General features: G+C 75.0%; 54 protein-coding genes (1 of these 54 running past the window's edge). 23 read left to right on the top strand and 31 right to left on the bottom strand.

Going from position 1 to position 55,592, the window contains the following annotated elements; translation table 11 throughout:
- Positions 1-14 precede the first annotated feature (14 nt).
- Together ACI790_RS00535 and ACI790_RS00530 are read right to left on the bottom strand one after the other, a co-directional pair.
- Complete coding sequence (locus ACI790_RS00535; RefSeq protein WP_456567821.1) at positions 15-1,259, bottom strand: acetyl-CoA C-acetyltransferase; 1,245 nt, start codon at positions 1,257-1,259, stop codon at positions 15-17.
- Positions 1,260-1,355: 96 nt separating this feature from the next.
- Positions 1,356-1,754, bottom strand: a complete 399-nt coding sequence (locus ACI790_RS00530) for an STAS domain-containing protein (RefSeq protein WP_456567820.1) — start codon at positions 1,752-1,754, stop codon at positions 1,356-1,358.
- Between the two features lie 242 nt (positions 1,755-1,996).
- Between ACI790_RS00530 and ACI790_RS00525 the strand changes: the two genes are divergently transcribed.
- The gene (locus ACI790_RS00525; RefSeq protein WP_456567819.1) at positions 1,997-2,341 is read left to right on the top strand and encodes a hypothetical protein; all 345 of its coding nucleotides are present in this window, start codon (positions 1,997-1,999) and stop codon (positions 2,339-2,341) included.
- 250 nt (positions 2,342-2,591) lie between these two features.
- Positions 2,592-2,795, top strand: coding sequence for a hypothetical protein (locus ACI790_RS00520; RefSeq protein WP_456567818.1), 204 nt, complete (start codon positions 2,592-2,594; stop codon positions 2,793-2,795).
- An 11-nt stretch (positions 2,796-2,806) separates the two neighbouring features.
- Here the strand turns inward: ACI790_RS00520 and ACI790_RS00515 are convergent, their stop codons facing one another.
- Positions 2,807-5,791 (bottom strand): sacsin N-terminal ATP-binding-like domain-containing protein, encoded by a 2,985-nt coding sequence (locus tag ACI790_RS00515; protein ID WP_456567817.1) that lies wholly within the window; start codon positions 5,789-5,791, stop codon positions 2,807-2,809.
- A 47-nt stretch (positions 5,792-5,838) separates the two neighbouring features.
- Between ACI790_RS00515 and ACI790_RS00510 the strand changes: the two genes are divergently transcribed.
- The 3 genes from ACI790_RS00510 to ACI790_RS00500 are packed head-to-tail and all read left to right on the top strand — an operon-like array spanning position 5,839 to position 9,605.
- Positions 5,839-6,369 (top strand): ATP-binding protein, encoded by a 531-nt coding sequence (locus tag ACI790_RS00510; protein WP_456567816.1) that lies wholly within the window; start codon positions 5,839-5,841, stop codon positions 6,367-6,369.
- Positions 6,370-6,426: 57 nt separating this feature from the next.
- Positions 6,427-7,974, top strand: coding sequence for an aldehyde dehydrogenase family protein (locus ACI790_RS00505; protein WP_456567815.1), 1,548 nt, complete (start codon positions 6,427-6,429; stop codon positions 7,972-7,974).
- Positions 7,971-9,605 (top strand): GMC family oxidoreductase, encoded by a 1,635-nt coding sequence (locus ACI790_RS00500; protein WP_456567814.1) that lies wholly within the window; start codon positions 7,971-7,973, stop codon positions 9,603-9,605. Before ACI790_RS00505 ends, ACI790_RS00500 begins: the two co-directional genes overlap by 4 nt.
- An 87-nt stretch (positions 9,606-9,692) precedes the next feature.
- Here the strand turns inward: ACI790_RS00500 and ACI790_RS00495 are convergent, their stop codons facing one another.
- Both ACI790_RS00495 and ACI790_RS00490 read right to left on the bottom strand, forming a co-directional pair.
- Entirely contained in the window at positions 9,693-10,217 is a 525-nt protein-coding gene (locus tag ACI790_RS00495; protein WP_456567813.1) for a DUF4265 domain-containing protein, read from the bottom strand.
- Between the two features lie 46 nt (positions 10,218-10,263).
- Complete coding sequence (locus tag ACI790_RS00490; protein ID WP_456567812.1) at positions 10,264-11,595, bottom strand: MFS transporter; 1,332 nt, start codon at positions 11,593-11,595, stop codon at positions 10,264-10,266.
- 348 nt (positions 11,596-11,943) lie between these two features.
- On the opposite strand from ACI790_RS00490, the gene ACI790_RS00485 reads away from it, so the two are divergent.
- The gene (locus ACI790_RS00485) at positions 11,944-13,542 is read left to right on the top strand and encodes a DEAD/DEAH box helicase (protein ID WP_456567811.1); all 1,599 of its coding nucleotides are present in this window, start codon (positions 11,944-11,946) and stop codon (positions 13,540-13,542) included.
- Positions 13,543-13,642: 100 nt separating this feature from the next.
- Here ACI790_RS00485 and ACI790_RS00480 read toward each other — a convergent pair whose 3' ends face one another.
- From ACI790_RS00480 to ACI790_RS00455, 6 genes are all read right to left on the bottom strand, one after another.
- Positions 13,643-14,650, bottom strand: coding sequence for a sugar phosphate isomerase/epimerase family protein (locus ACI790_RS00480; protein ID WP_456567810.1), 1,008 nt, complete (start codon positions 14,648-14,650; stop codon positions 13,643-13,645).
- Positions 14,651-14,675: 25 nt separating this feature from the next.
- Positions 14,676-15,845 (bottom strand): Gfo/Idh/MocA family protein, encoded by a 1,170-nt coding sequence (locus ACI790_RS00475; protein ID WP_456567809.1) that lies wholly within the window; start codon positions 15,843-15,845, stop codon positions 14,676-14,678.
- Positions 15,846-15,912: 67 nt separating this feature from the next.
- Positions 15,913-16,938: a substrate-binding domain-containing protein gene (locus ACI790_RS00470; RefSeq protein WP_456567808.1), complete on the bottom strand. Its 1,026-nt coding sequence runs from the start codon at positions 16,936-16,938 to the stop codon at positions 15,913-15,915.
- A gap of 106 nt (positions 16,939-17,044) precedes the next feature.
- Complete coding sequence (locus tag ACI790_RS00465; RefSeq protein ID WP_456567807.1) at positions 17,045-18,241, bottom strand: ABC transporter permease; 1,197 nt, start codon at positions 18,239-18,241, stop codon at positions 17,045-17,047.
- Positions 18,238-19,842, bottom strand: coding sequence for a sugar ABC transporter ATP-binding protein (locus tag ACI790_RS00460; protein ID WP_456567806.1), 1,605 nt, complete (start codon positions 19,840-19,842; stop codon positions 18,238-18,240). Before ACI790_RS00460 ends, ACI790_RS00465 begins: the two co-directional genes overlap by 4 nt.
- 136 nt (positions 19,843-19,978) lie before the next feature.
- Positions 19,979-21,142: an ROK family protein gene (locus tag ACI790_RS00455; RefSeq protein ID WP_456567805.1), complete on the bottom strand. Its 1,164-nt coding sequence runs from the start codon at positions 21,140-21,142 to the stop codon at positions 19,979-19,981.
- A gap of 153 nt (positions 21,143-21,295) precedes the next feature.
- Here ACI790_RS00455 and ACI790_RS00450 point away from each other — a divergent pair, with 153 nt between their 5' ends.
- Entirely contained in the window at positions 21,296-21,799 is a 504-nt protein-coding gene (locus tag ACI790_RS00450; protein ID WP_456567804.1) for a hypothetical protein, read from the top strand.
- Here ACI790_RS00450 and ACI790_RS00445 read toward each other — a convergent pair.
- Positions 21,789-22,337: a helix-turn-helix domain-containing protein gene (locus ACI790_RS00445; RefSeq protein ID WP_456567803.1), complete on the bottom strand. Its 549-nt coding sequence runs from the start codon at positions 22,335-22,337 to the stop codon at positions 21,789-21,791. The genes ACI790_RS00450 and ACI790_RS00445 overlap by 11 nt on opposite strands.
- A gap of 54 nt (positions 22,338-22,391) precedes the next feature.
- Between ACI790_RS00445 and ACI790_RS00440 the strand changes: the two genes are divergently transcribed.
- The 4 genes from ACI790_RS00440 to ACI790_RS00425 all read left to right on the top strand — a co-directional run bounded on the left by ACI790_RS00440 (position 22,392) and on the right by ACI790_RS00425 (position 24,687).
- On the top strand, positions 22,392-22,739 hold the full coding sequence (locus tag ACI790_RS00440) for a hypothetical protein (protein ID WP_456567802.1): 348 nt from the start codon (positions 22,392-22,394) through the stop codon (positions 22,737-22,739).
- Between the two features lie 2 nt (positions 22,740-22,741).
- Complete coding sequence (locus ACI790_RS00435) at positions 22,742-23,695, top strand: alpha/beta hydrolase family protein (protein ID WP_456567801.1); 954 nt, start codon at positions 22,742-22,744, stop codon at positions 23,693-23,695.
- 84 nt (positions 23,696-23,779) lie between these two features.
- The gene (locus ACI790_RS00430) at positions 23,780-24,274 is read left to right on the top strand and encodes a cupredoxin domain-containing protein (protein WP_456567800.1); all 495 of its coding nucleotides are present in this window, start codon (positions 23,780-23,782) and stop codon (positions 24,272-24,274) included.
- Complete coding sequence (locus tag ACI790_RS00425) at positions 24,274-24,687, top strand: hypothetical protein (RefSeq protein ID WP_456567799.1); 414 nt, start codon at positions 24,274-24,276, stop codon at positions 24,685-24,687. The genes ACI790_RS00430 and ACI790_RS00425 overlap by 1 nt, the downstream gene beginning before the upstream one ends.
- Before the next feature lie 48 nt (positions 24,688-24,735).
- Here ACI790_RS00425 and xylA read toward each other — a convergent pair whose 3' ends face one another.
- Positions 24,736-25,899, bottom strand: coding sequence for a xylose isomerase (xylA, locus tag ACI790_RS00420; RefSeq protein ID WP_456567798.1), 1,164 nt, complete (start codon positions 25,897-25,899; stop codon positions 24,736-24,738).
- A 129-nt stretch (positions 25,900-26,028) separates the two neighbouring features.
- A complete protein-coding gene (locus ACI790_RS00415) occupies positions 26,029-27,312 on the bottom strand; it encodes an ROK family transcriptional regulator (RefSeq protein WP_456567797.1) in 1,284 nt (427 codons plus the stop codon).
- A 241-nt stretch (positions 27,313-27,553) separates the two neighbouring features.
- Between ACI790_RS00415 and ACI790_RS00410 the strand changes: the two genes are divergently transcribed.
- Positions 27,554-28,972 (top strand): xylulokinase, encoded by a 1,419-nt coding sequence (locus tag ACI790_RS00410; protein WP_456567796.1) that lies wholly within the window; start codon positions 27,554-27,556, stop codon positions 28,970-28,972.
- 16 nt (positions 28,973-28,988) lie between these two features.
- Here ACI790_RS00410 and ACI790_RS00405 read toward each other — a convergent pair whose 3' ends face one another.
- The gene (locus ACI790_RS00405) at positions 28,989-29,606 is read right to left on the bottom strand and encodes an alpha/beta fold hydrolase (protein ID WP_456567795.1); all 618 of its coding nucleotides are present in this window, start codon (positions 29,604-29,606) and stop codon (positions 28,989-28,991) included.
- A 153-nt stretch (positions 29,607-29,759) separates the two neighbouring features.
- Between ACI790_RS00405 and ACI790_RS00400 the strand changes: the two genes are divergently transcribed.
- A complete protein-coding gene (locus ACI790_RS00400) occupies positions 29,760-31,187 on the top strand; it encodes an NAD(P)/FAD-dependent oxidoreductase (RefSeq protein WP_456567794.1) in 1,428 nt (475 codons plus the stop codon).
- A 74-nt stretch (positions 31,188-31,261) separates the two neighbouring features.
- Entirely contained in the window at positions 31,262-32,584 is a 1,323-nt protein-coding gene (locus ACI790_RS00395; protein ID WP_456567793.1) for a DUF2254 domain-containing protein, read from the top strand.
- Positions 32,585-32,593: 9 nt separating this feature from the next.
- Here the strand turns inward: ACI790_RS00395 and ACI790_RS00390 are convergent, their stop codons facing one another.
- From ACI790_RS00390 to ACI790_RS00380, 3 genes are read right to left on the bottom strand one after another with little or no spacing between them, the layout of a single operon-like run.
- The gene (locus ACI790_RS00390) at positions 32,594-33,280 is read right to left on the bottom strand and encodes an alpha/beta hydrolase (RefSeq protein ID WP_456567792.1); all 687 of its coding nucleotides are present in this window, start codon (positions 33,278-33,280) and stop codon (positions 32,594-32,596) included.
- Positions 33,277-34,572, bottom strand: coding sequence for an erythromycin esterase family protein (locus tag ACI790_RS00385; RefSeq protein WP_456567791.1), 1,296 nt, complete (start codon positions 34,570-34,572; stop codon positions 33,277-33,279). The genes ACI790_RS00390 and ACI790_RS00385 overlap by 4 nt, the downstream gene beginning before the upstream one ends.
- Complete coding sequence (locus ACI790_RS00380) at positions 34,565-35,692, bottom strand: carboxylate-amine ligase (RefSeq protein ID WP_456567790.1); 1,128 nt, start codon at positions 35,690-35,692, stop codon at positions 34,565-34,567. The genes ACI790_RS00385 and ACI790_RS00380 overlap by 8 nt, the downstream gene beginning before the upstream one ends.
- Before the next feature lie 230 nt (positions 35,693-35,922).
- Here ACI790_RS00380 and ACI790_RS00375 point away from each other — a divergent pair, with 230 nt between their 5' ends.
- A complete protein-coding gene (locus ACI790_RS00375) occupies positions 35,923-36,852 on the top strand; it encodes a diguanylate cyclase domain-containing protein (protein ID WP_456567789.1) in 930 nt (309 codons plus the stop codon).
- A gap of 19 nt (positions 36,853-36,871) precedes the next feature.
- On the opposite strand, the gene ACI790_RS00370 is transcribed toward ACI790_RS00375, so the two are convergent.
- Positions 36,872-37,678: an SDR family oxidoreductase gene (locus ACI790_RS00370; RefSeq protein ID WP_456567788.1), complete on the bottom strand. Its 807-nt coding sequence runs from the start codon at positions 37,676-37,678 to the stop codon at positions 36,872-36,874.
- A gap of 74 nt (positions 37,679-37,752) precedes the next feature.
- Here ACI790_RS00370 and ACI790_RS00365 point away from each other — a divergent pair, with 74 nt between their 5' ends.
- Both ACI790_RS00365 and ACI790_RS00360 read left to right on the top strand, forming a co-directional pair.
- Entirely contained in the window at positions 37,753-38,385 is a 633-nt protein-coding gene (locus ACI790_RS00365) for a CAP domain-containing protein (RefSeq protein WP_456567787.1), read from the top strand.
- Entirely contained in the window at positions 38,378-39,382 is a 1,005-nt protein-coding gene (locus ACI790_RS00360; protein WP_456567786.1) for a YihY/virulence factor BrkB family protein, read from the top strand. The genes ACI790_RS00365 and ACI790_RS00360 overlap by 8 nt, the downstream gene beginning before the upstream one ends.
- On the opposite strand, the gene ACI790_RS00355 is transcribed toward ACI790_RS00360, so the two are convergent.
- A complete protein-coding gene (locus ACI790_RS00355) occupies positions 39,267-40,271 on the bottom strand; it encodes a helix-turn-helix transcriptional regulator (RefSeq protein ID WP_456567785.1) in 1,005 nt (334 codons plus the stop codon). The two genes, ACI790_RS00360 and ACI790_RS00355, sit on opposite strands and share 116 nt — an antisense overlap.
- Before the next feature lie 92 nt (positions 40,272-40,363).
- Between ACI790_RS00355 and ACI790_RS00350 the strand changes: the two genes are divergently transcribed.
- The gene (locus tag ACI790_RS00350) at positions 40,364-40,897 is read left to right on the top strand and encodes a DinB family protein (protein WP_456567784.1); all 534 of its coding nucleotides are present in this window, start codon (positions 40,364-40,366) and stop codon (positions 40,895-40,897) included.
- 95 nt (positions 40,898-40,992) lie between these two features.
- On the opposite strand, the gene ACI790_RS00345 is transcribed toward ACI790_RS00350, so the two are convergent.
- The 6 genes from ACI790_RS00345 to ACI790_RS00320 form a co-directional block, all read right to left on the bottom strand.
- A complete protein-coding gene (locus ACI790_RS00345; RefSeq protein ID WP_456567783.1) occupies positions 40,993-41,922 on the bottom strand; it encodes an ABC transporter permease in 930 nt (309 codons plus the stop codon).
- Positions 41,919-43,004 carry an ABC transporter permease gene (locus ACI790_RS00340; RefSeq protein WP_456567782.1) on the bottom strand — a complete coding sequence of 362 codons (1,086 nt, stop codon included), beginning with the start codon at positions 43,002-43,004 and terminating at the stop codon, positions 41,919-41,921. Before ACI790_RS00340 ends, ACI790_RS00345 begins: the two co-directional genes overlap by 4 nt.
- A complete protein-coding gene (locus ACI790_RS00335; protein ID WP_456567781.1) occupies positions 43,001-44,545 on the bottom strand; it encodes an ABC transporter ATP-binding protein in 1,545 nt (514 codons plus the stop codon). Before ACI790_RS00335 ends, ACI790_RS00340 begins: the two co-directional genes overlap by 4 nt.
- A gap of 86 nt (positions 44,546-44,631) precedes the next feature.
- Entirely contained in the window at positions 44,632-45,654 is a 1,023-nt protein-coding gene (locus ACI790_RS00330) for a BMP family ABC transporter substrate-binding protein (protein WP_456567780.1), read from the bottom strand.
- 281 nt (positions 45,655-45,935) lie between these two features.
- A complete protein-coding gene (locus ACI790_RS00325) occupies positions 45,936-46,889 on the bottom strand; it encodes a hypothetical protein (protein WP_456567779.1) in 954 nt (317 codons plus the stop codon).
- 86 nt (positions 46,890-46,975) lie between these two features.
- Positions 46,976-47,443 (bottom strand): ArsI/CadI family heavy metal resistance metalloenzyme, encoded by a 468-nt coding sequence (locus ACI790_RS00320; protein ID WP_456567778.1) that lies wholly within the window; start codon positions 47,441-47,443, stop codon positions 46,976-46,978.
- A gap of 127 nt (positions 47,444-47,570) precedes the next feature.
- On the opposite strand from ACI790_RS00320, the gene ACI790_RS00315 reads away from it, so the two are divergent.
- From ACI790_RS00315 to ACI790_RS00305, 3 genes are read left to right on the top strand one after another with little or no spacing between them, the layout of a single operon-like run.
- Positions 47,571-47,909 (top strand): metalloregulator ArsR/SmtB family transcription factor, encoded by a 339-nt coding sequence (locus tag ACI790_RS00315; RefSeq protein WP_456567777.1) that lies wholly within the window; start codon positions 47,571-47,573, stop codon positions 47,907-47,909.
- Positions 47,906-49,030 (top strand): ACR3 family arsenite efflux transporter, encoded by a 1,125-nt coding sequence (gene arsB / locus ACI790_RS00310; RefSeq protein WP_456567776.1) that lies wholly within the window; start codon positions 47,906-47,908, stop codon positions 49,028-49,030. Before ACI790_RS00315 ends, arsB begins: the two co-directional genes overlap by 4 nt.
- Positions 49,027-49,434 (top strand): arsenate reductase ArsC, encoded by a 408-nt coding sequence (locus tag ACI790_RS00305; RefSeq protein ID WP_456567775.1) that lies wholly within the window; start codon positions 49,027-49,029, stop codon positions 49,432-49,434. The genes arsB and ACI790_RS00305 overlap by 4 nt, the downstream gene beginning before the upstream one ends.
- On the opposite strand, the gene ACI790_RS00300 is transcribed toward ACI790_RS00305, so the two are convergent.
- From ACI790_RS00300 to mgrA, 4 genes are all read right to left on the bottom strand, one after another.
- The gene (locus ACI790_RS00300) at positions 49,418-49,969 is read right to left on the bottom strand and encodes a DUF4334 domain-containing protein (RefSeq protein ID WP_456567774.1); all 552 of its coding nucleotides are present in this window, start codon (positions 49,967-49,969) and stop codon (positions 49,418-49,420) included. The two genes, ACI790_RS00305 and ACI790_RS00300, sit on opposite strands and share 17 nt — an antisense overlap.
- A complete protein-coding gene (locus ACI790_RS00295) occupies positions 49,966-50,178 on the bottom strand; it encodes a DUF4177 domain-containing protein (RefSeq protein WP_269194468.1) in 213 nt (70 codons plus the stop codon). The genes ACI790_RS00300 and ACI790_RS00295 overlap by 4 nt, the downstream gene beginning before the upstream one ends.
- Positions 50,179-50,257: 79 nt before the next feature.
- Positions 50,258-52,315 carry a glycosyltransferase gene (locus tag ACI790_RS00290; protein WP_456567773.1) on the bottom strand — a complete coding sequence of 686 codons (2,058 nt, stop codon included), beginning with the start codon at positions 52,313-52,315 and terminating at the stop codon, positions 50,258-50,260.
- Positions 52,316-52,431: 116 nt separating this feature from the next.
- Positions 52,432-53,466, bottom strand: a complete 1,035-nt coding sequence (mgrA, locus tag ACI790_RS00285) for an L-glyceraldehyde 3-phosphate reductase (protein ID WP_456567772.1) — start codon at positions 53,464-53,466, stop codon at positions 52,432-52,434.
- A gap of 129 nt (positions 53,467-53,595) precedes the next feature.
- Here mgrA and ACI790_RS00280 point away from each other — a divergent pair, with 129 nt between their 5' ends.
- The gene (locus ACI790_RS00280) at positions 53,596-53,754 is read left to right on the top strand and encodes a hypothetical protein (RefSeq protein ID WP_456567771.1); all 159 of its coding nucleotides are present in this window, start codon (positions 53,596-53,598) and stop codon (positions 53,752-53,754) included.
- 20 nt (positions 53,755-53,774) lie between these two features.
- Here the strand turns inward: ACI790_RS00280 and ACI790_RS00275 are convergent, their stop codons facing one another.
- Complete coding sequence (locus ACI790_RS00275) at positions 53,775-53,948, bottom strand: hypothetical protein (RefSeq protein WP_456567770.1); 174 nt, start codon at positions 53,946-53,948, stop codon at positions 53,775-53,777.
- A 231-nt stretch (positions 53,949-54,179) separates the two neighbouring features.
- On the opposite strand from ACI790_RS00275, the gene ACI790_RS00270 reads away from it, so the two are divergent.
- Positions 54,180-55,592: the 5' portion of a serine hydrolase domain-containing protein gene (locus ACI790_RS00270; protein ID WP_456567769.1), read on the top strand. The gene runs 18 nt beyond the window's last position; only the first 1,413 of its 1,431 coding nucleotides appear in the window; the start codon lies at positions 54,180-54,182; the stop codon falls past the right edge of the window.

Genomic DNA, 55,592 nt, shown 5'->3' with positions numbered 1-55,592 from the left:
GGACGGAGTCTGGCTCAGACCCGCTCGAACAGCGCGGCGAGGCCCTGGCCGCCGCCGATGCACATCGTCTCCAGCCCGTAGCGGGCACCGCGGCGGTCCATCTCGCGCAGCAGCGTGGCGAGGATGCGGCCCCCGGTCGCGCCGACGGGGTGCCCCAGCGAGATGCCGGAGCCGTTGACGTTGGTGCGCTCCCAGTCGGAGTCGGTGAAGCCCCACTCCTTGCCGACCGCGAGCACCTGGCTGGCGAAGGCCTCGTTCAGCTCGATCAGGTCGACGTCGGCGAGCTTGACGTCGGCCAGGGCCAGCGCCTTCGCCGTCGCGGGAACCGGGCCGATGCCCATGGTCTTCGGCGGCACCCCGCCCACGCCGAAGGAGACCAGGCGGGCCAGCGGGCGCAGGCCCAGCTCGGCGGCCTTCTCCGGGTGGGTGACGATCGCGACGGCGGCGCCGTCGTTCTGACCGGAGGCGTTGCCGGCGGTGACCGTGGCGTCGGGGTCGCTCTTGCCGAGGATCGGGCGCAGCTTGGCGAGGGTCTCGACGTTCGAGTCCGGGCGGATGTGCTCGTCGCGGTCGACGACCGTCTCGCCCTTCCGGTGCTTCACGGTCACCGGGACGATCTCGTCGGCGAACCGGCCCTCGGCGGTGGCGGCGGCGGCGCGCTGGTGGCTGCGGACGGCGTACTCGTCCTGCTCCTGCCGGTCGATCCCGTAGTCCCGCCGGACGTTCTCCGCCGTCTCCAGCATCCCGCCGGGCACCGGGTGGTTCTGGCCGCCGGCGGTGACCCGGCCGCGGGCCAGCCCGTCCTCCAGCAGCACGCCCGGCCCGGGCTTGACGCCCCAGCGCATGGCGGTCGAGTAGAAGGGCGCGTTGCTCATGGACTCCGCGCCACCGGCCAGCACGACCTCGGAGGCGCCGGACTGCACCTGCATCGCCGCGTAGACGACCGCCTGCAGGCCCGAGCCGCAGCGCCGGTCGATCTGGAGACCGGAGGCGGTCACCGGCAGGCCGGCGTCGAGGGCGGCGACCCGGCCGAGGGCCGGGGCGTCCATGGTCGGGTAGCAGTGCCCGAGCAGCACGTCGTCCACCGACTCCGGCGGCAGGCCGGTGCGCTCGAGCAGCGCCCGGATGACCGTGGCCGCGAGCTCCTGGACGGGGACGTCGCGCAGCGAGCCCCCGAATCCGCCGACCGGCGTCCGCAGGGGCTCGCAGATGACCGCATCCCGCACGTGGTCCTCCTCGTTGGTCCGCTCCAGGCGCACGGCTGGAGCCGGGCGCAGTGTCCCCGAGTCTGCCCGGCCGACGCGCGTCGCGCGCCCCGGGATCGCCCGCGCCCGGTCACCCGGACGCGGAACGGCTCAGGAGGCGGCTGCGTCGACCCGTTCGCCGCCGAGCAGGGCCCAGAGACCGGTGATCTGCAACGGCCGGATCACCGCGCGGGTGGCGGCGAGCACCCGGACCCGTCCGCCGGTGGCCCGTGCCCGCCGGTGCGCGGCCGCGAGGACGCACAGCCCGGCGGAGTCGAGGAAGGTGACCGCGCTCAGGTCGATGACGACCTCCCGCGGCGCGGCGTCGAGCAGCCGGTCCAGGACGGCGCGGACCTGCGGCGCCGAGGTGCAGTCGATCTCCCCGGCGGCGGTCAGCCGCGGGACGGCGGCGGAACCGGACACCTCGACGGTCACCAGCGCGGACGTGAGGGCGTCCAGGCCGGCGGTGGCGGACGGGGTGAGCGGACGGTCGAGCGAGGAAGCGGTCACGGGTTGCCTCTCGGGGCGGATACCGGACCAGTGAGCCTGTGCACGCGAACGTCACGACGACCAGCACTGGCACTGCACGGCTGTGGGTTGAACCGCTGCCCCGACCGTAGGGAGCCGCGGCCTCCTGCGCAAGGCCCTGCGGAGGGCGGCCGTCCGCGGCGCGACCGGCGGGCGGGCGCCCGGCACCGGACCCTGTCGAGCCTCCCGGCGTCGGGCGCTCCGCTCCGGCGGATACTGGCCCCGTGACCGAGCCCCGCCCGTCGTCCCGACGCCCGTCCCCGCTGCTGCTGGTCACCGTCGTCGTGGGCGTCGCCGTCGCGGTCGGGGCGTTCGCGCTGCTCGACCCGATCCTCGCCGCGGCCGTCGCGATCATGGCGATCACGGCCGTGGGCGTGGTCGCCGCGGCGAGCAACTGGGAGGCGCACGCGACGTACGAGGAGCGGGAGCTCGCCCGCGCCCGGCGCCGCAGGGAGAAGTGGGAGCGCAACGCCGGCGCCCGCGCCCGCGACCGCGCCCGCTGGGAGGCCCACCAGGCCCGCCAGGCACGCAAGGCCGGCGCTCCGGGCACCGACGCCGCCGGGCGCTGACCCCCCGGCGACAGCTCTCCCCCGGTGACCCGTCGCCCCCGGTAATCCGTTCGACGCCGCGTCCCGGGCTCCCTACGTGACCGGCATGCGCAGCTGACCGCGGCCGAGCTCCCCTGGCGAGCCCCGCTCCTCCCGAGCCGACCTGCCGCGGTGCGGCGCCTGCCGCCGCCCGCCGTCCGCGCCCGTCCCGGGCGCCGCTCCCCTCCCGTCCGGCCGGGCCCCGTGCTGCCCGCGCACCCGCCGGACACCCGTGCCCACCTCCGCAGGAGGCACCCGTGCCAATGCCCCCGACCGCCCGCCCGGCGACCTGACCGGCCCGCAGTGGAGCTCGCTGTTCCGCTGCTGGACCTCGACGGCGTCGGTGCCGCACCGCCGGGCCGGCGCCGGCTCCGGCGGCCGGCCCTCGCCGCACGGCCACGCGCCCGCGGCCCTGGCCGCGCCGCGCTGGCACTGACCGCCCGCGCGTCAGTTCCCGACCGCGTCCTCGGCCGCCAGGTCGACGGCGCGGTCGGGGCACGCGAACGCCTCGGCCAGCGCCTGCCGCAGCGACCAGGCGCCCGCCCGCCAGGCCAGCGCACGACCCAGGGCGCCCGGGGTCCCGTCGACGTGGTCGGCGTCGGCGTCCGGCCACCACGCGACCGGCCGCCCGGCCACGGTCAGCGGCTCGTGCACGGCCACCTCCCCCGCCAGACCGTCCCGGCCGAGCCGGGCGGCGACGAGCGCGGCGCCGGGCAGCTCCGCCCAGGGCAGCCGGCGCACCGGCTCGCTGGTGACCTCGGCCCGCACCAGCTCGCCGGCCAGCGGGAGGTCCAGCAGGTCGGCGACCGGCCCCGGCGCGCCGCCGGCCGGCACCACCGGCAGGTCCAGCAGCGGGAGCAGGTACGGCGCGTCGAGCACCACCGCCCGCTCCACCACCCGTCCCGGCGCGATGCGGACCCGCGCCGGCGGCTCGACGTCCAGCCCGTCCAGCGCGACGGCCAGCCGCGCGTAGACGGTGCCGAGCACCCCGGCCCGCACCGACCGCGCCGGATCCCCGAGCCGGTCGAGCAGGTCCAGTGCGGCATCCGGATCGGCGAGGACGTCGTCCACCGTCGCCGGCGGGCGCAGCAGCCCCAGCAGCGGCTCGCCGAGCGGGGCGGGGTCGTAGAGCCCGGTCAGCTCCGCGCTGCCCGGGTGCGCCAGCCGCCCGGGGCGACGGCCGGCCAGCACCGGGTGGGTCAGCAGCCACCACCGCAGGTAACCCGGCGCCGGCACCCCGCCGACGACGACGTCGGCCCACGCCTCGGCCGGCGCGGCGGCCAGCAACCGGAGCGCCCCCGCCCAGTCGGCCACCAGCTCCAGGTCCCGCACCGCGACCAGCGCCGGCCAGACCGGCGGCGGGCCCGGCGGCAGCCGGTTCAGGACGGCGTCGGCCCACTCGCCGGCGCCGTCGACGTCGAGGTCGTCGGGGTCCTCGGCGCGGACCAGCGCGAAGCCGTCCAGCACGCCGACGGCGCGCAGCGCCTCGGTGTCGGCGCCGGCGGCGAACCCCGGGTCGAGGACGCCCAGCGCCCCCTCCTCGAGGACGGCGGCCAGCGGGGACCCCGGCAGCACCAGCTCCCCCGCCGGCGCGAACCCGCCGTCGGCGTCGGGCAGGGCGAGCTCGGCCAGCCACGGCAGCTCCCGGGCCGCGCCGGGCGCGGCGGCGGCGAGCGCCAGCACCGCGTCGGCCAGCTCCTCCGGCTCGGGGTCGAGGGTGTTCCGGTCCTCGGCGGCGTCCAGCGAGCCCTCCACCGCGGCCCGCACCGCCGGATCGCCGAGCACCGCCTCCGCGGTCGCCGGGCGGGCGCCGAGCCGCTCCAGCAGCCGCCGCGCCGCACCGGGCTGCACCACCGCGGGATCGGCCAGCCGCAGCGCCAGGGCGCCCAGCCGCCGGACCGGGAGGCCGGGGTCGGGCAGCAGCACCCCGGCGGGCCCGTGCGCGGTGCGCCCGTCGGCCAGTGGCACCGGCAGCGCGGCGAGCGCCTCGCGGTCGGCGTCGGCGAACGCGGCGTAGAGCGCTGCCCACCAGCCCGGCGGGCGGGCGAGCCCGCGCACCGCCTCCACCACCTCGGCCACCCCGGCCCGGCCGGCCCCGAGCGCGGCGAGCGCCGGCCGGCCGTCGCGCCGCGACCAGCCGGCCGGCAGCAGCCCGGGCAGCGCTCCGGTGAGCGCCGCCACCCGGGTCTCGTCGGCGTCGTCGAGGACCACCGCCCGCGCCGGGACCTGGCGCGCCGCCGGCTCCCCGGCGACCGGCAGCCAGGCCGTCTCGCGGAGCCGGGCGAGCACCGCCGTCGCCAGCGCGGCGTCCAGCTCGGCGCCGGCCAGCCCGACCCGCGGCACGAGGGCGAGCAGCGCGGGATCGGCCGGCAGCCGCCCGACGAGGTCGGCCAGGGTGTCCGCGGCGGCCGCGACCAGCAGGTCGGTGACCGGGCCGGGGAGCACGTGCCGCCGGTCGGGGCCGAGCGGGAACGGGGCGATCAGCCGCAGCGGCAGCCCGAGCGGCTCGTCGCTGGGCGTCGGGGCGTGCACCACCTGGCGACCGGTCAGCGGCACCGGTCGGCCGTCGTCGTCGACCGGCACCGCCCAGGTCACCTCCCACGCCCGGCGGTCGCGCTCCTCGACGGGACGGCCGGCCAGGAGGCGCTCCGGCAGCTCCCCCGACCGCTGCGCCACCGCCCAGCAGGTGACGGCGCCGTCCTCGCTCAGCCGCACCTCCGGTGGCGCCCCGCTGCGCGCCAGCTCCCTGCGAGCCCCGTCGACGACGACCTCCACCGCCGCCAGCCCGGGGAGGGCGAGCAGCAGCTCGGCGGGGAGCTCCCGCAGCGCCGCGGCGACCGCGTTCCGCCCCCCGGGGCGCAGCGGCAGCACCACCTCGGTGTCAAACCCCTCGGGCGGCTCGCCGGCGGCCGGCCAGGGCAGCCGCAGCACCGGGACGGCGCCGTTCCGGCGGGCCAGCTCACCGGCGAGCGCGTCCCGTGACGCCACCTCCGCGCGGGTGCCCGCGGCGCTGAACCGCACGCCGCCGGTCCGGGACACCACCACCGGCTCCTCGCTCACCGCCAGCACGGCCGCGAACCCGACCCCGAAGCGGCCGACCGTCCCCGACTCGTCCCGCTTCGCCGAGGCCCGCAGCGTCGCCAGGCCCAGCACCCCGGCGGCGTCCAGGGGCGCACCGGTGTTGGCCGCGCGCAGCGTGCCGGCGGCCAGCTCCAGCCGCAGCCGGCCCGGACGGCCCGCCCGCGCGGCCGCATCGGCGGCGTTCTGCGCCAGCTCCACGAGCACCCGGTCGCGGTAGCCGCCGGAGACCAGGTCCTCCTCGGCGTTGGCGTCCTCCCGGAAGCGCGCCGGGGACGCCGTCCACGCGTCGAGCACCCGGCGGCGGAGCCCGGCCGTGCCGAAGGGGTCGCCTCCGGCGGTGCGATCGGCCATGCGCCGGACCCTAGGGCCCCGCCTCCGGGGCCGGGCAGCCCTTCCGGGTGAGGCGAGGGTTCGAGCCGTCGGAGAACGGGCACGGTGCCGCCCAGGGACGAACCGGCGAGCAGAGCCGGCGGAGAGAGGCGGTCGTGGTGGCGCTCTGGCAGTCCGCGCGACCGCCGTCCGCCTTCGCCGAGATCTGGTGCCAGCAGCTGACCTCCCTCGGTGAGCTGGCCGCGCTCCGTGCCCGGCTGCGCGCCTCCATGACCGGCTGCGCCACCGTGGTGAACCCCGAGCGGGACCACTGGTCCGAGCGGCTGGTGCTGATCGCCGACGAGCTGACCTCCAACGCGCTCCGGCACGGCGGCACCCCGGTCGCGGCGATCCTCGGCCGCGCCGACGACGAGTGGCTGATCGCCGTCCGGGACGCGAAGCCCGACGTCCCGCCCACGCCCGCGAAGGGCCGCGACCCCGGCCTCGGCGGCTTCGGCCTCTACCTCGTCGCCGACCTGTCGGTGGCGCACGGCTGGTTCGCCGACCGCGGGCGGAAGACGGCCTGGGCCGTCGTCGACGGCCGGTCCGGCACGGCCTGAACCCGTCCGGGCGACCCCCGCCCCGATGTCTGTGACCCGCGGGTAACGTGCGCTCCCATGTCGCTCGCCGAGCAGTTGGACACGGTCACCGACGCCGACGCCGCCGCCGGCACGGTCGACCGGCACGCCACCACCGAGACCTTCGAGTCGACGGCGCCGGCCACCGGCGCGGTCGTCGGGGTCTTCCCCGTGCACGACGCGACCGCCGTGGGCGAGACCGTCGCGCGGGCCCGCACCGCCGCCGCGCAGTGGGCCGCGCTGGGCTTCGACGGCCGCAAGCAGCGGCTGTCGGCGTACCGCGGCTACCTGGCCCGGCGCATGCACGAGCTGGCCGACCTGGTGCACCGGGAGAACGGCAAGCCGCACGCCGACGCCATCCTCGAGATCACCCTCGCCGTCGACCACCTCGCCTGGGCCGCCGGGCACGCCCGGAAGACCCTCGGCTCCCGCCGGGTCGCCTCCGGCATGCTCGCCGCCAACCACGCCGCCTACCTGGAATACCAGCCCCTCGGCGTCGTCGGGGTCATCGGCCCGTGGAACTACCCGGTGTTCACGCCGATGGGCTCGATCGCCTACGCGCTCGCCGCCGGCAACGCCGTCGTCTTCAAGCCCTCCGAGCACACCCCGGCCGTGGGTGCCTGGCTGGCCGCGGCCTGGCGGGCCGCCGTCCCCGACGCCGCCGACGCCTTCCAGGTCGTCACCGGCTACGGCGCCACCGGCGCCGCGCTGTGCCGGGTGCCGGTCGACAAGCTCGCCTTCACCGGCTCGGCCGCGACCGGCAAGAAGGTCATGGCCGCCTGCGCCGAGACGCTCACCCCGGTGCTCATGGAGCTGGGCGGCAAGGACGCGATGATCGTCGACGACGACGCCGACGTGGCAGCCGCCGCCGACGCCGCCGTCTGGGGCGCGATGAGCAACGGCGGCCAGACCTGCATCGGGATCGAGCGGGTGTACGCCACCTCGGCGGTCTACGACCGGTTCGTCGCCGAGGTCACCGCGCAGGTGCGGACGCTGCGCCCCGGCTCGGACGACGAGGCCACGTACGGCCCGATGACCATGCCGTCGCAGATCGACGTGGTCCGCCGGCACGTCGCCGACGCCACCGCCGCGGGCGCCCGCGTGGTCACCGGCGAGGCCGCGCCGGGCGGGGGCTACGTCGCCCCGACCGTGCTGCTCGACGTCCCCGAGACGTCGGCCGCGGTGCGCGAGGAGACCTTCGGGCCGACGCTCACCATCACCCGGGTCCGCGACGCCGAGGAGGCGCTCGAGCGGGCCAACGCGACCAGCTACGGGCTGGCCGGCGCGGTCTTCTCGAGGTCGAGGGGCAAGGCCATGGACCTCGCGCGCCGGATGCGCAGCGGCATGACCTCGGTGAACTCCGTGCTCACCTTCGCCTCGGTGCCCGCGCTGCCCTTCGGCGGGGTCGGCGACTCCGGCTTCGGCCGCATCCACGGCGAGGACGGGCTCAAGGAGTTCACCCGCGCCAAGGCGATCACCCGGCAGCGGGTGCCGCTGCCGGTGAACCTGATGAGCTTCGGCCGGCCGGAGAAGGCCGCCGACGCGCTGGCCCGGGTCATGGGCATGGTCCACGGACGGCACAGGTGAGCGGGCACACGGGCGTGGACGGGCTGCGGGACGAGTACGACGTCGTCGTCGTGGGGGCCGGCTCGGCCGGCTGCGCGCTGGCCGGCCGGCTGAGCGAGGACCCGTCGCTGCGGGTGCTGCTGCTGGAGGCCGGCGGGTCGGACAAGCTCCTCGAGGTGCAGGTGCCGGCCGGCCTCTACAAGGTCTGGCGCACCCGCCGCGACTGGAACTACCGCACCGAGGAGCAGCCCGGCCTCGGCGGCCGGCAGCTGTTCTGGCCGCGCGGCAAGCTGCTCGGCGGCTCGTCGTCGATCAACGCGATGATCTACATCCGCGGTGCCCGCGCCGACTACGACGAGTGGGCCGCGCTGACCGGCGATCCGTCCTGGTCCTACGACCAGGTCCTCCCGCTGTTCAAGCGGATGGAGGACAACGCCCGCGGCGCCGACGAGTGGCACGGCGTGGGCGGCCCGCTGCGGGTCGAGGACCTCCGGTCGCCGCACGAGTGGACGAAGGCCGTCGTCGAGTCGGCGGTGGCCACCGGCCACCCGCGCAACGACGACTTCAACGGCGCCGCCCAGGAGGGCGTCGGCCAGTACCAGGTGACCCAGAAGCGCGGCCGCCGCTGGTCCTCGGCCGACGCCTACCTGCACCCGGCGGCGAGCCGGCCGAACCTGACCGTCCGCACCGGCGCGCTGACCACGCGCGTGCTGGTCGAGGGCGGCCGGGCCACCGGTGTGGAGTTCCGCTGCGCCGGGAGGCTGCACACCGTCCGGGCCACCCGCGAGGTGGTGCTCTCCGGCGGCGCGGTGAACACCCCGCAGCTGCTCATGCTCTCGGGCATCGGCCCGGCCGACCACCTGCGCGAGGTCGGCGTCGACGTCGTCTCCGACCTCCCGGGCGTCGGCGGCGGCCTGCAGGACCACCCGCTGGTGCCGGTCGTCTGGCACGTGCGGTCGGGGAAGTCGCTGACCCACGGGGACTCGCCGGCGGGCTACGCGCGCTGGTTCGGCGCCCGCCGCGGCCCGCTCACCTCCAACCTCGCCGAGGCGGGGCTGTTCACCCGCTCGTCGCCGGAGCTGGCCGAGCCCGACCTGCAGATGCACTTCCTGCCGGTCAAGTTCTGGAAGCAGGCCGAGGTCGACCCCGACGTCGACGCCTTCACCGCCGCGGTGGTGCTGGTGGACGTGCACTCCCGGGGCTCGGTGCGGCTCCGGTCGGCGGACCCGGCGTGGGCACCGGCGATCGACGCCGGCTACCTCACCGACGACCGCGACCTCGAGGCGCTCGTCACCGGCGTGGAGCAGGCGCGGGAGATCACCGGCGCCGCTCCCCTGGCGGACGTGCTCGCCGAGGAGTGGTCACCGGGCGGCACGGTGCACGGCCGGGAGGCGCTGCGCCGGTCGGTGCGGGAGACCCTCGAGTCGCTGTACCACCCGGTGTCCTCCTGCCGGATGGGCACCGACGACCAGGCGGTCGTCGATCCGCAGCTGCGGGTGCACGGCATCGCGGGGCTGCGGGTGGTCGACGCCTCGGTCATGCCGACGCTGGTGCGGGGCAACACCAACGCGCCGACGATCATGATCGCCGAGCGCGCGGCCGACCTGATCCTCGACCGCACGCCCGCCGCCCAGCTCACCGCCGCCGGCTGAGCCGCCGCCTCCGCTCTGGGGGTGCTCCTCCCGCTCTCCGGGTCCTGCCGGACTCCCCGAGCACGAGGAACACCCCCAGAGGGGTGGTCAGCCGGTGCTCCGGCCGACCTCGTAGAGCAACCGTCCGGCGCGCTCCTGCTCGTCCAGGTGGTCGGCGACGGCGCGGGCGACGTCGGGCTCGGCCGAGACCGCCACCAGCCGCGGCGAGTAGACGTCGAACCAGCAGCCGAAGCGCGCCAGCTCGTCCTGCAGCTCGGACGCCCGCTCGTCGCGCTCCAGGTCGGGCCAGTCGGGGAACCACACCCGGTAGGTGTGCCGGCCGGCGTCCCGCACCGGGCGCACCGCGACCAGCGGCCCCTCGGCGGAGGGCACCACCTCGACCTCGTCGCCGAGGTTCAGGTCGTAGGCGAACACCGGCACGGCGGCGACGACGGCCCGGCCCTCGCCGGACGGGTGCGCGCGCAGGCCCTCCCAGGCCGGCTCGCCGTCCCCCGCGGGGTAGACGGCCACCCACACCGTCTGCGGCGCGGTCGCGGCCTCCGGGTGGACCTCGACGGCGCCGTCCCGCCGGCGCTCGACCCGGCCGGGGTGCTCGAGGTAGCTGGTCGTCACCGCCCCAGCCTAGGGACGCCGGCGTCAGTGTCGGCCGTGGGCGGGGTCAGCCGTGGGCGGCGTCGGCCGCCGCCTCCTCCGGAGCGGAGGGCCGGGCGGTGCCGGGGCGCGGTCCGGTGTTCCGGCGGATCGAGATCGACGCGGCGGCGGCGAACATGCACAGCCCGCCGGCGAGGAACCAGGCCAGGTCGTAGGAGCCGGTGACGTCGCGGATCACGCCGCCGCCGAACGCAGCCGCAGCCGAGCCCAGCTGGTGGGAGGCGAAGATCCAGCCGAACACGACCGGGGCGCGGGCACCGAAGTGCTCCCGGCACAGCGCCAGCGTGGGGGGCACGGTGGCCACCCAGTCCAGGCCGTAGAACACGATGAACGCGATCATGCTGGCCTGCAGGTCGGCGCTGAACAGCGTCGGCAGCGCGAACAGCGACAGCCCGCGCAGCCCGTAGTAGGCCAGCAGCAGGACCCGCGGGTCGACCCGGTCGGTCAGCCAGCCGGAGAAGATCGTGCCGGCGATGTCGAAGAGCCCGACGACGGCCAGCAGCCCCGCCGCCGTGGTCACCGGCATGCCGTGGTCGTGGGCCGCCGGGATGAAGTGCGGCTGCACCAGCCCGTTGGTCGACATGCCGCAGATGAAGAAGCCCAGCGCCAGCAGCCAGAACGGCCGGCTGCGCGCCGCCTCCGCCAGGCCCCGCATCGCGACGCGGGCGGCGCCGGCGCGCACCGGCTCCGGGTCGTCGGCCGCCGTCCCGCCGTAGGGGGTGACGCCGACGTCGCGGGGCCGGTCGCGGAGCAGCCAGGCCACCAGCGGGAGGACGGCGAGCGCAGCCGCCGTCGTGCCCAGGGAGGCCGCCCGCCAGCCCCAGCCGGCGTCGATCCAGGCCACCAGCGGCAGGAAGACCAGCTGACCCGCCGCCCCGCCGGCGGTCAGGACGCCGGACACCAGCCCGCGCCGGGCCACGAACCACCGGCCCGTCACGGTGGCGACCAGCGACAGCGCCATCGAGCCGCTGCCCAGCCCGACGAGGACCCCCCACAGCAGGACGAGCTGCCAGCTGGTCGTCATGAACACGGTCAGGCCGCTGCCGAGCGCGACCACCAGCAGCGCGCCCATCACGACGCGGCGGATGCCGAACCGCTCCATGAGCGCCGCCGCGAACGGAGCCGTGAGCCCGTACAGCGCCATGTTGACGGCGACCGCGGCCGAGATGGTCGACACCGACCAGCCGAACTCCGACCGCAGCGGGTCGATCAGCACGCCGGGCACGGCGCGGAAGGCGGCCGCGCCGACGAGGGCCAGGAAGGTCACCGCCGCGACCCACCAGGCCGGGTGGATCCGGTGCGACGCGGCGGTGCGGGTGGGCGGGTCGAGCACGGTCACCGGGGCAGCATGACCCACGGCCCGGCCCCGCTCCCAGCCGCCGGACCGCCGGCCTCGGCAACGATCCCGCCGTTCCACGGCACGGGCGGGGTCTCACCCGATGTGACCTGACACTCCCTCCCGGTGGGACCACACGGCGGCCGGGTCTGGTTGAGTGGGGTGTACCGGCGCCGCCCTCGCTCATCCGGAGCGGCAGGAATCGACGTCGGGCTGAGGCTGCGCCACCTTGGTGCGCCCGGCTGACCGACGTCTCGCCGACGATGCGAGCCCGCCCTGCCGCCGTGCAGGTGCGCCGGCGCTCGCTCGACTGCGGTGGTCGCGCAGCCACTCGAGCGTCGAAGGACTCCATTGACCTCCACCCAGAACACCTCCTCCCCCTCCGACGGCGGCACGCGTCGCCGTCGTGGCGGACGCGGCCGCGGCACCCGCCCGGCCGGCGAGCAGCAGAACCAGCAGAGCCAGCAGCAGGCCCCGGCCACCGTGGCCGCGGCGCCCGTCGTCCCGGTCGGCGCCGACGCCACCGTGCTGCCGACCGACACCACGTTCGCCGCCCTCGGCGTTCCCGCCCCGCTCGTCGAGGTGCTGACCGCCAGCGGCATCACCTCCCCGTTCCCGATCCAGGTCGCCACGCTGCCGGACAGCCTCGGCGGCCAGGACGTGCTGGGCCGCGGCCGCACCGGCTCCGGCAAGACCCTGGCCTTCTCCCTCCCGCTGGTCGCCCGGCTGGCCGCCTCCACCAGCAAGCGGCAGCCCAAGCGGCCCCGCTCGCTGATCCTGGTCCCGACCCGCGAGCTGGCCAACCAGGTCGCCGCCGTCGTCGACCCGATGGCCCGCGCCCTGGGCATGAAGACGACGACGATCTTCGGCGGCGTCGGCCAGAACCCGCAGGTCCAGGCGCTGGCCGGTGGCCTCGACGTCGTCATCGCCTGCCCCGGCCGGCTCGAGGACCTGATCCAGCAGGGCCACTGCGACCTCGGCGCCATCGAGGTCACCATCCTCGACGAGGCCGACCACATGGCCGACCTGGGCTTCCTGCCCGGCGTCAAGCGGATCATGGACCGCACCCCGAAGGTCGGCCAGCGGATGCTCTTCTCCGCCACGCTGGACAACGGCGTCGACGTGCTGGTCAAGCGCTACCTGACCAACCCGACCACCCACTCGGTCGACCCCGCGGTGGCGCCGGTCAGCACCATGACCCACCACGTCTTCCGCGTGGACGCCGCGGACAAGGCCAAGGTCGTCCAGGAGCTGGCCTCGGGTCTGGGCCGCAGCGTGCTCTTCACCCGGACCAAGCACCAGGCCAAGAAGCTGGCCAAGCAGCTCACCGCGGCCGGCGTGCCGGCCGTGGACCTGCACGGCAACCTGAGCCAGAACGCCCGCGAGCGCAACCTCGAGGCCTTCAGCAGCGGTGCGTCCCGGGTCCTCTGCGCCACCGACATCGCCGCCCGCGGCATCCACGTCGACGACGTGGCGATCGTCGTGCACGTCGACCCGCCGACCGAGCACAAGGCCTACCTGCACCGCTCGGGCCGCACCGCCCGCGCCGGTGCCGAGGGCGCCGTCGTCACCATCGCCACGCCCGATCAGGCCGGCGAGGTCCGCACCCTGGCGCGGCAGGCCGGGATCACCCCCGAGGTGTCGGCCATCAAGCCCGGCGCCCGGGAGATCACCGCGCTGACCGGCCCGGCCGCTCCCTACGTGGAGCCGGCGCCGGTGGTGGAGCCCCAGCAGCAGGGCGGCGGCGGTCGCCGGCGCAGCGGCGGCTCCGGCCGCGACTCCTCCGGCGGTGCGGCGTCCTCGGGCGGCCGCAGCGGCTCCGGCCGCGGCGGCGCCTCGGGCTCCGGTCGCGCGAGCGGCCCGGCCCGCACCCGCGCCGAGCTCGCGGCGCGGGCCGGCTCGTCGTCGGCCGCCTCGTTCAGCAGCCGCTCCCGCCGCGGCAGCCGCTGACCTCTCCTCCCTCGCCGTCGAGCGTCCTCCCCCACCGTCCACGGTGCGGGAGGACGCTCGACGATCAGGTCACCTGATCCCGGCGCGGCAGGCGGGTGGGTCAGTTGCCGCTGGAGAAGGCGGCGTCGAAGGCCGCGGACGGCGGGTCGAAGGCCAGCCGGCGGACGAACTCCAGCGCCTCGGGCGCACCCACCAGCCGGTCCATCCCGGCGTCCTCCCACTCCACCGAGATCGGCCCGGCGTAGCCGATGGTGTTGAGCATCCGGAAGCACGCCTCCCACGGGACGTCGCCGTGCCCGGTGGAGACGAAGTCCCACCCGCGCCGCGGGTCGGCCCAGGGCAGGTGCGAGCCCATCCGGCCGTTGCGCCCGTTGCCGACCTGCTTCTTCGCGTCCTTGCAGTCGACGTGGTAGATCCGGTCCTTGAAGTCCCAGAGGAACCCCACCGGGTCGAGGTCCTGCCAGACGAAGTGCGACGGGTCCCAGTTGAGCCCGAACGCCTCCCGGTGCCCGATCGCCTCCAGGGTGCGCACCGTCGTCCAGTAGTCGTAGGCGATCTCCGACGGGTGCACCTCGTGCGCGAACCGCACGCCGACCTCGTCGAAGACGTCGAGGATCGGGTTCCAGCGGTCGGCGAAGTCGCGGTAGCCGTCCTCGATCATCGACTCGGGGACCGGCGGGAACATCGCCACGGTCTTCCAGATCTTGCTTCCGGTGAACCCGACGACGACGTCGACGCCGAGCTTCGCGGCCGCCCGGGCGGTCAGCTTCATCTCCTCCGCGGCCCGCTGCCGGACGCCCTCGGGGTCGCCGTCGCCCCACACGCGGGGGTGCACCATGCCACGGTGCCGCTCGTCGATCGGGTCGTCGCAGACGGCCTGGCCGTTGAGGTGGTTGGAGATCGCGAAGACCTTCAGGCCGTGCTTCTCCAGCAGGGCGAGCCGGTCGGCGACGTAGGAGTCGTCGTTCGCGGCGCGCTCGACGTCGAGGTGGTCGCCCCAGCAGGCGATCTCCAGGCCGTCGTAGCCCCATCCGGAGGCCAGCCGGCACATCTCCTCGAAGGGCAGGTCGGCCCACTGGCCGGTGAAGAGGGTGACGGGACGGGGCATCAGGCGGCTCCTCGCAGATAGGCGGTCATGAGGCGATCTCGGTCCAGGTGGAGCGGTCGGCAGCACTGCGCTCGACGGCGTCGAGCACCCGCTGGACCTGCAGGCCGTCGGCGAACGACGGCGCCGGGTCCTCGCCCGCCCCGATCGCGGTGATGAGGTCGACGACCTGGTGGGTGAAGCCGTGCTCGTAGCCGAGGCCGTGCCCGGCCGGCCACCAGGCACCGACGTAGGGGTGCTCCGGCTCGGTGACGATGATCCGGCGGAAGCCGGCGGTCTCGGCGGGCTCGCTGCCGTCGAAGAACTGCAGGACGTTCATGTCCTCGAAGTCGAAGGCCAGGCTGCCGGCCGAGCCGTTGATCTCGATCCGGATGCCGTTCTTGCGGCCCAGGGCGAACCGGGTCGCCTCGAAGACGCCGAGCGCTCCACCGCTGAACCGCCCGAGGAAGACCGCGGCGTCGTCGACGGTCACCTGGCCCGTCTCGGAGCCGCCGACCCCGCCCAGCTTCCCGGTCTCGGTCGGCAGGGGCCGCTCCGTCACGAAGGTCTCCAGCGTCGCGCTCACGCCGGTGAGCACCTGCCCGGTGATGTGCTGGGTCAGGTCGACGACGTGCGCCCCGATGTCGCCGAGCGCACCCGAGCCGGCCTTGTCCTTCTCCAGCCGCCACGACATGGGCGCGGCCGGGTCGGCGATCCAGTCCTGCAGGTACTGCGCGCGGACGTGCCGGATCTGCCCGAGCCGGCCGTCGGCGACGAGCTTCCGGGCCAGGCCGATCGCGGGCACCCGCCGGTAGGTGAAGCCGACCATCGACCGCACGCCGCGGGCGGCGGCCTTGGCGGCGGCCTCCGCCATCGCCTCGGCCTCCGCGACGGTGTTGGCCAGCGGCTTCTCGCACAGGACGTGCTTGCCGGCCTCGAGGGCGGCGATCGCGATCTCGGCGTGCGTGTCGCCGGGCGTGCAGACGTCGACGAGGTCGACGTCGTCCCGCTCGATCAGCCGCCGCCAGTCGGTCTCGGTGGCCGACCAGCCCAGCTTGCCGGCGGCCTCCGCGACCTTGGCGGCGTCCCGGCCGGCGAGCACGGTCAGCTCCGGCCGCAGCGGGAGGTCGAAGAAGTGGGGGGCGGTGCGCCACGCGTGCGAGTGCGCGGCACCCATGAACGCGTAGCCGACGAGGCCGACGCCGAGGGTGGGGGTCATGTGCTTCTCCCAGCGGGGGTGGGGCAGCAGGGGAACGCGCGCGCTCCCCTGCCGCCCCGTCGACGGATCAGGACTCGAAGGCGCGGTCGATGTAGTCCTCGACGTTCTCGGCCGTGACGACCGGGGCGTTGAGCACGATCTCCCGCGGCACCTCCGGCGAGATCAGGTCGGACATCGACTTGCCCTGCGCGATCAGCCGGGCCAGGCGGATGCCGTCGGCGGCCTGGGTGTGCGGGTAGATGACGGTCGCCTGCAGCACGGAGTCACCGGACTGGATCTCCCGCATGGCGTTCGCCGAGCCCGCGCCCCCGACCATGACGAACTCGTCGCGGCCGGCGTTCTCGATCGCGGCCAGGACACCGACGCCCTGGTCGTCGTCGTGGTTCCACAGGGCGTCGAGCTGGGGTGCGGCCTGCAGCAGGTTGGCCGCGGCCTCCTCGCCGCCCTCGACGGTGAAGTCCGCCGCGACCCGGTTGTCGACGTCGAGGCCGCAGTCGGCCAGCGCGTCGGCGAAGCCCTGGCTGCGCTCCTGGGTGAGCGGCAGCGAGTCGATGCCGGCGATCTCGGCGACGACGGCGTCGGGGTTGTCGCCCACCTGCTCGCAGATGTAGGTGCCGGCGGAGACGCCCATGCCGTAGTTGTCGCCCAGCACGGTGGCGCGGGCCGCGAACGGGCTGTTGAACTCTCGGTCGACGTTGATGACCGGGATGCCGGCCTCCATCGCCTGGAGCGCCACCGGCGTCATCGCGGCGCCGTCGAAGGGCAGCAGCACGATCGCGTCGACACCCTCGTTGATGAAGGTCTCCACCTGGCTGATCTGGGTGCTGACGTCGTTGGTGCCCTCGGCGATGATCAGGTCGATGTCCTCGTACTCGCCGGCCGCGTCCTGCGCCGCCTCGGAGATGCCGGCCATCCAGCCGTGGTCGGCGGCCGGGGCCGAGAAGCCGATCCGGACGGTCTCGCCGGTCTCGTCGTTGGAGCTGGCCGCGTTGGCGCCGGCGCCGCCGCCGCCCGAGCCCGAGCTCTCCGGCTCGTTGCTGGTGCAGCCGGCGACGAGCACGCCGGCGCCGGCCAGGGCGACCGCGGTGGACATCAGGCGACGGTAGGGGCGCTGCCTCGCTGCAGACATGTATCTCTCCTCGGTGTGCCTACTCCGGCGGGTCGCCGGCAGGTGCTGGTGGGTGGGACGGGTGGGCTGGTCAGGGGGTGGGGCCGGCGCCGGGCCGGTCTCCGCCGGGGGCGCCGGACACGCTCGAGCCGCCGGACACCGCGCCGGCCGGGGTGCCCCCGGCGACCGGGCCGCCGGACGACGACTCGCCGCCGGCCGACCTGCGGAACAACCGGCCGAACCCGCCCCCGCCTCCCTCGGCCAGCCGCATCTGCAGCAGGACGGCGACCACGATGATCACGCCGCGCGCGACCGCCTGGACCGAGCTGGACAGGTTGTTGAGCGTGAAGATGTTGCCGAGCGTGACGAAGATCAGCACGCCCAGGACGGTGCCGACGATCGTGCCGCGCCCACCGGTGAGCAGGGTGCCTCCGATCACGACGGCGGCGATCACCTCGAGTTCCAGCAGCGTGCCGTGGGTCGAGCTGCCGGTCGTCGTCCGCGCCATGAGCATCACCGCGGCGATGCCGCAGGTGATGCCGGAGAGCACGTAGAGCTTGAGGGTGTGCCACTGCACGCGGATGCCGGCCAGCCGGGCGGCCTCGGCGTTGCCGCCGACGGCGAAGGTGTGCCGGCCGAACGTCGTGCGGTTGAGCAGGATCCAGCCGCCGATCGACACCAGCGCCCAGATGATCACCAGCATCGGGACGCCCAGGACGTCGCCGCCGAAGAAGTCGAGGAAGCCGTCGTTCTGCACGATCTGGGTCCGGCGGTTGGCGATGATCTCGGCCAATCCCCGCGCCGCGGCGAGCATGGCCAGGGTGGCGATGAAGGCCACCAGCCGGCCGTACGCGATGACGACGCCGTTGACCAGGCCCGCTCCCGCACCCACCGCGATCGCCGTGAACACCATGACGATCCAGTGGAAGTCCCCGGCCATCTGCTGGGTGGCCAGCGTGGTCGCCCACACCGACGACAGGGCGACCAGCGCACCGACCGACAGGTCGATGCCGCCGCCGATGATCACGAAGGTCATGCCGATGCTGACCACGCCGACGACCGCGGCCAGCCGGAGGATGGTCAGGACGTTGTCGATGTCCACGAACCGTTCCGGCGCGGTGACCGCACCGACGACGCAGAGCAGGGCCAGGGCCACGACGAGGCCGACCAGGGGCCCCGCTGACCCGGCCATGAAGCCGGAGCGCTTCCCGTCGGCGCTCTCGGGCGCGCGGTCCTTCGCCGGCGCGGGTGCGCCCGCTCCCCCGGTCGTCGCGGTGCTGCCGGTCATGCCACGTCCCCTTCGTGCGGCTGTGCGGTGGCGTGCTGCCGGTCGCCGCGCGGGCGCGGGCCGGCCGTTCCCTCCATGACGAGGTCGAGCACGGCGTGCTCGTCGAGCGCGTCGGCCGGCTGCTCGGCGACGACCGATCCGTCGGAGATCACCAGCACCCGGTCGGCGAGGCCGAGGACCTCCGGGATCTCGCTGGAGACGACGACGACGGCGACCCCGCGGTCGGCCAGTTCGCGGATCAGCGCGTAGATCTCCGAGCGCGCCCCGACGTCCACACCGCGGGTCGGCTCGTCGAGGAGCAGGACCCGGCAGTCGCGCAGGAGCCAGCGGGCGAGCACGACCTTCTGCTGGTTGCCGCCCGACAGCGTCCGCACCTCACGGTCCACGTCGGCCGGCCGGACGTCGAGGGCCTGGACCTGCTCGCGCGCGGCGTCCTTCTCGGCGCTCCCGGAGAGGAAGCCGCCGCGGGCGAAGCGCGCCAGGCTGGCGATGCTGATGTTGCGGTAGACGGCGTCGCCCAGCAGCAGCGCCTGGCTCTTGCGCTCCTCGGGGGCCAGCCCCACCCCGGCGGCCACGGCGGCGGAGACGCTGCCCGGTCGCAGCCGCCGTCCGGCGACGGAGACCGTCCCCGCGGTGGCCCGGCGCGCACCGTAGATCGTCTCCAGGATCTCCGACCGCCCGGATCCCACGAGCCCGGCGAGCCCGACCACCTCGCCCGGCGCCACGTCGAACGAGACGCCGCGGAACTTCTCTCGCAGGCCCAGGCCCTGTACCGACAGGAGCGGCTCCGCCGCGCCGACCGCCCGGCGGTCGGGGAAGACGTACTCGATGTCCCGGCCGGTCATCAGCTCGATCACCTGGCGGGTCGGGGTGTCCTGCACCGGCAGCCCGGTGGCCACGGTGCGCCCGTCCTTGAGCACGGTGATCCGGTCACCGACCTGGCGGATCTCCTCCAGCCGGTGCGAGATGTAGACGACCGCTACGCCGTCCCGGGTCAGGTCGCGGATGACCTCGAACAGGTGCTGGACCTCTTCGTTGTCGAGGACGGCCGAGGGCTCGTCCATGACGATCAGCTTCGCGTCCTGGGACAGCGCCCGGGCGATGCTGACCATCTGCTGCGCCGCCGCGGGCAGCGAGCCGACCTCGGCGGTGGCGCGGATCTCCGGGTGACCGAGCCGGGCCAGCAACCGCCCGGCGGCCTCGTTCGCCGGCGCCGGCCGGGCGAGGCCGAACCGCGAGCGCTCGCGCCCCAAGAAGATGTTGTCGGCCACCGTCAGGCCGGCCACCAGGTCGAGCTCCTGGTAGATCGTGGCGATGCCCCGCGACATCGCCGCCTGGGGGTTGGTGAGGGCGACCTCTTCGCCGCGCCACTCGATCCGCCCGCCGTCGGGCTGGTGCGCACCGGCGAGCACCTTGATCAGCGTCGACTTCCCGGCGCCGTTCTGACCGAGCAGGCAGTGCACCTCGCCGGCCCGCACGTCGAGGTCGACGCCGTCGAGCGCGCGCACCCCCGGAAACGTCTTGACGATCCCGTGCATCGCCAGCAACGGCGCTCCCGCTGCGCCGTCGTGCCCCGCCGGTGCACCGGCCACTGCGCTCACCCCCGGCACTTTTGCTCACCGCTGACCATTAGTTCGTTGAGGCAGCAACTTATGTGCCGCGTCACAGGGGGTCAATAAGCTCGACGGCAGTTACCGAAACGAGACCGTCCACCCGCTCGCCCGGAGGGCGGCGAGGTCACCGCGCGAGGGACTTGACCGACTCCTCGTCGAGGAACTCCTCGATGGCCATGAGCGCAGCGCCGACCCGGCCGGAGAGGTCGGGGGCCTCGCTCACCGTGATCTCCAAGGCGCGGGCGGCCAGCGGCATCGACCGCCGGTAGACGGCCTCCCGGATCCCCGCGAGCAGCGGGACGCCGGCCTGGGCGACGCCGCCGGTCATGACGATGCGGTGCGGGTTGAAGAAGTTGACCAGCGCGGCGAGCACCGTGCCGATCGTGCGCCCGGCGCCGCGGACCAGCTCCAGCGCGACACCGTCCCCCTGGGCGGCCAGCCGCACGACCTCGCGGACCGTCCGGACCGGGAGCCCCGCGGCGAGGGCGTCGCGCAGCAGCGCACCCCCACCGGCGATGGCCTCCAGGCAGTTCTCCTGCCCGCACCGGCAGACGACGGTCCGCCCGTCGGGCTGCGCGACGTGGATGTGCCCGATGTCGCCGGCGCTGCCCTGGGCCCCCCGGTACACCCGCCCGTCGACGATCACGCCGCAGCCGATGCCGGTGCCCACCTTGACGACGAGCACGTCCTGCACCGAGCCGGCGACGCCGATCTCGCCGAGGGCCATCACGTTCACGTCGTTGTCGACGTAGACGGGGCACTCGTACCGCCCGAAGGCGCTGGGGATCGGGTGGTCGTGCCAGCCGGGCATGATCGGGGGGTGGGAGGGCCGCCCGGTCGAGAACTCGACCGGCCCGGGCACGCCGACCCCCACCGCGCACACGTCGGTCGCGGTGAGCCCCACCTCCTCCAGCACCTGCTGCGCCAGCCGGTCCACCTCGGCGAGCACGCGCGCCGGCCCGTCGGCGATGTCGATGGGGTGACCCACCGTCCCGAGGATCCGCGCGGAGAGGTCGGTGACGGCGACGTCGACGCTGGTCACGCCCAGGTCGACGGCGAGGACGCAGCCGGCGCGGCTGTTGAACCGCAGCAGCGTCGGCGGGCGGCCGCCGGTGCTCCAGCCGCGCCCACCCTCCTCGAGCAGGTTGGCGGCGATCAACTGGTCGACCCGCGCGCTCACCGTGTTGCGGGAGGCGCCGGTCAGCGCGACCAGGTCCGCCCGGCTCCGGGCGCGACCGGTCCGCACATGGCGCAGGAGCACGCCGGCCGACGCTGAGGTGGACGCCACGCGGCCATAGTGACACGCCGCAGCCGCCACCCCCGGGGACGTGACGCTCTCGCTCCACCCGGGCGGCCACGGTTCGCCGTCGACCCGTGGGGGCACTGGTCGGCCATGCTGGTTGAGCACTGCACCAGCACCGACGACCAGAGAGGTGCTCCCATGGGCCTGCCCATCACCCTGTCCGAGATCGCGCCGCGGATCTCCGCCGGCGCATTCATCCTCAACAGCGGCCTCGGCAAGCGCGGCGCCGACGAGGAGGCCGCGGCCGGCATGCACGGCTTCGCCGCCGGCACGTACCCGTTCCTCGGCCAGCTGCAGCCGCAGCAGTTCGCGAAGGCGCTGTCCACCGCCGAGATCGCCATCGGCGCCGCGCTGCTGACCCCGTTCGTGCCGACCGCCGTCGCCGGCGCCGCCCTCACCGCCTTCTCCGGCGGGCTGCTCGGGCTCTACCTCAAGACCCCCGGCATGCGGAAGGAGGGCAGCCTCGCCCCCACCGAGCAGGGGCTGTCCATCGCCAAGGACAGCTGGCTGCTCGGCATCGGCATCGGTCTGCTGGTGCGCGGAACCGTGGACCGCGAGCCGCGCCGGGTGCGCAAGGCGGCGAAGACGCTGGACAAGGCCAACAAGCGGGCGGCCAAGGCCCGCAAGCGCCTCACCGCCTGACCGGCTCCGGGGGCTCGTCCCCCGGCACGTGCACCAGGCCGACCAGCCGGCGCCGGCGCCCGTCGCCGGGCCGGTTGGCCAGCCGCGCCTGCAGGACCGCGCGCAGGTCGGCCACCAGCTCGCCGAACTCGGCCTCGGTGAGCCACAGCCCCACCTGCCGGTACCCGACCCCGTCGCGCACGAGGTCGGGCTCCCCGCGCTCCAGGTAGCGGTCGAAGTCCGCGAGCAGCGCCGCGACGAACGTGGTGAACGCCTGCCGGTGGTCGTCGGCCGTCATCGCCGCCAGGTCGTCGGCGGACACGTTGACCGCTCCGCTCACCAGCCGGTAGCTGCGCTCCGCGGCGCCGCGCACCTTCCGCTCCTCCGCCACCTCCAGCACCCCGGCGTCGGCCAGCACGCCGACGTGCCGGTAGAGCGTCGCCACCGGGACGTCGGCGAGCTCCGCCCGCAGCTGCCCGGTGGTGAGCGTCCGCTCGCCCAGGAACGCCTGCACCACCCGCAGCCGCACCGGGTGCAGCAGCAGGTCGACCGAGTTCACGCGCCCACCGTTCTCATGTTTGACAACGTTCTCGCGGCTGAGAATACTCAGCGCATGGCCACGCTGCAAGCGAACGCGACGACCCTGTCCCTCCACCTCACGCCCGGCGAGAAGATCGCCGGCCTGCTCCGGAACGTCGAGGTGCCGATCACCGCCGTCCGCGAGGTCGACGTCATCGCCCGACCGCTCCGCGCGCCGCGCGGCCTGCGCGCCCCCGGGCTGGCGCTGCCCGGCCTGCGGAAGATCGGCACCTGGCGGCGCCCCGGCGAGCGGACCCTGGTCTGCGTGCGCCGCGGCCAGCCCGCCGTGCGCGTCCGGCTGGCGGACCAGCGCTACGACACCCTGCTCGTCGGGGCCGACGACGCCGCCGCCGTGGCCGCCGGCCTCCCCCGGGGGCGCTGACCGTGCGCGAGCTCCCCCTCCAGTTGCCCGGAGCGCACCCGCTCGCCGGCACGCTCGCCCTCCCGGACGCGCCGCTGCCGGTACCGGCCGTCCTGCTGGCTCCGGGGTCGGGCCCGCTCGACCGCGCCGCCAACCACCGCCGGGCCCGCTTCGACGTCTCCCGTCAGCTCGCCGCCGCGCTGGCCGGCGCCGGGATCGCGTCCATGCGCTACGACAAGCGCGGGGTCGGCGGGAGCCCCGGTGACTGGCGGGCCGCCGGCCTGCACGACAACGTCGACGACCTCGGCGCCGCCCTGGAGCTGCTCCGCGGCCGGCCGGAGGTCGACCCCGGCCGCATCCTGCTCATCGGGCACAGCGAGGGCGCGATCCTGGCGACCGCCCTGGCGGCGCGGGGCGCCCCGGTCCGCGGCCTGGTGCTGCTGGCGATGAGCGCTACCCCCGGCGAGGCGCTGCTCCGCTGGCAGGCCCGGCAGATCGCCGCCACCCTGCCCGCGCCGGTGCGGTTCCTGCTGCGGCTCCTCCGCACCGACCTGGAGCGGAAGGTCGCGGCCAACCACGAGCGGATCCGGGCCACCCGCACCGACGTCACCCGCATCGGCGGTGCCCGCGTCAACGCGCGCTGGACGCGGGAGTTCATGGCGCACGACCCGCGCGAGGACCTCCGCCGCACCACCGTCCCGGTGCTGGCGATCACCGGCGCGAAGGATCTCCAGGTGCAGCCCGCCGACCTCGCGGTCGTCGCGGCGACGGTCGGCGGACCGGTGGAGACCCACCTCGTCCCCGACCTCACGCACACCCTCCGCCGGCAGCCGGGGCCGGCCTCGCTGAGCGCCTACAAGCGGGAACTGCGGTCGCCGGTCGACGCCGAGGTGGTGACGACCGTCGTCGAGTGGTGCACCCGGCACACCGGGTCGACCCGGACCCATCCGGAAAGGGCTCCGCACACGAACCCCTGATGTCCCGGGCCGGCAGGAGCAGGCTCAGGACGAGCGGGCGCCGTGCGCACCGAGCGGACGGCGCCGCCGACCCGAGGAGGGCCCATGTCCCGACCCACCCGTTCCCGCTCCGGCGCCCCTCTCCGGATGCGCCGGGCCGCCGCGGCGCTGGTCCTCGGCGGCGCACTGGCCGCCACGGCCGCCTGCGGCGGTGGCTCCGAGACAGCGGACGCCGCGCCGACGTCCACGCCGACGTCCACACCGAGCGCCACGTCGTCGGCCGAGCCGAGCGCGGCGGCACCCTCGGTGTCGGAGAGCGCCGTGCGCACGATCACCGCCACGGAGGAGGACTTCAGCATCTCCGTGGACGAGGAGACGCTCCCCGCCGGCAGCTACGAGATCGAGGTCGTCAACTCCGGCGGCGCCAGCCACGACCTGGTCGTCGAGCGGGACGGCGAGGACGTCGCCGCCACCGAGATCCTGAGCCCCGGCGGGTCGGAGACGCTGGCCGTCGACCTCGAGCCCGGGACGTACGTCTTCTACTGCAGCGTCGGCGCCCACCGCTCGATGGGCATGGAGATCACCATCGAGGTGACGTGATGACCGCCGCGACGGCTCCGGCACGGTCCCGGTCGGCGCTCTCCTGGGGCCTGCGCATCGTCGGCGCGCTGCTGCTGGCGGCGATGGCCTGGCTGCACCTGGACCTGTGGCGGGACGGCTACCGGACCATCGACGTCATCGGTCCGGCGTTCCTGCTCAACGGCATCGCCGGCCTCGGCCTGGCGGTTCTCCTGCCGGCGGCGCCCCGGCGGCTGCTCCCCTGGGCCGCAGCCCTCGGGGCACTGGTCGCGGCCGGCACGCTGGCGGCCCTGGTGCTGTCCACCACGGTGGGCCTGTCCGGCTTCGTCGAGACGACGGCGGCGCCGCTGTGGTGGGAGACCTTCTGGATCGAGGTCAGTGCGGTTGTCGTCCTCGTCGTGCTGGCCGTCGTCGCGCGCCGCCGGCCGGTCTGAGCGGGGTGGGAGGGCCTGAGGAACGGGCCCTCCCACCCCGCCGACGGCTCAGCGGACGCCGAGCAGGTGCTCCATGGCCAGCTGGTCGAGCCGCTCGAACTGCAGCCCGCGGGCACCCAGGGTCTCCGGGTCGTGGGCCTCGCTGCGCAGCGCGTCCAGGCTCTCGCCCTCGGCCAGGGTCGGGACGGCGAGCTCACCGACGCGCGCGGCCTCCAGCGCCTCGGCGACCTCCGGGTCGGCGCGGAACGCCTGCGCCTTCTCCCTGAGGATCAGGTAGTTGCGCATGCAGGCGCGGGCGGTCTCCCAGACGCCGTCCATGTCCTCGGTCCGCGGCGGCTTGTAGTCGAAGTGCAGGTAACCGTCGTAGGCCTTGCCGGTGCCGGCACCCAGCAGGGTGTCGACGGTCCAGAACGCACCCCGCAGGTTGCCGGCACCGAAGCGCAGGTCCTGGTCGAAGCGCGGGCCGTGCTGGCCGTTGAGGTCGACGTGGAAGAGCTTGTCGTGCCACAGGGCCTGGCCGATGCCCATGGCGAAGTTCAGCCCGGCCATCTCCTCGTGCCCGATCTCCGGGTTCAGGCCGACGCGGTCGGGCTCCTCCAGCTCGTTGATGAACGCGATCGCGTGCCCGATCGTCGGCAGCAGGATGTCGCCGCGCGGCTCGTTGGGCTTGGGCTCCAGGGCGAACCGGATGTCGTAGCCCTTCTCCCGCACGTAGGAGCAGAGGACGTCGAGGCCCTCCTTGTACCGGTCGAGCGCGGCGGCGACGTCCTTGGTGCCACCGGACTCCGCACCCTCGCGGCCGCCCCACAGCACGTAGGTCCTGGCGCCGAGCTCGGCGGCCAGGTCGATGTTGCGCAGCACCTTCGCGATCGCGTAGCGGCGGACGGCGCGGTCGTTGGCGGTGAAGCCGCCGTCCTTGAACACCGGGGCGCCGAACAGGTTGGTGGTCGCCATCTCGACGCCCACCCCGGTCTCGTCCAGCGCCTTCTTGAAGCGCTCGAGGGTGGCGTCGCGGGTGGCGTCGTCGGGGACCAGGTCGTCGTCGTGGAAGGTGACCGCGGCGGCGCCGAGCTCGGCGAGGCGGTGGACGGCCTCCACCGGGTCCAGCGGCGGGCGGATGGCGCCGCCGAACACGTCGACGCCCTGCCAGCCCACGGTCCAGAGGCCGAAGCTGAACTTGTCGTCCTTGGTGGGGGTGAATCGGTCGGTCATGCGGGGATCTCCGTCCAGGTGGATCGATGGCTGGGGCTGTGCTCGACGGCGCCGGGGACCCGCGGTCGGGCGGGCCCGTCGGCGGACGACGGGGTCTGCTGGTCGCCGGCGGCGGGCGTGCTCACCCGGTCACCGGGCGCCCGCGCCCGACGGCGCGAGCTGGGGAACGGGAACGAGCGTGGGGTCGTCGAGGACCGACTCGAGGGCGACGTGCGCGCCCCCGCGGACCGCGGCGGTGAATCCGAGGGTGGAGAGCACGACCCGGGCCCCGGCCACACCGGGCGCCAGGACGCGGGCCTCGAGCTCGGCCAGGAGCGGTTCCATCAGGAAACGCCCGAGGAGGGCGAAGTAGCCGCCGAGGATGACCACCCGCGGGTTGAACAAGTTGATCAGCACGGCGGCGCCCGTCCCGAGCGACCGCCCCACCTGATGGAGGGCGGCGAGCGTGCGGGCGTCGCCGGCCTCGGCCCGGGCGGCCACCTCCGCCAGCCGGGTCTCCAGGTCACGCGCCGGGTCGCTCACCGGGTCGCCGGGCTCCGCGGCGGCGCGCAGCAGCGCGGCCAGGCCGACCACGGTCTCCCAGCAGCCGCGCCGCCCGCAGCCGCAGACGGCGTCCGGGTCGCCCAGGGAGGTGTGCCCCACCTCGCCGGAGAGCCCGCCGGCGCCGCGCAGCAGCCGCCCCCCGACGACCACGCCACCGCCCACGCCGACCTCACCGGTCAGGTAGACGAGGTCGGAGGTGCGCGCCTCGGAGCCCAGGGCCCACTCGGCGATCGCGGAGAGGTTGGCGTCGTTCTCCACCCGGATCGGGAAGTCGACGTCGAGCCGCGCCCGCAGGCCGTCCAGCACGGCGACGTCCTGCCAGCCGATGTTGGGCGCCAGCGTCACCACGCCGTCGGCGCTGCGGACCAGCCCGGCGACCGCGACGGTCAGCCCGGCGGGGCAGGCCCCCACGGCGGCGGCCGCGGCGACGGCGTCGCGCACCACCCCGGCCACCGCGTCGAGCGTGGCCTCGGCTCCGAGCGCCGGGATGTCGAGGGCGAGCCGCTGCTCGAACAGCACCTCGCCGCGCAGGTTCGGCACCAGGACGGCCACGTAGTCGACGTTGAGCTCCACGCCGATGCCGCACACGCAGCTGCCGTCCAGGTGGACGGTGAGCCCCGGTCGGCCCACCGAGCCGGCCCGGTCGACGTCGCCGGTGGTGACCAGCCGCCGTTCGGCGAGCTCGGCGACGAGGCTGGAGACGGTCGCCTTGTTCAGGCCGGTCTCCTGGGCGATCCGGGCACGGGAGCGGGGACCGTGGTCGTGGAGATGGCGCAGGACCAGGCCGAGGTTCGTGCGCCGCACCGTGGCCTGGTCGGCGGGGGTGCGGCGCGCGGTGGACCCGTCGTACAGCGGCGGCACCTCGCCCATGCGCACCTCCTCGCGGGATTCGTCGGATCGACAAACAAATTAGGGGCACGGGGGTCCGCCGGTCAAGCGCAGTCGTGGCGCGCGTCACGGACGGGTGTCCGGCACGGCCCGCGCACCTCCACCGGGCACACCCGCCCGACGCCGCCTAAGGTGCCGTTCCCATGACCTCCGTGTCCCCGCTCCGGCCCGCCGCGGCCCGTTCCGTCCCTGCTCCCGCACCGGTGGGCCGGGGGCCGGTCCGATGACCCTCGTCGCGGGCGTCGACACCTCGACGCAGGCGTGCAAGGTCGTCGTCCGGGACGCCGGCACCGGGGAGCTGGTCCGGTCCGGCCGGGCGCCGCACCCGCCGGGCACCGAGGTCGCCCCGCAGGCGTGGGAGGAGGCGTTCCGCGCGGCGGCCGCCGAGGCCGGCGGGCTCGACGACGTGGCCGCCGTGGCGGTCGGCGGCCAGCAGCACGGGATGGTCTGCCTGGACGAGCGGGGCGAGGTGGTCCGCGACGCGCTGCTGTGGAACGACGTGCGGTCGGCGCCCGCCGCCGCCGACCTCGTCCGCGAGCTGGGCGACGGCGACGAGGCCGCCGGCCGGCGGGCGTGGGCCGACGCCGTGGGTCTGGTGCCGGTCGCCTCGTTCACCGCGACGAAGCTGCGCTGGCTGGCGGACGCCGAGCCCGGCAACGCCGACCGCACCGCCGCCGTCTGCCTGCCGCACGACTGGCTGACCTGGCGGCTGTCAGCCGACCGCGACCTCGGCACCCTGGTCACCGACCGCGGTGACGCGAGCGGGACCGCGTACTGGTCGGCGCGCACCGGCGAGTACCGCCTGGACCTGCTGGAGCACGCGCTGCGCGGCCGCCGGCCCGCCGTGCCGCGCGTGGCCGGCCCCGCCGAGCGGGTGGGCGCGCTGGCCGGCTCCGGCGCGGTCCTCGGCCCGGGGACCGGGGACAACGCGGCCGCCGCCCTCGGTCTGGCGGCCCGCCCCGGCGACGTCGTCGTCTCCATCGGCACGTCCGGGGTGGTGTCGGCGGTGACACCCACGGCGGTCGCCGACGTGACCGGCACGGTCGCCGGCTTCGCCGACGCCACCGGCAACCACCTGCCGCTGGTCGCCACGTTGAACGCCGCCCGCGTGCTGGACGCGGCCGCGACGCTGCTCGGCGTCGACCACGCGACCCTCTCGGAGCTGGCGCTGTCGGCCCCCTCGGGCGCCGACGGCCTGGTGCTCGTCCCCTACCTGGAGGGCGAGCGGACGCCGAACCTGCCCGACGCCACCGGCTCGGTGCACGGGCTCACCCTGCGCACCTCGACGCCGGCGCACTGGGCCCGGGCCGCGGTGGAGGGCCTGCTCTGCGGGCTGGCCGACGGCATCGAGGCCGTCGTCGCGCAGGGCGTGACCGTGGAGCGCGTCCTGCTGGTCGGCGGGGCCGCCCGCTCGCCCGCCGTCCAGCAGCTGGCGCCGGGCATCTTCGGCCGCCCCGTCCTCGTGCCCCCGCCGGGCGAGTACGTCGCCGACGGCGCCGCCCGCCAGGCCGCCTGGGTGCTCTCCGGCGCCGACGCGGCACCGGAGTGGCCGCAGCCCGGGCTGGCGGAGTTCGACGCACCGGCGGCCACCTCGGTCCGCGAGCGCTACGCGGAGGTGCGCGGCCGCACCGACGGGCAGTAGGCGGACCCCGCCGGGATCACCGTCCGGGCCCGAACGACCGGGCCAGGGCGGCGATCTCGGCGGGATGGGTCTGCACCGTCATGTGGGCCGCACCCGGCAGCACCACCAGCCGGCCCCGGGGTGCGTGGGCGGCGACCTCCTCCGCCCAGTCGCCGGGGCAGAGCGCGTCCCGGGTGCCCCGGACGACGACGACCGGCGCCTGCACGCGACGCAGCCGCGCGCCGATCCGGTCGGGGGACGCCGTGCGCCACAGCGCCGCCATGGCGCGGGGCCCGGTGTGGAGCCACTGGCGCAGGATCAGCGGCACCTGCCACCAGGGCTCGGCCAGCGCGGTGCGCACCCAGCGCCCGGCCAGCACCGGGAACCGGCGCATCCGCGGATCGGTCGTCGGGCCGCAGAGCACCACGCCGGTCACCCGGGGATCGGTCGCGGCCGCCGCGACCACCTGGCAGCTCTGCGAGTGCCCGACCAGGACCACGGGCCCCTCCGGCAGTGCCGCGACCAGGCGGGCGGCCAGGTCGTCGACCGACGGCACCGGGGCGGCCTCCCCCATGCCCGGCAGGACGACGACGGTGCCCGGAAGTTCCTGGCGCAACCTGCGCGAAGAACGTTCATCCAGCCCCAGACCGGGCACGTGAACGACGGAGATCGATGGCACCACCCCGTGGGGTCTACCGGCCGCGCCGCGGGTCCGCGCGCCGACGCGGGCCCGGTGCCAGCGAGTGTGTCCCGCATCTCCCGAGGGCGGGCACGATCCGCACGGACCCGAGTGGGAGGATCAATCATCATGACGACATCACCAGCGCAGGCGCCCGCCCCGACCGACTCCCCCGGCGGCCGGCCGCGCGTCGTCATCGTCGGCTCCGGTTTCGGCGGCCTGTTCGCCGCCCGGGCCCTGGCCAAGGCGCCGGTGGACATCACCCTCATCGGCAAGACGGCCCAGCACCTGTTCCAGCCGCTGCTCTACCAGGTGGCCACCGGGATCCTGTCCGAGGGCGAGATCGCCCCGGCCACCCGTGAGATCCTGCGTCGGCAGAAGAACACCCGCGTGGTGCTCGGCGAGGTCACCGGGATCGACGTCGCCGCCCGCACGGTCACCTCCGAGATCCTCGGCCGCAAGACGGTGCACCCCTACGACGAGCTGATCGTCGCCGCGGGCGCGGGCCAGTCGTACTTCGGCAACGACCAGTTCGCCGAGTTCGCGCCCGGCATGAAGAGCATCGACGACGCCCTCGAGCTGCGCGGCCGGATCTTCGGCGCCTTCGAGCTGGCCGAGATCGCCACCGAACCCGCCGAGGTCGACCGGCTGCTCACCTTCGTCGTCGTCGGCGCGGGCCCCACGGGCGTGGAGATGGCCGGGCAGATCGCCGAGCTGGCCCGCCGCACCCTGCGCCGCGACTTCCGCCGCATCAACCCGACCGGCGCACGGGTGGTCCTGCTGGACGCCGCCCCCGCCGTCCTCCCCTCCTTCGGCAAGAAGCTCGGCGACCGCGCCCGGCGGCAGCTCAACGAGATCGGCGTCGACGTCCAGCTCGGCGCGATGGTCACCGGCGTCGACGCCGACGGCCTCGAGGTCAAGGACACCGACGGCCAGGTCCGCCGGATCCAGGCGGCCACGAAGATCTGGGCCGCCGGCGTGCAGGCCAGCGAGCTCGGCCGGATCCTCGGCGAGCAGACCGGGGCCGGGGTCGACCGCGCCGGCCGCATCTCGGTCGAGCCCGACCTGACGCTGCCCGGGCACCCGGAGATCCACGTCGTCGGCGACATGATGGCGCTGAACAAGCTCCCCGGGGTCGCGCAGGTCGCCATCCAGGGCGGCCGCTACGCCGCCGAGGCCATCAAGCGCCGGGTCACCGGCAAGGCACCGCAGAAGCCGTTCGAGTACTTCGACAAGGGTTCGATGGCGACCATCTCCCGGTTCTCGGCGGTGGCCGAGATCGGGAAGTTCAAGTTCAGCGGGTTCATCGCCTGGCTGCTGTGGCTGGTCGTGCACCTCATGTACATCGTCGGGTTCAAGAGCCGCATCACCACGGTGCTGCACTGGATGGTCAGCTTCCTCGGCCGTGGCCGGTCCGAGCGGGTGGCCACCCAGCAGCAGGTCTACGGCCGGCTGGCCCTGGAGCAGCTCGGGGCGGGGTGGGAGGTCTCCAAGACCGGCGGCCCCAAGAACACCGACCCCGGGAACGAGGACGTGACCCAGCGCGAGTCCGCCTGAGCCGCGGCACCGGCGGGGTGGGGATCACCCTTTCCGCCGGTGCGTAGCCGGCCCGGGACGGGTAGTCGCCACCCATGGCGGGACGACGGGGTCAGGCAAGTGCAGCGCGGTCGCAGGCGCCCCTCTGGCTCTGGCCGGCGGTCAGCGGCCTGGTCGCGGCCGCGGCCGGATGGGCGCTCGGCATGGTGGAGCCCCGCGACGGTTTCCTGGCGGCCCTGTGGCCGGCCGACACCAGCGCCGCCGGCACGCTCCTGCAGCTGGTGGCCACCGCCGCGGTCACGATCACGACCCTGACCTTCAGCATCACGATCGTTGCGCTGCAGCTGGCCTCCCAGCAGTTCTCACCGCGGCTGCTGCGTGACTTCGTCCGGGACGGGGTCACCAAGCGCGTCCTGTCGATCCTCACCGCCACGTTCGTCTTCGCGCTCGCCGGGCTGCGCGGGATCAACAGCGCCCAGCCCGTACCGACGCTCGTGTGCCTGGGCGCGGCACTGCTGGGCGTCGCCTCCGTCGGCGCCCTGCTGGCCTTCATCAGCCACATGGTCCGCATGCTCCGGGTGGACACCATGATGACCCGGGTCCACGACGACGCCCGGCGGGCGATCGAGACGTTCTACGGCCCGTACACCGGGCACGGGCAGCGGTCCCCCGACGAGCTGGACCTGAACAGCAGCGCGGGGCGGCTGGTGAACGCGACCCGCAGCGGGTTCATCGAGGTGATCGACACGGGCGGGCTGGTCGAGGCGGCGCGCGACCACGACGCGGTCGTCCGCGCCGAGGTACGCCCCGGCGACCTCGTGACCATGGGCACTCCAGTCGCCACGGTGTGGGGCGGCACCGAGCAGCTCGACGACGCCGTCCGTGCGGCGCTGGTCTTCAACAACGAGCGCACCATTGACCAGGACGCCGCCTTCGGCTTCCGCCAGCTCGAGGACATCGCCGTGAAGGCCATGTCGCCGAGCATCAACGACCCGGTGACCGCCGCGACGGCGATCGGCCACATGGGTGATCTGCTGGTCCGGCTCACCGGCCGGCGCCTGGGACCCACCCTGCACGATGACGAGGACGGCGTCGGCCGCGCGATCGTGCCCGATCGGGACCTGCGGTACTACCTCGACCTCTCCTGCAGCCAGGTGGCCCGCTTCGGCGGGAGCGAACCCACGCTGGTCGCCGCCCTGCTCCGGATGCTCCGCGACGTCGCGGTCGCCTGCCGCGACGACGAGCAGCGGGCGGAGGTCGCCCGGGCCGCCGACCTGATCTCCGGCGAGCTGTCCCCGGGCTGGGGCCCGACGGACACCGCGAGCGTCCGGCGGCACCGCGACCAGGTCACCGCGGCCCTCGAGGGGCGGGTCGTCGACGCCTTCGCCGATCGCGCCGGTGAGACCCGCTCCATGTGAGGAGCCGGCTCACTCCCGGTCCAGCCACCACTCCAGGGCCGTCACCACGCCCTCGGGGCGGACCACGTGCCCGCCGTCGAACTGGTCGTAGGTGACGTCGTAGCCGGCCGCGCCGAACGCCGTCGCCAGCCGGCGTCCGCAGCGGTCGACCGGCAGGACACGGTCACCGGTGCCGTGGGTGATCCAGATCCGGGGCTGCCCGATCCGCGCCGGCGGGTCGGCGAAGCCCGGGGAGAAACCGAGGACGGCGTCGAACAGGTCGCCGTTGGCCGGGCCCAGGGACAACGCGTAGGACGCGCCGTCGGAGAAGCCGCCCACCGCGCAGCGGGAGACGGGCAGGTGCTCGGCGACCTGCGCCAGGGCGGCGTCGAGCACGGCGACGTCACGCCCCAGCCGGCCGGCGAGCAGGTCCCAAGTCGGCGCCCCCGACCGGGGTGCCAGCACGGCCACGCCCCGGTCCGCCGCGGCGCGGCCCACCGCCGCCAGGCTCTGCCCCGGGTTCCCGCCCGCGCCGTGGAAGAACACCAGCAGCGGGTACGGCCCCGCGGCACCGGGCGGCACCGCGAGCAGCACCTCCGCTCCTCCCCCGAGGTCCAGGGCGGAGACCCCCGGGGGCCAGGGGCCGCCCGGCGGCGCCGGGGTCGGGCGGCTGTCCAGCCGGCCCTCGGCGGCGCGGGCGGAGCCGGGCGCCGTCACTGCGGGTGCCCGGCGACGGGCACGTGCTCGTCGGCGCGCTCGAGGTGCAGCGGCTGCAGGGGCGAGGTGTCCTCGAGGTGCAGGAACGCGTCGTAGCGCTCGCCCAGCACCGTGGGCACGTAGTTGCCCCGCGCCTCCCGCGCCGGCCGGTAGACGACCCCGATGGCGCGGTGGTCCAGCCGCCGGTCGAGCCATCGCGGCCGCCGTCCGGCCGGGAAGACGAACAGCGCGTCGTCGCCCACCGCCTCGTGGATGCGCGCCTCCACGCTGCCCGCCCGGGCCTCCGGCACCGGCATGCGCGCCATCTGCGCGCCCCACTCCTCCCCCGCGATCACCCCGCCGCGGTAGCCGCCGAAGCCGACGAGGACGACGTCGTCGCGCCCGTGCCGCTCCCGCAGCAACTGCCCGACGTTCGTCATCCCGGCGTCGGCCATGCCGGTGGCCCGTGCGTCGCCGATGTGGGTGTTGTGCTCCCAGACCACCGCCCTGGATCCGGCGGAGTCGAGCAGCCGGTCGAGGGTGTCGGCCATGTGCACGTCGCGGACGTTCCAGGACTCCGCCGACCCCCGCACCATGGCCCGGTAGTACCGCTCGGCGTCGACCACGACGGCGGCGTTCTGCTCGGCCGAGAAACGGGCCTCCGCGTCGGCCCCCGACCCGACCCGCCCGCGCTCCTCGCACAGCGAGCGCAGCAGGTCGACCGCCGCCTGCTCGCAGGAGGCCGGGGCGAACCGGCTGGCGAAGGCGTACTCGGCGCCGTCCTCGCCGAAGGGCTCGAAGCAGGCCAGCGCCCGCTTCGCCTGCCCGACGTGGTCCGGCTCGTGCTCGGCCAGCCACTCGACCAGCGCGCGCATCGAGTCCCAGAGGCTGTAGACGTCGATGCCGTAGAAGCCGACCCGGTCCTCCTCGGGCAGCCTCGCGTTGTGCCCGCGCAGCCAGCGGCAGAAGTCGACGACGTCGTCGTTGGCCCACATCCAGGTCGGCCAGCGGGCGAACGCGTCGAGGGCCTCGCGCGGGTCCTCGTCGGCGCCCGGGCGCAGCCGGACGCTCCGGTTCACCCGGTAGCAGTCGGGCCAGTCGCCCTCGACGGCGACGAGGTCGAACCCCTTCTCCTCGATCAGCCGCCGGGTGAGCGCCGCCCGCCAGGCGTAGTACTCGTGCGTTCCGTGGCTCGCCTCGCCGATCGCCACGACGCGGGCCGCGCCGATCCGCTCGAGCAGCGGGTCGAGGTCGGCCGGCGTCCGCAGCGGCCGGGCCAGCTCGCGGATCTCCTCCGCCGTCGGATCAGCCACCGGTGCTCCCTTCCCGCACGACCGCGGCCGCGACCTCCCGCAGGTCGCCGGTGCGCCGCCAGGTCGCGCGCTGACGCGCCGCCGAGGTACCCCGGGAGAAGAGCCGATGCACCAGGTCCCGGACCTCGTCATCCTCCCCGCGGTCGGCGAGGTCGTCGGCGAGCTCGGCGAGCAGGCCGTCCACGGCGTCGCGCGCCGGGACGAGCGCGCCGGCGACCGGGTCGAACAGCTCTCCGCCGATGCCGTCCCGGGCCGCTCGCCAGCGCGCCGCCCGCAGCAGCTCGGGACGCAGCGGCGGCACCGGCTCGTCCCGCCGGGCCCGGCCGGCCAGCACCCGCACCAGCGAGGCGACCAGGGTCGCGTGCAGGACGGCGTCGTCCAGGTCGGTGCAGACGTCGGCCAGCCGGAACTCCACGGTGGGCAGGTGCGAGGAGGGGCGTGCGTCCCAGTACAGGTGCGAGCCGTCGGCGACCGCCTCGGAGGCCACCAGGCCCTCGACGACCTCCCGGAACCGGTCGGCCGAGCCGAGGTGCTCGGGCGGCCCGGTGTTCGGCCACCGTCCCCACCACAGCGTCCGGTAGCTCTCGTACCCGGTGTCCGCGCCGTCGTGGAACGGTGAACTCCCCGTCATCGCCAGCAGCACCGGCAGGTACGCCCGCGCCCGGTCGAGCACGGCCACCGCCGTGTCGACGTCGGGGACGCCCACGTGCACGTGGCAGCCGCAGATGTCCTGCCGCTCCGCCAGGCCGACCCAGCGCTGCACCATCGCCGCGTAGCGGGGCGCCGGGGTGACCACCTGGTCGCGCCACCCGGCGGAGGGGTGGGTCGAGGCGGCGAGCAGCGCCGCCCCCGCGCCGGCGGCCGCGGCCCGGGCCTGGGCGCGGGTGTCCCTCATCGCCGCCCGCAGCTCACCGAGCGTGCGGCAGATCCCGGTCGCCGTCTCCAGCTGGGTGGTGGTGATCTCCGCCTGGACCCGGTCGCCGAGCTCGTGCCGCACCGCGGCCCCGACGAGCTCGGGGCTCGGGGCGAGCGCGAAGGTCTCCGGGTCGACGAGGTGGAACTCCTCCTCCACCCCGACGGTGGCGCCCACGGCGGCCGGGGGGCGACCGGTGGACTCCACGCGCGCTCCTGTGCGGGCCGCGGCGCCGAGACGTCCGGCGCTGCCAGCGGCCCGGGCCTGGGATCGGCCGGGGGCTCCGGCCGCACCGCCACGGTACGGCGACGGTGGCCCGGCCGCACCCGAGACCCCCGCCCCGCCGGGGCCACCCGGAGTGGTGGAACGCGCCAGACCCGGATGCCTTCCGGCGCGGTGACCAGCCAGGATGGAGCGCGACGGAGAGGTGGGACGCGGTGCAGACCGGACGACGGACGCCCGCGGCGCTCCTGGCGGTGCTCTACGCCGTCAGCGGGGCGCTGTGCTGGGCGGGCGCCGCTGCGCCGATGGACGAGTCCACCCCCGTGGGGCTGCTCCAGGTGCTGGGCGCCGTCGGGGTGGGCGCCGGCGCGGGGCTGGCGGTCGCCGGCGCCCGGGTGCGCCCGTGGGCCCTGCACGTCGCGGTGGCGCTGCTGTCGGTGCTCATCGGCCTGCTGGCGTGGCGGTCGGCCACGGCGGTCGGCATCGTGGGGCTGGGCCCGGCGATGATCGCCGTCGGCCTGTACGCCGCGCACTTCCTGCCGCCGGCCACCGCCCGGCTGCACGCCGCGCTGGTGATCCTGGCCGGCAGCGCCGGCGCCTGGGCCGCCGCGCCGTCGGGTTTCCTGGCCGCCTGGCTGCCCGTCGCGGTGTCGGTCGTCGCGCTGACCGAGGCCCAGGCCCGGCTGGCCCAGCGGCTCCGGACGGCGGCGGGAACCGATCCGCTGACCGGCGTCGCGAACCGGCGCGCGTGGGAGGAGCAGGCCGCCCAGCACCTGGCCCGCGCCGCGCGCAGCGGGGAGGCGCTGAGCTTCGCGATCCTGGACCTGGACGACTTCAAGGCGGTCAACGACCGGCACGGCCACCACGCCGGCGACGAGCTCCTGCGCAGCCTGACGGCGAGCTGGAGCCGCCGGCTGCGCCGGGCGGACCTGCTCGGCCGCTACGGGGGCGACGAGTTCGTGCTCTGCCTCCCGGCGACCGACGAGGACGCCGCCCGGGAGCTGGTCCACGCGCTGGGCCGCACCCACCCCTTCACCTGGACGGCCGGGATCGCCACGGCCCGGCCCGGCGAGGACGTGGCCGCCGTGCTGGCCCGCGCCGACGAGCAGCTCTACCGCAGGAAGCGCAGCGGCCGGATCAGGTGACGCGGCGGCCGGGTCGGGATCAGCCGCGGCGCCAGTCGTCGGCGTCGAGGTGCGAGCCGGCCATCGGCCCCATCTGGAGCATCCCGCCGTCGACGGCCCACGACGCCCCGGTGACGTAGCCGGCGGCGGGCGCGGCCAGGAACGCGACGACGGCGGCGACCTCGCGGGCGTCTCCGGGGCGGCGCAGCGGGACACCGGGACGTCCGTGCCCCGGCGCGGTCGGGTCCTCGTCCTCCTGGCCCGTCATGGGGGTGGCGATCTCCCCGGGGGCGACGGCGTTGACGGTGATGCCGTGCTCGGCCAGCTCCAGCGCGGCCACTTTGGTGAGCAGCCCGAGACCACCCTTGGCCGCGCAGTACCCGGCCGCGCCCACCCGCGGTGCGTGCTCGTGCACGCTGGTGATGTTCACGATCCGCCCGCCGTTCCCCGCGGCGACCATCCGCCGGGCGGCGCGCTGGAGGCACAGGAACGCGCCGTCGAGGTCGGTGGCCAGCACCTCGCGCCAGGTGCCGAAGTCCAGGTCCAGCAACGGGGTCATGTGCCCGGTGCCCGCGTCGTTGACCAGGACGTCCACCCCGCCGAGGGCGTCGGCCAGCTCGTCCACGACGTCCGCGGCGGCGGGCAGCCGGGTCAGGTCGAGGTGCCGCACCTCGGCGCGCCGGCCCAGCGCCCGCACCTGCTCCGCCGTCTCCTCGGCGGCCCGCTCCTCGCGGTACCAGGTGATGCCCACGTCGCAGCCCTGCTCGGCCAGGGCGACGGCGACCGCCCGCCCGATGCCGGACTCCGACCCGGTGACGATCGCGACCCGGGAGATGCGCTCGGTCATGCCGCGACGCTAACGATCCGGACAGGTGCGCGCAGATCCACGCATGTGCGCCTCCCCGCGGGTACGGGAGAGCCATGGACGTCGCCCGCAGCTCCCTCGTCCGGCTCGTGCTCCTGCTCGCCGTCCTCGTGCTCGGCACGACCGGCTGCGTCGTCGTCGGCACCGGGGGCTCGCCGGGGGTCGGGACCGGCTCGGGGCCGGAGCCGGACGAGCCGCCGTCGGGGGACGACGGCGACGCGGAGGAGCGCATGGCGCGCGACATCCTCGACCGGGTCAACGCCGAGCGCGAGGCCCGGGACCTGGCGCCGCTGGAGTGGAACGACGAGCTGGCGCGGATCGCCCGTGACTGGAGCGAGCAGATGGCCGAGGACGGGCAACTGGAGCACCAGGACGTCCGCGAGGTGCTCGACCGGGAGGAACTCGACGGGTTCAGGGGCATCGGGGAGAACATCTTCACGGCGTCCGGGCCGGTACCCGCGGGGGTCGCGCACGTCGGCTGGATGCGGTCGGACGGCCACCGGGTCAACGTGCTCAACCCCGGCTGGGACCGGATCGGGATCGGGGTCTTCTGCGCGCCCGACGGCTCCGTCTGGGCCACCCAGCAGTTCGGCCGGACCGTGGGGTCCGACCGTCCGGAAGTCAGCGACGAGACGCCGCCCGAGGAGCCGATCGCCCGGCCCGAGGAGGACGGTCCCAGCTGTGCGTGAGCGCGTCGCACCGGCGCGCCCCGCCCCGCGGGAGCCCCGGAGCGACGACGCGACCACGCCCGGGCCCGGGCCCCTGGGCAACGCCCGGCACCGCGTCCGCCACGTCCGGCGCCGGCTGCGGCGGGGTTACCGCCGGCTGCCGACGCCGCTGCGGAGGTTCGCGAGCTGGCTGCGCAGCCCGGAGTTCCTGACCACCAGCTCCAGCCTGGCCTTCTACGCGATGGTCTCGTTGCCGCCCATGGTCCTGCTGAGCTTCTGGGTGGCCGGCCTGGCGGTGGACGAGTCCGCGCTCCAGGACCTCGGCACGGAGGTCGGCGACCAGGCTCCGGAGCAGCTCCCGGTCGCCGACATCCTGCGGGCGCTCATCGACGTGGCGGCGCAGACCGGGCCGGTGGCGGCCGTGGCGGCGATCTGGCCGGCGACCACCTACGGCGCCGCCCTCGCCCGGGCCTTCAGCGCGATCGCGCCGGAGTCCGAGCGGCGCATCCGCGGCTGGAAGGGGCGGCTGCTCGCGCTGGTCATCATCGCGGTGCTCCCCCTCGCCGTGTTCTCCGGGCTGGCCACCCTCTACCTCGTGCCGCTCCTGCTGGGGGCCGGCCCCTGGCTGCGGCTGGCTCTGGGCTCCGGCACGGTGCTGGTGGTCGGCCTGGTCATCGCCCTGATCTACGGGCTGTTCGAGCTGTGGGAGACGCGCTGGCAGGACGTCGCCATCGGCGCGGCGACGGCGGTGGGGATGGTCGCGCTGACCACGGTCGGCTACCTCGTCTACCTGGAGTTCGCCGACTTCACCGACCGCTACGGACCCACCGCCCTGGCCACCGCGGTGCTGCTCGGGCTGTGGTTGCTCCTCGGCAACGCCGCGCTGCTGGCGGGCTACCGGGTCATGTCCCGTCGGGCCCGCCGGCGGCAGCGCTCGGCACCGGAGGACGGCGCGCCGCGGACCGGCCCAACCGCGCCGCCCACTCGCCCAGCAGGTCCCTCAGCTCCGGCGGGCTGACCACGGTGCACTCCGCCCCGGTGAGGCCGAGGGCGAAGGCCGGCCAGGCCAGGTCGTCGGTCTCCACGCGCACCCGGCAGCCGCCGTCGTCGACCGGCTCCACCGTGCACCACTGGCCGATCCGCCGTTGCACCTCGTCGGCCGGCGCGTGCACGAGGACCTCGACCCGGATCGCCGCCCCCCGCACGCCGAGCGCGGTGCGCACGAAGGCCGCGGCGTCCTCGGCCGGGAGGGCGCGCGGGGCGAAGCGGGCGCCGGTCGCCCGGGGCGCGGCCAGCCGGTCCAGCCGGAAGGTGCGCCACTCCCCCCGGTCGAGGTCGTGGGCGACCAGGTACCAGCGCCGGCCGAGCGCGACGAGGCGGTGCGGCTCGACGAACCGCTCGCTGCCGGTGCCGTCGGCCGCCGTGTAGGCGAAGGTCAGCCGCTCGGCGTCCCGGCAGGCCTGCGCGACGACGGTGAGGTCCCGGGGATCGACCGTGCCGCCCGGGCCCGCCCACGCGGCGGAGTCCGTGACGGCGCGCAGCGCGTCGGCCCGGCGCCGCAGCCGCGGCGGCAGCACCTGGACGACCTTGGTGAGCGCGCGCACCGACGCCTCGGCCATCCCGGCCACCGCGGTCTGCGCCGCGGCCTGGAGCCCGACGGTCAGCGCCACCGCCTCGTCGTCGTCGAGGACCAGCGGCGGCAGGGCGGCGCCGGGCGTCAGCCGGTAGCCGCCCACGACGCCCGGCCGCGCCTCCACCGGGTAGCCGAGCTCGCGGAGCCGCCCGACGTCCCGGCGCAGCGTGCGCAGCGAGACCCCGAGCCGGTCGGCGAGCTCACCGCCGGCCCACTGGCGACGGCCCTGCATGAGCGAGAGCAGGCGCAGCGTGCGGTTCCCGGTGTCGGCCACGGGACCAGAGTCTTCCCCGATGGTGACAGGAACTGGCACCGATCGTCCCTAGCGTCGTAGCTGACCGATCCACCCCGACGGAGGGCCCGACCATGACCAGCCAGACCACGACCGGCCCGACCCTGACCGGCGAGCGCGCCGACCTGCTGGAGACGCTGGCGACCCACCGCCACTTCCTCCGGTTCACCGTGCAGGGCCTCACCGACGAGCAGGCGCGGCTCCGGCCGACCACCAGCGAGCTGACGCTCGGCGGCCTGCTCAAGCACGTCGCCGGCACCGAGGAGTCGTGGGTGGACTTCATCCTCCGGGGCACCTCGGCCATGGCGTCGGCCGACGACGCGGCCCAGGTCGAGGCGTGGGCCGAGGAGTTCCGCATGGGGCCCGACGAGACCCTCGCCGGCATCCTGGCCCGCTACGAGGAGGTGGCGCGGCGGACCGACGACCTGGTGCGCACGCTGCCCGACCTCGACCTCGCCCACCTGCTGCCCGAGGCGCCGTGGTTCCCGCCCGGGGCCGTGCGCTCGGCCCGGCGGGTCCTCCTGCACATCGTGGCCGAGACCGCCCAGCACGCCGGCCACGCCGACATCCTGCGGGAGTCCCTGGACGGCCAGAAGACGATGGGGTGAGCCAGCGGGTCCGTGGGTCTGCGACCGGAAGCTGCCGGTCCCCGACAGGCCGACCGCATCGCCGTTCGGGTGGCGATGCGGTCGGCCGCAGCAGGTCAGCCGGTCCGGCTCTCCCGGTCGTAGTTGAGGCCCAGGAACTGCGGCACCCGGGCCCACCGGAAGGCGAAGATCATCACGATCAGCGTCGCGACGTAGGGAACGACCAGGAGGACCTGCCCCGGGATGTCGGTCCCGGCGATCTCCGTGCGCAGCGCGATGACGTCCATCGCGGCGAAGAAGAGCGCCCCGGCCGCGATGAACTGCGGGCGCCAGCCGCCGAAGAAGGTGAGCGCGATGGCCAGCCACCCCCGGCCGCCGACGATGCCCTCGGTGAAGGTGCCGGTGTACACCAGCGGCAGGAACGCCCCGGCCATGCCCATCAGCGCGCCACCGGCCGTCGTCGTCCAGAGCCGGGTGCGCACGACGGGGATGCCGAGGCTGTCAGCCGCCCTCGGGTTCTCGCCGACCGCGCGCAGGTCCAGCCCGGCCCGCGTCCGGTACAGGAAGAAGTACAGCGCGACGGCGAGCGCCGCGGCGAAGTACACGAGGACGTTGTGCGAGAAGAACACGGTGCCGAGCACCGGGATGTCGCTGAGCAGCGGGATCTCCAGCCGGGGCAGCGTGTCGGTGCGCGGTGTGGTCGCGGTCTGCCCGATGACCACCCGGTAGAGCAACCCCGCCAAGCCGGTCGCGGCGAAGAAGAGCGCCAAGCCGACCACGAACTGGTCCAGCCGGAGGATCGTCGTCGCCCAGCCCAGGGCGAAGCCGAAGACGGCGCCCACCCCCGCCGCGAGCAGGATGCCCAGGGCGCTGCTGTCGGTGGCGAAGCTGATCAGGAAGCCCACCGAGGCGCCGAGGAGCATGACCCCCTCCTGCGACACGCTGAAGACGCCGGCCAGCCCGCCCAGCATCGTGCCCAGGGATGCGAGCAGGAACGGGACCATGGCGACCACGGTGAGCTGGGCCAGGGACGTGAACTCACTCATGCAACTCTCCTTGCCAGCCGGGCCGCGATCACGTCGGAGAGCAGCAGGAAGATCAGGATCAGGGCCTCGATGATCAGGACCATCTCGGCCGGGACGCCGACGGTGCGCTGCATGGAACTGGCGCCCACCTCGAGGATCGCGATGCCGAAGGCGACGACGGGCACCCATAGGGCGCTGCCGCGCGCGATCAGCCCGATGATGATGCCGAGCAGCAGGAAGTTGGACTGCATGCCCTCCAGGGCTCGGCCATGCACGCCGGCGACCTCCAGCGCACCGGCCAGTCCGCCGAGCGCGCCACCGATGATCAGTGCGACGACCGCGATCTTCTCGACCCGGATGCCGTTGATGCCGGCGGCCCGCGGGTTCGTGCCGGCCGCACGCAGCTCGAAGCCGGCGGCGGTACCGCGGGTGACCACGATCGTGGCCAGCGCCACCAGCCCCGCGAGCAGGATGCCCGCGTGCACGCCGGGCGGGCCACCGATGTCGGGCAGCACCGCACCCTCGCCCACCCGCTGGGTGGCGGCCACCCCGGCGGCCGGATCGGACCAGACCTCGGTGGCCGCGTAGTCGAGGACCTGGAAGGACACGAAGTTCAGCAATACCGTGCTCAGGATCTCGTTGACCCCGAATCGGCCCATGAGGAACGCGGCGATCCCGGCCCAGACCGCGCCGGCCAGCACCCCCGCGACGATCAGCACGGGTAGCAGCACGGCCGCCGGGAGGTCCGCGTAGACGACGCCGACGCCGGCCGCCGCGGTCGCCCCCACCAGGAGCTGACCCTCGCCACCGATGTTGAACCGGCCGACCGCCAGCGGGATGGTGAAGGCCAGGGCGAGAAGGGTGAGCGGCACCCACTTGGTCAACGTCTCGGTGAAGCCGAAGCCCGTGCGGAACGACGTGGTGAGGATCGTCCGGAACGCCTCGAACACGTCGTAGCCGAGCGCGGCGATGACGATGCCCGAGACCACGAAGGCGGCCACCAGCGCCAGGACGTAGGGCAGCAGGCCGCGCAGGCTGCGGGCGAGCGGGCCCGGCGAGGCGGGCGCCACGACGTCCGGCTCGGTGAGCACGGGGGCAGTCATGCGGTCTCCTGGACGCCGGCCATCAGACGGCCCAGCGCGTATGCGTCGTAGTCGCCGCGCCGGCGCTCGCCGACGATCCGGCCTGAGTAGAGGACGACCATCCGGTCGGCCAGCAGGGTGAGCTCGTCGAGGTCCTCGGAGATCAGCACCACCGCGCAGCCCCGCTCCCGCGCCTCCTGGACGCGGTCGTAGACGAACCGGGCAGAGCGCAGGTCCAGCCCGCGGGTGGGGTTCTGCAGGACCAGCACCGACGGCTCGCGGTCGAACGCGCGGGCCAGGATGAGCCGCTGGATGTTGCCGCCGGACAGGTTGCCGGCCGGTGCATCCGGACCGGGCGTCTTGATCGCGTACCGGTCGATCGTCGCCAGGGCGTGCTCGCGCACCCGCCGCCACTGGATGAGGCCGCCCCGGCGGTGGGCCTTGTCACGCTGCGAGCCCAGCAGCAGGTTGTCGGTGACCGATGCGGCGCCGAGGATGCCGTCGCGGTGCCGGTCCTCGGGGACGTACGCCACGCCGGCGTCCAGCCACCGCCGGGTCGGCCGTCCGGCCAGGCCGGCGTCGTCGACCCGCACGTCGCCGTCGTGCACGGGGCGCACGCCGGCCAGAGCCTCGGCCAGCTCCACCTGGCCGTTGCCGGCCACGCCCGCGACTCCCAGCACCTCTCCCGCGGCGACCTCGAGGTCGACGCCGTGCAGGGCGGGAACCCCCTGGTCGTTGCGCACGACCAGGCCCGAGACCTCCAGCAGCGGGGCCTGCCCGGCTGCGCCTCCGGTCCGCTCCTCGGCGGGTGCCACCTCGCCGACGGTGCCGAGACCGAGAGCTGCGGCCAGATCGGAGGACGGCTCGGCGAGCTCCCCGACCATGAGCGAGGCCAGCCCCGTGGCGTCGGTCTCGTCCCGGCGCACCGTGGTCATGCGGCGACCGTCGCGCATCACCGAGATGCGGTCGCAGATGGCCAGCACCTCGCGGACCTTGTGCGAGATGAACACGATGCTGGTGCCCTCGGCGACGATCTCGCGGAGGGAGGCGAAGAGCCCGTCCACCTCCTGCGGTGTGAGGTTGGTCGTCGGCTCGTCGAGGATCAGCACCCGCGCACCGCGGTAGAGCACCTTGAGGATCTCCACCCGCTGCCGCGCACCGACCGACATGCGATCCGTCCGCTGGCGCGGGTCGACCGCCAGGCCGAACCGGTCGGAGAGCTCCGAGACCCGGCGAGCGGCGTTGCGCAGGCCGCCGGAGCTCCCGCTGGTGCCCAGGACCACGTTCTCGACCACCGAGTAGCTCGACACCTGGAGCAGGTGCTGGTGCACCATGCCGATCCCCAGATCGATGGCATCCCGCGGCGAGCGGATCTGCACCGCACGGCCATCGACCCGGATCTCCCCCGCATCCGCTCGGTAGAGGCCGTACAGGACGTTCATGAGGGTCGTCTTGCCCGCGCCGTTGCCGCCGACCAGGCCGTGCACCTCACCGGGTGCCAGCTCGAAGTCGGCGTCGACCAGGGCACGGACCGGCCCGAACGACTTGCTGATGCCGGTCATGGTGAGCGGCCTGGACCGGTCGGGGGCAGGAGCGGACGAGTCTCCCGCTGCACGGCTCCCGACCGGTCCGGCGGTAGCCGGATCGCTCATTCGACCGGGGTCACGTCGCGGTCGACCTCGATCTCGCCGGCGGCGAGCTGCTCGACCACCTGGTTGACCTCGTCGATGACGGCCTGGTCGACGTTCTGCGGCGTCTGCAGCGAGATGCCCTGCTCGTAGGACATCCCGAGGTAGCCACCGGTCTCGCCGTCCTCGATCGAGGTCAGGATCTCGTCGAGCATGACCTCGAAGTCGTACAGCACCGAGGTCAGGTAGTGGTCGGGGGCGAGGTTGGACTTGTCCGTGTACTTGGCGGTCATGAGCGCCCCCGCCGGGCCGTCGCCGACCGCCTCGAAGGCCCCGACGACGCCGAGGTTGAGCGAGGTCAGGACGACGTCGTTGCCCGCGGAGAGCAGCTGGCTGGCGAACTGCTGCGCGCGGGTCGGGTCGTTGAAGTCACCGGTCCACACCGGCGTCAGCGTGGCGTTCGCGCCGGTGTCCTCCAGCGCCTGTTCCACGGCGTGCACCTCGGAGTAGGAGAAGGGCAGGGTGACACCGCCCAGGTAGGCGATCTGGCCGGTCTCCGACGCGGCGGCGGCCAGCACGCCCAGCGGGTAGAACGCCAGGTGGAAGTTGCGGTCAAGGACCCAGACGTTCTCCGGCACGTCGGCGGGCTCGGTGTCCTGCTCGGCGATGAAGACGACGTCGGGGTTCTCCGCCGCGACGGCCACCGTGGCGTCGTAGAACTGGCTGCCGTGGGTCCAGACGACGGTGTAGCCGTCGGCCACGTACTCCCGGAGGACGCGCTCCGCGTCCGGCACCTGCACGCCCTCCGAGTAGGTGGTCTCGGCGCCGTGCTCCTCCTCTGCGGCCTCGAGGGCCTGCAGGCCGAGGAAGGTGTAGTCGGCGTCGGTGGTGGTGCCGGAGAAGATCGCGGCGATCCGCGGTGCGTCGTCGCCGCCGGCGGCGGCACCGCCGCTCCCGGCGTCGCCTCCGTCGCTCCCGCAGGCCGTGAGGGTGAGCAGCGTCGCGGCGCCGAGGGCGGTCGCGGAGAGTCGGGCGGATCGCATGAGCGGGCACCATCCTCGGGATCGGTGAAGTGCGGACAGATGTACCTCAGCGCTAAGGTTGTGACCCAGTGCGCGCGCGGAACCGCAACTCAATCGAGACACGGTCCCCCGGGGTCCGTTGGAGGGTCACCGCCCTCCGGCGCAGGGGTCGGCGGGCGGCTCGCACCGGACGCTAGGCACCGGACATGACGGATCGGGCGCGGGCAGATGTCCGTCGATGACGCGCCCCCTCCCAACCGTCCCGCCAGCCGCGCGCGTCCCACGCATCGCGGCCAGACCGGTCAGCCGGGAGCGGCCTCCGACAGCTGCGCGACGCGGGCCAATGCGTGGACACGCGCCTCCGCGGCCTCGGCGGCCGCCCGCTCGGCGCCGGCCAGGCGGCGCTCCTCGCGCTTGAGCGCCGTCGCGGCCTCGGCCGCGGCCCGCTCCGCGTCGGCGAGCTGGTCGGCCAGCGCCTCGACGCGCTCCTGCAGCTCGGCGCGCCGGGCGGCCAGCTCCTCGACCTCCTGGCGGTGCTCCTCGAGCGCGGACTCCGCCTCCTCGGCGGTCGCCGTCGCCTCGTCCACCACCGTCCGGGCGGCGGCCAGCTCGCGCTGCCGCTTCTCCTCGGCCGCCCGCCGCCGCTCCTCCTGCTCACGGCGCCGCCGGTCGGCCGCCGACTCCTCGTCGGCCTTGCTCCGTTCCGCGCGCTTCGCCGGCCTCCGCTCCGGCTTCGCGGCCGGCCGCGGCGGCGGGACGAGCCGGAGCGTCGGGCGGCCGGTCAGCTCACCCATGCCGCTGTAGGACATGGGCGTGGACAACCGCCCGGACGACAGCGCCTCGCCCGCCTCGGGGTCGGACATCGCCGCACGCAGCGTCTCCTCGACCTGGGTGGCGACGGCGGTGCTGACGGCGTGCCCGCGTCCGGCGGCCAGCGCCCGCGCTTGCCGGGTGAGGGCGGTCAGCAGCTGCCGCCGCTGCACGTCGAGCGCCTTGAGCTCCTCGCCGGCCAGCTCGTGCTGCGCCGCGCGGAGCAGGTCGCCGAGCTCGACCAGGCCCTCGATCTCCGCCCGGTGGGCACGCACCAGCAGGTTGCACACCCAGGCTGCGGTCGATGGCTTGGGCAGCGCACCGATCGCCTTGGCCAGTACCTTGTCGCCGGCCGCCTTCGCGTCGTCCTGCCGCGCGGTGCGGACGGCGACGAACTCCTCCGGCGGCACCTCGTACAGCTCGTCGGCCACCTCGTCGAGGTCCACGCCCGCGACCCTGCCACGACCGCCAGCGATGTGCGCCGGCGGCACGTTCCCCGCGGGAGAACCGGCCATCGGCGCACACGCCGTCCTCAGCAGCAGGCCGCCGCCGGCTGCTCATCGGTCCGGCAGCAGGTGCCGTCGCCGGCGACGGCGGAGAGCTCGGCCGCCCGCTGCCCCTCCAGGTCGGGGCGGGCGTCGGCCTTCACGGTGTAGACCTCCCACGGCTCCCCGCCCGGGCCGGTGACCCAGACCTTGTCCTGGACGGCGTAGCAGCAGGTGGTGTCCTCCTCCGGCCGGGTGGCCAGGCCCGCGTCGGCGAGCCGGCCGGTGGCGGCGGTGACCTCGTCGCTGGACGCGACCTCGACCCCCAGGTGGTCCATGCGGGTGGCCGCACCCGGCTCCCCCTCGAGCAGCACGAGCTTCAGCGGCGGCTCGGCGATGGCGAAGTTGGCGTAGCCGGGACGGCGCTTGGCGGGCGCGGCGTCGAAGAGGCGCGAGTAGAAGTCGACGGCGGCGTCGAGGTCGGCGACGCGGAGGGCGAGCTGCACACGGGACACGGGTAACCTCCTGGACGAGACATCGACGGGCGTCGATGTATGAACCGAGAATGAACACCCTGCATCGATGCTTGTCAATACGATGTGCGTCGTTACGATGGTTGTCGACGTCGACGCGAGGAGAACCATGAGCGAGCCCGGCCTGGCCTGCTGCACACCCCTGTCCGGCACGGCGATCTCCGCCGAGCAGGCCGAGCAGGTGGCCGCCCTGCTCAAGGCGCTGGCCGACCCGGTCCGCCTGCGGCTGGTCAGCCTGATCGCCTCGAGCGCCAGCGGCGAGGCCTGCGTCTGCGACCTCAACGACGCCTTCGAGCTCACCCAGGCGACCATCAGCCACCACCTCAAGGTGCTGCACTCCGCCGGGCTGCTCGACCGGGAGAAGCGCGGGGTGTGGGTCTACTACGCCGTCCGCCCGGCCGCGCTCAGCGCCGTCGCCGGCCTCTTCGCCACGGCGGTGCCGGCGTGAGCGACGCCGTCCGCGAGACCGCGCGCACCGACGTCCCGGCCGACGCCCCCGTCCTGCAGAAGCTCTCCACGCTCGACCGGTTCCTGCCGGTCTGGATCATCGCTGCGATGGCGCTCGGGCTGGCACTGGGCCGCTGGGTCCCGGGGCTGGACGACGCGCTCACCGCCGTCGAGGTGGGCGACGTCAGCCTGCCGATCGCCGTCGGGCTGCTGCTGATGATGTACCCGGTGCTGGCGAAGGTGCGGTACTCCGAGCTGGACCGGGTGACCGGTGACCGGAAGCTGCTCGGCGCCAGCCTGGTGCTCAACTGGCTACTGGGGCCGGCGCTGATGTTCGCCCTGGCCTGGCTGCTGCTGCCCGATCTCCCCGAGTACCGGACCGGCCTGATCATCGTGGGCCTGGCCCGCTGCATCGCGATGGTGCTGATCTGGAACGACCTCTCCTGCGGTGACCGCGAGGCGGCCGCCGTGCTGGTCGCGATCAACTCGGTGTTCCAGATCGTCGCGTTCGCCGCACTGGGCTGGTTCTACCTGCAGGTGCTGCCGGGCTGGCTGGGCCTGTCGACGACGTCGGCGGAGTTCAGCGTCTGGGCGATCCTGCTCAGCGTCCTGGTGTTCCTCGGCATCCCGCTGGTCGCCGGGTTCCTCACCCGTACGATCGGCGAGCGGCGCCGCGGCCGGGCCTGGTACGAGGAGCGGTTCCTGCCGCGGATCGGCCCGGTCGCGCTCTACGGCCTGCTCTTCACCATCGTGATGCTGTTCGCCCTGCAGGGCGACGCGATCACCTCGCAGCCCTGGGACGTCGCCCGCATCGCGCTGCCGCTGCTCGCCTACTTCTTCCTGATGTTCGGCGGCTCGTTCCTGCTCGGCACGCAGCTGGGCCTGGGGTACGCGAAGACGGCGACCCTGGCGTTCACCGCGGCCGGCAACAACTTCGAGCTGGCCATCGCCGTGGCCATCGGCACCTTCGGCGTCACCAGCGGGCAGGCGCTCGCCGGCGTCGTGGGCCCGCTGATCGAGGTGCCCGTCCTGGTCGCCCTGGTCTACGTCTCGCTGTGGGCCGCCCGCCGCTGGTTCCCCGGCGACCCGACCGTCCCCGATCTCGTGCGGAGTGCCCGATGACCGCCAGCGTCCTGTTCGTCTGCGTGCACAACGCCGGCCGTTCCCAGATGGCCGCCGGCTGGCTGCGGCACCTGGCCGGGGACGCCGTGGAGGTGCGCTCGGCCGGGTCGCTGCCCGGCGACCGGGTGAACCCGGCGGCGGTCGAGGCCATGGCCGAGGTCGGCATCGACATCTCCGACCAGCGCCCCAAGGTGCTCACGACCGATGCCGTGGAGGCCTCCGACGTCGTGATCACCATGGGCTGCGGCGACGCCTGCCCGGTCTTCCCCGGCAAGCGCTACCTGGACTGGGCGCTGGAGGACCCGGCCGGCAAGGGCGTCGAGTCGGTGCGGCCGATCCGCGACGAGATCGAGCGGCGCATCCGCGGGCTGCTCGCCGAGCTCGGGGTCAGCTCTCCCGCCTGAGCAGGAAGAAGAACGGGTCGGGCAGGCCACGCAGGTCCATCAGGCCGAGCACGGTGCGGCCGTCCACCCGTCGGAAGACGTCGATGATCGGCAGCGCGTCGTAGACCATCGCGGCGGTGACGACGCCGCGGTGCTCGACCGCGCGCAGCCGGGCCCGCGGCTTCGACGTCGTCACGAGCGGGCGGGCGGCGCGGAACACCGCCCGCGCCGCCCGGGAGTGCGCCAGGCCGGGTAGGTCGCGCAGCACGCCGACCGGGACCAGCGCCGGGTCCACCGGGCGCGGGCCCGACCGGGTGCCGAACAGCAGCGGGTGCACCGTCTCGGCGTCGACGAACTCCTTGCCGTACCAGCCGTAGGCCTCCAGCAGCCCGTCCAGCGGCGAGCCGGTGGGCAGCCCGCTCCCCCGCCACCGACCGGCCAGCTCGTCGACGGCGACCGGCGGGGCGGCGTCGAACATCGCGAACGCCGCGGCGCGGGAGGCGCCGACGCCGGCCCGGGGCGCCGCCGCCTCGCTGCCGAGGAACTCCGTCGTCATGCCACCGGGCGCTCGAAGGTGACCAGCACGCCGTCGACGCCGCCCGGGCCGATGCGCCCCTTCACCTCGACCGAGGTGATCGCCTTGAGCTGCCAGCCCTGGCGGGCGTGCTCGTTGAGCACCTTCTCCAGCTTCCCGCCGGACATCTTGCCGCCGATCATCCCCTCGCGGATCTCCTCGACCTTGTACTCGTAGCGCGCTGCAGCCATGTGCCGTCCGTCCTCGTCGGGGGGGGGTGGTCGGCCGCCAGCCTGCCCCCTGCGGTCCGTTCCGTCGAGGACAGGGGCGTCAACGGCCGGCGCCGGCCGGCGCCGGCTCCGGTGTCAGCCGCGGGACGGGCTGCGTGTCGCCGCTGCCGGGGCGCCGGCCCGCGGCGACCACGGGGCTGCGCATGGCCGCCACGACGGCCTCCGGGTGGACGCGGGCGGCCGGGATCCGCGCGCCGGTCGTCGCCGGCTCGGGCACCCCGAGCGGGGTCGCCACGGCGGCGGCCCAGCGGGCCGCGCCGGCCCCGAAGGCGGTCGCCGACAGCGCGGCGAGCTGGGCCCACTGCCGGCCGACGAACTGCAGCCGGTGGACGTCGCCGGCGCGGGAGCGCACGGTCGCGCGGAAGACCACGTGCGCGGCCCGGTCGGGCACCCGGATGGCCAGCTCGACCTCGTCGCCGACCACCGCTCCGATGCCGCGGATGCGCACCTGCGCGCCACCCAGGGAGACGTCGACCAGCCGGGCGGGGGTGCCGTCGACCACCGCGGGGAACGCGGCGGGGAACCGGTGGCCGTCGCGCCGCTCGGCGGAGAAGCGGGGATCCCGGATCCGGCGGATGCCGGCCAGCACGAAGCCGAGGGTGGCGACCACCCAGAACACCGGCACGAGGGTGGTGCCGCCGAGCCGGTGGTCGGTCGGCGTCCACCCGGCCACGCTCGCGACCGTGTACAGCAGGCTGCCGGCGAGCACGCCGGCCAGCACCCAGAGCAGGGCGGGCACCCGGGCGCGGGTCCGGTCCTCGCCGGTCCGCCCCTTGGCGGTCACCGCGAACCGCCCGGTGCCCGGCAGCACCAGCGACAGGGTCGCGGCCAGGTTGGAGGGCAGCCGGACCGCCTCGAACAGGAGCGAGAAGCGCGCGGGGGCGAACCCGCGGCCCAGCAGGGTGAGCGCGACCTGCTGGAGGACGAACGGGACGCCGGCCATGAGGGCGAACTGCGCCGGCGGCGCCTCCACCGGGAACATCCCGGTGACCAGCACCGTCACCGGGACGAGGGCCAGCCCCAGGGTGCGCCACGAGTCGAACCAGGCCGAGAGCGAGTAGAGGTAGCCCAGCCGCTGGCGCGGGGTCAGCCCGGTCGCGGTGAGCGGGTTGTCGTGCCGCAGCACCTGCATCGCACCCCGGCCCCACCGGCGACGCTGGGCGTAGAAGGCGCCCGGGCTGCCGGCGGCGAGACCGCGGGCCAGCACCTCGTTGTGGTACGCGCTGCGCCAGCCCGCGCGATGCAGCTTCATCGTGGTGTGGAAGTCCTCGGTGAGCGACTCCGTCGCCACCCCGCCGATCTCGCGCAGCGCGTCGGCGCGCAGGACGGCGTTGGTGCCGCACCAGAAGGCGGCGCCCGCCGAGTGCTTGCCGGCCTGGATCACCCGGTAGAACAGCGACTCCTCGTGCAGGTCGACGCCCGGGTGGAGGTGCTCGAAGGAGCTGGTGTTGTAGAAGTGCTGCGGCGTCTGCACCAGCGCCAGCCGCTCGTCGGCGAAGTAGGGCACCGTCCGGGTCAGGAACTCCGGATCGGGCACGTGGTCGGCGTCGAACACGGCCACCAGCTCGGTACGCACCAGGCCCAGCGCGTGGTTGAGGTTCCCGGCCTTCGCGTGGTCGTGCTCGGGCCGGCTGACGTAGCGGGCGCCGAGGGCGGTGACCATCTCCTCGACCTCGAGGCGTTCGCCGTCGTCGAGCACCCAGGTCTCGTGGTCGCCGTCCATGGCCAGGCAGGCGGCGACCGTGGGCAGCAGCACGTCGAGGTGCTCGTTGTAGGTGGCGATCAGCACGGTCACCGACGGCGGCGGACCGGGGCGCGGCGGGGGCACCGTCGCCGGTGCGACGTCCCAGGTGGTCATCACGAACAGCACGAGGGCGACGCCGCCGTAGAGCTCCAGCGCCAGGAACGGCACCCCGATCCACAGCGCCGCGCCCTCGGGCAGGGTCGCGACCAGCCGCCAGCTCAGGTAGCCGGCGGTGGACAGGACGGCGGCCACCGCGACCGTCCGCACCACGACCAGCCGCAACGTGCTCTCCGGCGCGGGAACGGCGTCCCGCTCTCCCGTGGGACGGCCCAGAGCCGCCCGCTCGATGCTCACCCCGAGTGCATCGACATCCCGGGGCACCCCGCACATCCCCCCGAGGGGTGAGGAGACCCGAGCGGGTGGCGCCCTCGGCCGGGGACCTCGATCCCCGGCCGTCCGCGGTCCCCCGGTCAGGCGCCGGTGCGGGGGCCCTCCCACAGGTCGATGCCGCTGTCGACGGCGTGCCTGTCGATGGCGGCCAGCTCGTCGGCGGAGAACTCGAGCTCGGCCAGCGCCCCGACGTTCTGCTCCAGCTGACCGACGCTGCTGGCGCCCACGAGGACCGTGGTGACCCGCTCGTCGCGCAGCGCCCACGCCAGCGCCATCTGGGCCAGGCTCTGCCCGCGCCCCTGTGCGATCTCGTCCAGCGCGCGGACGTGGCCGATCGCCTCGTCGGTGAGGAAGTCCGGCGACAGCGACTTGCCCTGGCTGGCCCGCGAGCCCGCCGGGACGCCGCCGAGGTACTTGTCGGTGAGCATCCCCTGCGCCAGCGGCGAGAAGGCGATGCAGCCGGCGCCCACGTCGGTGAGTGTGTCGAGCAGGCCGTCCCGCTCGATCCAGCGGTTGAGCATCGAGTACGAGGGCTGGTGGATCAGCAGCGGCGTGCCGAGGTCGGCCAGGATGGCTGCCGCACTCGCGGTGTCCTCCGGCGAGTACGACGAGATGCCGGCGTAGAGCGCCTTGCCCGAGCGGACCGCGGTGTCCAGTGCCCCCATCGTCTCCTCGAGCGGCGTCGTGGGGTCGGGCCGGTGCGAGTAGAAGATGTCCACGTAGTCCAGGCCCAGCCGGGTCAGCGACTGGTCCAGGCTGGACAGCAGGTACTTCCGCGAGCCGCCGCCCTGGCCGTACGGGCCCGGCCACATGTCGTAGCCGGCCTTGGTGCTGATCACCAGCTCGTCGCGGTAGGGGCGGAAGTCGTCGGCCAGGTGCCGGCCGAAGTTGGTCTCCGCGCTGCCGTAGGGCGGTCCGTAGTTGTTGGCGAGATCGAAGTGCGTGATGCCGAGGTCGAACGCGCGGCGCAGGATCGCGCGCTGCCGGTCGAACGGGACGTCGTCCCCGAAGTTGTGCCACAGACCCAGGCTGATCACCGGCAGGTCCAGGCCGCTGCGGCCGGTGCGCCGGTAGGTCATGGAGTCGTAGCGGTCATCGGCTGCGGAGTAAGGCATGCCCGCATCCTTTCCGACGACGACGGCGGCCCGCGCGACGACGGCCGGACCGGCGCCGAGCAGGACCGGGCCGGGCACCCCGGGTCCTAGGCTGGACGACGACCGTCCCGCCGTCTCCCGGAGCGTCCCGTGCTGCTGCGCCTGATCGGACTCCTGCTGGTCGTGTGGCTGGTGCTCTCGATCATCGGCGCGCTGGTCGAGGGGCTGTTCTGGCTGCTCCTGCTCGGCGCGGTCCTCTTCCTGGCCACCGCCGCCTACGGCTGGCTGAAGAGCGACGACCGGGCCTGACCGGCCCGCACCGCGTCGGTTCAGTCGCCGTCGACGTCGCCGCCCGCGCCGTCGGCCCACGGCTGCGGGTCGGTGCTCCACCCGGTGGCCGGCGGCGGGCCGGGCGGGACCTGCTCGGCGACCTGGTCGGCGCGCTCGACCCGGACGCCGGCCTCCAGGTCGTCCAGCCCGACGGCAAAGCGGTTCTCGGTCATGGCCGAACCCTCCCGCCCCGGCGGCCGGCCGTCCAGCCCTGCGGGGAACCGGCCCGGCGGTCGGCTGCACTCCGGGCGTCGGGTGGCCGATGCAGGACGGGTGCGACGACGCCTTCCGGGCCGGCCTCCCGGAGTGGACGCTCGGCGCCGGCGACGTCCCCCGCTGCGGCACCTGACGTACCCGGCGGCGCACCACGCGCCGGTGCGCCCCGGTCCCTAGGCTCGGCGTCCGTGACCGCCCCTTCCGGAACCGTCCGCGATGCAGCCGGCTACCTGCGGTCGTGGCTGGACGCCCAGGTGCGGCACCGGCGGGTGCCCGGGGTGCAGGTGGCCGTCCGCCGCGGCGGCGAGCTGCTGCTCTCGGCCGCGATCGGGACCGCCGACGTCTCCACCGGCGCGCCGCTCACCCCGCACCACCTCTTCCGCATCGCCTCGCACTCCAAGACGTTCACCGCGACCGTCGTGCTGCAGCTGGTCGAGGCCGGGCGGATGCGGCTCGACGACCCGATCGGCCGGTACGTGACCGAGCTGGCGGAGGCCGGGTCGCCGGTGGCCCGGGTGACCGTCCGGGAGCTGCTCGGCCACCAGGCCGGGGTCACCCGCGACGGCGCGGACGCCGACTTCTGGCAGCTCGAGCGGCCGTTCCTGGACCGGGCGGGGGTGGTCGCGGAGGCGCTGCGCGCCGGGCCGGTGCACCGGCGCAACCAGCACTTCAAGTACTCCAACGTCGGCTACGGGCTGGTGGGCCTGGCGATCGAGGCCGTCACCGGCAGCTCCTACGCCGACGCCGTGCGCGCCGGGATCATCGAGCCGCTCGGGCTGACCCGCACCGGGTCCGACCACGAGGCGGCGCGCGCCGCCGAATTCGTCAGCGGCCACACCGGCCTGCTGCTGGGCGAGGACGCCCGCGAGCCGATCGGGCCGGTCGACACCCGCGCCATGGCGGCGGCCACCGGCTTCTTCTCGACCGCCGAGGAGCTCGCCGCCTACGGGGTGGCGCACGTGCTCGGCGACGAGCGGCTGCTCTCCGACGACGCGAAGCGGCTGATGCAGCGCCTGGAGTCGGTGGTCACCGCGTACGGCACCGAGGTGGGCCGGTACGGCGTCGGCATGGCGCTGACCACCGTGGGCGAGCGGCACCTCGTCGGGCACAGCGGCGGCTTCCCCGGGCAGATCACGATGACGCTCGTCGACCCCGTCGACGGGCTGGTGGTCAGCGTCCTGACCAACGCGATCGACGGCCCGGCCGAGGAGCTGGCCGTCGGACTGGTCAAGCTGATCGACGTGGCGCTGCGGCCGCGCGCCGAGCTGCCTGCGCCACCGCCGGGCACCCCGCCGCCGGCGTCGTTCACCGGCCGGTTCGCCAGCCTCTGGGGAGTGCTGGACGTCGCCGAGCTCGGCGGGCGGCTGGTGCTCGTCCGGCCGACGCTCGCCGATCCGCTGCCGGGGATCGAGGAGCTGGAGATCGTCGACGCGAGTACCCTGCGGGTGGCCGCGCAGCCCAGCTTCGGGCCGGCCGGGGAGCCGGTCCCGGTGGAGCGCGGCGCCGACGGACGCGTCGTGTCGCTGCGGCTCGGCGGGGTGACCAGCCGGCCGGTCGAGGAGTTCCGCCGCCGGCGCACCGCGCTGACCGGCGGGCACCCG

This window comes from Blastococcus sp. SYSU DS0539 (genome assembly GCF_054050855.1).
Note: the sequence above shows the minus strand (reverse complement) of the source record. Positions and strands in the feature narration are given on the sequence as shown.

Coding starts and splice junctions, on each gene's coding strand:
- ACI790_RS00515 (WP_456567817.1), bottom strand. CDS start 5,791: ATGGCCGATCGCACCGCCGGAGGCGACCCCTTCGGCACGGCCGGGCTC.
- ACI790_RS00505 (WP_456567815.1), top strand. CDS start 6,427: ATGTCGCTCGCCGAGCAGTTGGACACGGTCACCGACGCCGACGCCGCC.
- ACI790_RS00480 (WP_456567810.1), bottom strand. CDS start 14,650: ATGCCCCGTCCCGTCACCCTCTTCACCGGCCAGTGGGCCGACCTGCCC.
- ACI790_RS00475 (WP_456567809.1), bottom strand. CDS start 15,845: ATGACCCCCACCCTCGGCGTCGGCCTCGTCGGCTACGCGTTCATGGGT.
- ACI790_RS00470 (WP_456567808.1), bottom strand. CDS start 16,938: ATGTCCACCGCGGTCGCCCTGGCCGGCGCCGGCGTGCTCGTCGCCGGC.
- ACI790_RS00465 (WP_456567807.1), bottom strand. CDS start 18,241: ATGACCGGCAGCACCGCGACGACCGGGGGAGCGGGCGCACCCGCGCCG.
- ACI790_RS00450 (WP_456567804.1), top strand. CDS start 21,296: ATGGGCCTGCCCATCACCCTGTCCGAGATCGCGCCGCGGATCTCCGCC.
- ACI790_RS00440 (WP_456567802.1), top strand. CDS start 22,392: ATGGCCACGCTGCAAGCGAACGCGACGACCCTGTCCCTCCACCTCACG.
- ACI790_RS00430 (WP_456567800.1), top strand. CDS start 23,780: ATGTCCCGACCCACCCGTTCCCGCTCCGGCGCCCCTCTCCGGATGCGC.
- ACI790_RS00425 (WP_456567799.1), top strand. CDS start 24,274: ATGACCGCCGCGACGGCTCCGGCACGGTCCCGGTCGGCGCTCTCCTGG.
- xylA (WP_456567798.1), bottom strand. CDS start 25,899: ATGACCGACCGATTCACCCCCACCAAGGACGACAAGTTCAGCTTCGGC.
- ACI790_RS00415 (WP_456567797.1), bottom strand. CDS start 27,312: ATGGGCGAGGTGCCGCCGCTGTACGACGGGTCCACCGCGCGCCGCACC.
- ACI790_RS00410 (WP_456567796.1), top strand. CDS start 27,554: ATGACCCTCGTCGCGGGCGTCGACACCTCGACGCAGGCGTGCAAGGTC.
- ACI790_RS00400 (WP_456567794.1), top strand. CDS start 29,760: ATGACGACATCACCAGCGCAGGCGCCCGCCCCGACCGACTCCCCCGGC.
- ACI790_RS00395 (WP_456567793.1), top strand. CDS start 31,262: ATGGCGGGACGACGGGGTCAGGCAAGTGCAGCGCGGTCGCAGGCGCCC.
- ACI790_RS00370 (WP_456567788.1), bottom strand. CDS start 37,678: ATGACCGAGCGCATCTCCCGGGTCGCGATCGTCACCGGGTCGGAGTCC.
- ACI790_RS00365 (WP_456567787.1), top strand. CDS start 37,753: ATGGACGTCGCCCGCAGCTCCCTCGTCCGGCTCGTGCTCCTGCTCGCC.
- ACI790_RS00350 (WP_456567784.1), top strand. CDS start 40,364: ATGACCAGCCAGACCACGACCGGCCCGACCCTGACCGGCGAGCGCGCC.
- ACI790_RS00345 (WP_456567783.1), bottom strand. CDS start 41,922: ATGAGTGAGTTCACGTCCCTGGCCCAGCTCACCGTGGTCGCCATGGTC.
- ACI790_RS00340 (WP_456567782.1), bottom strand. CDS start 43,004: ATGACTGCCCCCGTGCTCACCGAGCCGGACGTCGTGGCGCCCGCCTCG.
- ACI790_RS00335 (WP_456567781.1), bottom strand. CDS start 44,545: ATGACCGGCATCAGCAAGTCGTTCGGGCCGGTCCGTGCCCTGGTCGAC.
- ACI790_RS00330 (WP_456567780.1), bottom strand. CDS start 45,654: ATGCGATCCGCCCGACTCTCCGCGACCGCCCTCGGCGCCGCGACGCTG.
- ACI790_RS00315 (WP_456567777.1), top strand. CDS start 47,571: ATGAGCGAGCCCGGCCTGGCCTGCTGCACACCCCTGTCCGGCACGGCG.
- ACI790_RS00305 (WP_456567775.1), top strand. CDS start 49,027: ATGACCGCCAGCGTCCTGTTCGTCTGCGTGCACAACGCCGGCCGTTCC.
- ACI790_RS00300 (WP_456567774.1), bottom strand. CDS start 49,969: ATGACGACGGAGTTCCTCGGCAGCGAGGCGGCGGCGCCCCGGGCCGGC.
- ACI790_RS00295 (WP_269194468.1), bottom strand. CDS start 50,178: ATGGCTGCAGCGCGCTACGAGTACAAGGTCGAGGAGATCCGCGAGGGG.
- mgrA (WP_456567772.1), bottom strand. CDS start 53,466: ATGCCTTACTCCGCAGCCGATGACCGCTACGACTCCATGACCTACCGG.
- ACI790_RS00275 (WP_456567770.1), bottom strand. CDS start 53,948: ATGACCGAGAACCGCTTTGCCGTCGGGCTGGACGACCTGGAGGCCGGC.